The following is a 57,671-nucleotide window of genomic DNA, read 5'->3' as shown; positions in this document are numbered from 1 at the left end:
AACGGCGCCGCGAAGTCTGGCAGGCCTTCAGCCGCGCCAATGCCGAAGCGGTCTCGCTGTTTCCCGAGGATCGCCAGGCGCTTTATCGGTCGCTCAAGCTCGAAGGCATCCTGAAGGCGCCGCTCGGCATCTGCGTGACGTCGGATCCGACGCGGGGCGGACCGGTCGTGCTCGGGCGAACCCACAATCCGCGCATGGACAGTTACTCGACCGTCTGCGCCATCCAGAACCTGTGGCTGGCAGCCCGCGCCGAAGGCCTCGGCGTCGGCTGGGTCAGCATCTTCAATGCTGAGGACCTGCGTCAGATCCTGTCGATCCCGCCCGATGTCGAGATCATCGGCTGGCTCTGCGTCGGTTACGTGGACGCCTTGTACGAGCGGCCGGAACTGGAGCTCAAGGGCTGGCGCCAGCGGCTATCCCTCGATGACCTGATCTTCGAGGAGACCTGGCAGGGGCGAGACTGATCTCCAGCCACAACTGCACTGGACGATTGCCATGCAAAATCAGCTCAATACAAGCGATATCTAATGTATTGCCTGCGCCCACTGATACCGTGCGTTACTGCTGGACGGGCTGCGGCCCAGGCAAAGCCGGGTTCTTCAGGTCGATGCTGCTCGTTTCCGTCGGCAGGAACATCGGACCCACACGGCGGACCTTGCTTTCGGCCGGATCGTAGGACCGCTCCGGCATTTCGGCAGGGGCCGTCGCTGCGGTTTCGGGCTTGGTCTTGATCTCCGTGATCGAGGAATAGCCGCCGGGCGCCGACGTCTGGCCGCCTTGGCTGTTCGGCAGGCTCTTGTTGCGATCGGCCGAGAGATTGCAGCCGCAGGCGGGCTTGTCTCCAGTCGGGCGGCTCAGATAGGAAAACGCCGTCGGCAACTCCCGATAGGGCCGTCCGGTCGAGGTCGACACCATGTCCGCACTCTCCTCGGTAAGGATCGAGTGGTAGTAGAGCTCGGTTTCGGTGCCGGGGCACATCTGCTGGCACAATTGCGCATCGCGGCGGAAATTGAGCGGCGTCGCATTGCCCGAGATCGGGAAGAAAGAGCCGTCGCAGGTGCGCACACACAGCGTGCGCAGGTTTCCACCATTGCTCGGATAGTCATTGGCAAGCTGGTCTGCCAAGGCATCGAAGGCATTGCCCTCGCTGTCCGGCTGGCGGATCAGTCCCGGCGGCGTGGAAGCCTCGCTCGGCTCCGGTTCCGGTGCGGACGGCGGTAGTTCGTTGCAGCCATTGGCATCGATCGCGGCGAGAATGCGCTGGCGGGTCGGGTTGCTGTCGGCATTTCCGGTGCCGATCGCCCTGCGCTTTTCCATAAGCGTCTGCTTGTTGGTCTCCATGCGCGTCAGCGCTTCAGAAAGCTCGACGCAGATGTTCTGGTCGCTGGTACCGTAAGTGATAATGCTGCCATTGCCGCAGCCCATTTGCCGCAGGTCGTGGCGCACCTTGCGGATTTCGAAGTTCTGACGGGCGATCGCACTCGAATGCTTGCGGATTTCGGAACTGGCGCCGATGACGACCGGCGTGCGAGCCAGCTTGTCCCGCAGCCTGTCGCACACGGCCGTGGCTCCGGCATCCGTGGCCGTCGTGACGATCACAGCCGCAAGCAGAAGCGTGAGTGTATGCCGATCAAAGGTCACAATGCAGGTCCGATAGCGTATTGCGCGGCGTCGGCGGGCCGCAGGATCGCGGCCATCACCTTCGCCATCATAAAATACCGGCTGGACGGCGCCAACCGGTATTCCGCTTTTACCTTAACCGCATGTACAATTCCAAGAGGAAGATGTTCTTCGTTCCCTTTGCTTTCGTCTGGCTCATGCGGCCCTTGCCTGCTCCAGCGACATTGGTCTTTCCAGCACGGAGCTGTTGATTTCGGCGACCGCTTTCATGCGGGCCAACAACTCTTCGGTGACCTCCCAGGCGATCGCCACGGCGTGGACCGAGCCGATCTTGTGCGGTTCGGCGATCCGCTCTCCAGCGCAACCCATGCGGCGAAACATGCGCTCCAGGAACACGTCGGTCACCGTAACGATATGGGAGAGGCCGGAGGCCAGCCCCAGTTCGCCGACACCACACATCAGTTCGGCCGCCGCGATTGTCACCTGGTTCGACGCCCGGTCCTGGGAGATTTCCGGTTCGATGCAGAACCGGCTCGATTCCCAGACCTCGGCGCTGCGGATCGGCGGATTGGCGCCGAGCAAGGTCGGAAAGGTATCGTCCAGCATGTTCGGCCCGAGCGTCGGCAACAGGCGCAGCGCGCCACGCAAGTGCCCGGTCTGTGGATCGTGCGAGAGCACGTAGATCGGGTTGGCCTGGTCATAGCCGTCGATCTCGAAGTCGCCTTCGATCTGCACGTCCCATCGAAGCATGTCGTGAAACACTTTTTTACGCAGACGGAACATCTGCGCCATGTCTTCCCGGTGAAGATGGCGATTGGAACCGTTCAAAATTTTAATCATGCAAGTCTCCTGTTCCTGACTAGGAACGGAAACTGGGGGCAAAGAGTTCGCAATTAAACTGTCGGTAGAGACAGGGTGGCCTCGAGCAATTCTGGATTATAGTGGCGCAGAGGCTCGTCGTTAGGACGCGAAACTTGTGAATACTGAGGCGTCGTCACGGTGTCAGAGATGGGAGATCAGGCCGTGCCAGACGGCTTCGGCGACCGCCTGGGTATTGGAGACCGCGTTCAGCTTGCGTCTTGCATTGGTCATGAAAAACCGCACGGTCCGTTCCGAGATACCGAGGATCACCGCGATTTCCCAGTAGCTTTTGCCGGCGGCTGTCCAGGCGAGCGTTTCCTTTTCGCGCGGCGTCAGGGGTGGCCGCAGAACGATCCTACTTTGCAGGCCATGGGTGCCCTCCAGCATGGCGGCGTGGAACTGTGCGGCCAGGGCATGGATGTCGCGATCGTAGATCCGGCGGTATTGCGGCCATTCGCGGGCCGCCAACTCGACATTGATGGCCAGAAGCGCTGACCGGCCGCCTTGCGAAATCAACGGGTAGGAGACGCCCTCCAGCGGCAGTCCGAATTGCCGGGCGCGGGCGCCAAGCGTTTCGCCGAGAGGGTCGCTCTGCAGCGACACCGAAAGATCAAGCGGTTTGACCGACCGCAACGCCGACCGCACCACCCGCGACAGTGCCGGGGCGCCGAGCATTTGAAACGAGCGCTCCACTACCGGCCCGAAGGTGTGATGCAGGCGGTGCAGCCTGAGCCCCGATGGCGTGACGGCTGCGTCGATGTAGAGAAGATTGGCAATTCCGAAAGTGAATTGCATGCGCTCGAAGAAAGCCTGAGGCTGCACGGATTTCTCATTTTCGAGCCAGTCCATGAGCTCGAAATACCCGGTTTGATCCACCATAGCCCGACCCTAGAGAATCTACGGGTTTAGGATTGTTGATTGTGTTAGAAAAGTCCAGTTCAATTTATGATTGCATGCGATTGTGTGTGCTTCCGGACAGTTGAGGCCTGTTGCAGGGCTGAATTGGACAGGAGACGCGCAGCCGGTCCGCGGCCGCGCGTCCAAGAGAGGGCCGGTCTCAGGCCGGCTGCGATGCCTCGACCACGGCAAGCGCTGCCATGTTGACCACGCCGCGCGACGTGACCGAGGACGACAGGATATGGGCGGGCAGGGCAGCGCCCAGCAGGATCGGCCCGACATGCAGGGCGTCCATCATGGTGCGCACGATGCCGAGCGAGATGTTTGCCGCGTCGAGATTGGGGAAGACCAGCAGGTTGGCCTCGCCGGTCAGCGTGCTGTCCGGCATGGCGCGCTTGCGCAGGGCTTCCGACAGGGCCGAGCCACCCTGCATTTCGCCGTCCACCTCAAGCTCCGGTGCCGCCTGCTTGATGATCGCCAATGCGTCGCGCATCTTGCGGGCGCTTTCGGAATCCCGCGAGCCGAAGTTCGAATGGGAGAGCAGGGCGGCGCGGGGCGTGATGCCGAAACGGCGGATTTCCTCGGCCGCAAGGATCGTCATCTCGGCGATTTCGGCAGCCGGCGGATTGTGGGTTACGAAGGTGTCGGTGAAGAAGATCGCGCCGCGCTGCGAGATCAGCAGGCTGAGGCCGGAAAAGGCGCAGACACCCGGCTTCTTGCCGATGATCTGGCGCACATCGCGCAAATGCCGGTCGAAGCGGCCTTCGACACCGCAGATCAGCGCATCGGCATCGCCGCGTTTCACCGCCAGCGCGCCGATCACGGTGCTGCTGGTGCGCACGATGGTGCGGGCCGCCTCCGGGTTCACCCCGGCGCGGCCGACCAGTGCCAGATATTCATCGACATAGTCGCGGTAGCGCGGATCGTCTTCCGGGTTCACCACCTCGAAATCCGTACCCGGCCGGATGCGCAGGCCGAAGCGCTCCAGCCGCGTCTCGATGATCTGCGGGCGGCCGATCAGGATCGGCTTGCCGATACCGTCTTCCAGAAGCACCTGGGCGGCGCGCAGCACCCGTTCGTCTTCGCCTTCGGCAAAGATCACCCGCTTGTTGGCGGCGGTCTTGGCATTGGTGAAGATCGGCTTCATCACGAAGCCGGAACGGAACACGAAGCGGTTGAGCTGGTCGAGATAGGTGTCGAAATCGCTGATCGGACGACGCGCCACGCCGCTGTCGGCCGCAGCCCTGGCGACCGCTGGCGCGATGCGCAGGATCAGCCGCGGATCGAACGGCGAGGGGATCAGGTAATTGGGACCGAAGATCGGCGCTTCACCGGAAACGGCCTTGGCGGCCACTTCCGAGACTTCCTCGCGGGCGAGTGCGGCGATCGCCTTGACCGCTGCCATCTTCATCTCTTCGTTGATCGTGGTGGCACCACAATCGAGCGCGCCGCGGAAGATATAGGGGAAGCAGAGAACGTTGTTGACCTGGTTGGGAAAGTCCGACCGGCCGGTGCAGATCATCGCATCGGGCCGGGCGCTGCGCGCCAGTTCCGGCATGATTTCCGGCGTCGGATTGGCCAGCGCCATGATCAGCGGCTTTTCCGCCATCTGCGCCAACAGTTCCGGCTTCAGCACGCCGGCGGCCGACAGGCCGAGGAACACATCGGCGCCGCCGATGCTTTCAGCCAGCACGCGCTTGTCGCTGTCCTGGGCATAGACCTCTTTCCACGGGTCCATCAACTCGTTGCGGCCCTTGTAGACCAGGCCCTCGATATCGTGCACCCAGATGTTTTCCGGTTTGGCGCCGAGCGCCACCAGCAGGTTGAGGCAGGCGAGGGCGGCGGCACCTGCGCCCGAGGCGACGATCTTCACGTCATCGATGCGCTTGCCGGCCAGTTCCAGCCCGTTGAGGATGGCGGCGGCAACGATGATGGCGGTGCCGTGCTGGTCGTCGTGGAAGACCGGAATATTCATCTTTTCGCGTAGCAGGCGCTCGACTTCGAAACATTCCGGCGCCTTGATGTCTTCCAGATTGATGCCGCCGAAAGTCGGCTCCAGGGCGGAGACAGTAGAGACCATCGCCTCGACGCCCGGCGCATCGATCTCGATGTCGAAGACGTCGATGCCGGCGAATTTCTTGAACAGGACGGCCTTGCCTTCCATGACCGGCTTGGAGGCCAGCGGCCCGATATTGCCGAGCCCGAGCACAGCGGTGCCGTTGGAAATCACAGCGACCAGATTGGCGCGGGCGGTATAATCGTCGGCCATTTCGGGATTGTCGCGGATCGCCAGGCATGGGGCGGCAACGCCCGGCGAATAGGCAAGTGCCAGATCGCGCTGGTTGCCAAGCGGCTTGGTGGCCTGGATCTCCAGTTTCCCGGGGCGGGGATAGCGATGGTAAAACAGCGCCTGAGAATCGAGGTCGGCCGCCGTCGCTGCCTGCTTGTTCTTGTCCGTGGGATTCATGCTTTTTCGTGTCCGGTTTAGTCACTGGTATGCGTTCATGCATACACCAAATGAACCGAACTGGGAGTACCCTGTGGAACTCCCAACCGATTTTGTCATACCGATGCCGGCACGGCGATGGATTCTGCCCGGACAAGGGCCATGTGGCGGCGGCTCAACCCTACTCAGCGTCAGGTCGAGGGCGAGACGACGGGCGGCAGGGTCGTCGCATGCAAACCATATTTCGACTGGGCACATTCCTCGGCGGAAAGGCCCGCTTTCGCGCAGGCCACCGACTTCTCATCGGCAGGCTTGGTGGTTTGTGAGCAGCTGGCAAGTGCGGCGAGCAATAGCGAGGCAAGCAGCAGTTTCTTCATATCGGTTCTCCTGGCAACGGTCTCTCGACCGGTGTAAATGAACTGGTACGATTTATTTTGAACATAATTGTTCAAATGTCAACATCATTGATCTTGTAGTCATGTGTTGTTATTGTGGAGTTCGATCTCGATCTCGATCTCGATCTCGATCTTGGCGGAAGCCACCCGCCAGAATGGCTCGATGTGTAAGAAAAGGAACACGGCGCTTTGAAATCTGTCGTCCAGTGTCGCATCCATGAAGCGGCGATGCGTCTATTCGCACGGGTCGGTGCAAACCGGGTGAATGTCAGTGACCTGGCTCTCGAAGCGGGCGTGGCACGAGGCACAATCTACAATGCCGTGCAGAATCCCGACCACCTGTTTGAGGATGTTGCCAGCGATCTGGCCGGAGAGATGCAGGAGCGTGTGCGAGCCAGCGTCGATGGTCTTGACGATCCGGCAGTGCGGCTTTCCTGCGGTATTCGTCTCTTCATTCGGCGCGCACACGAGGAGCCGCAGTGGGGACGCTTCATCGTGCATTTTGGTTTCAGCAATACGTCCTTGCGGGCGCTGTTGACCGCCTCGCTCACCGACGAGATTGCCGAAGCGATCACACGCGGCCGCTATGCGATCGGTCCGGACCAAGTTACCTCCACAGTCGGGGTAATAGCGGGGGCGACCTTGTCGGGCATGATGCTGGTGCAGGAAGGCTACAAGAGTTGGCGCGATGCCGGCAGCGAAGTGGCCGAATTAATTCTGGTGGCTCTTGGTGTCACACGCAACGAGGCGGCCGAGATCGCACACTGCGATCTGCCGCAATTGGTCGCGGCTTAATGGCGTTGCCGGAACCCAATTTCGCGGCCTGTCATGTTCCTGAAACAAGACTCTGATTTGGAAAAAGGGAAAAGGCTCGTCAAGCGAGAGGCCATCACCGTGAATTCAGAACCGGCAACCAGGCATTTCAGAACCCTGTTCATTTCCGACGTGCATCTCGGCTCGAAGGCGGCAAAGACCGACTTCCTGCTGGATTTCCTACGCTGCCATGAGGCTGATACGATCTTCCTGGTCGGCGACATCGTCGATGGCTGGCGGCTGAAACGCAGCTGGTACTGGCCGCAGGATTGCAACGACGTGGTCCAGAAGCTGCTGCGCAAGGCGCGCAAGGGCACGCGCATCGTCTACATTCCCGGCAATCACGACGAATTCCTGCGCGGCTTTCCCGGTTCCCATTTCGGCGGCATCGAAGTCGCCGAGCGCATGATCCACGAGACGGCCGACGGCAAGAAATATCTGGTACTGCATGGCGACGAATTCGACGTGGTGGTGCGCAATGCCCGGCTTCTCGCCTATCTCGGCGACTGGGCCTATGACATGGCCATTGCCATCAATATCCTTCTGGCCCGCGTCCGCCGCGTCATCGGGCTGCCCTATTGGTCGTTTTCGGCCTGGGCCAAGCTGCAGGTCAAGCAGGCGGTCAATTTCATCGGCGAATTCCAGCGCGTGGTGGCCGAGGAAGCCCGCCGCAACGAGGTCGATGGCGTGATTTGCGGCCATATCCACCATGCTGTCATGGAGGATATCGACGGCATCCACTACATCAACACCGGCGATTGGGTGGAAAGCTGCACGGCCATTGTCGAACACTATGACGGCCGTTTCGAGCTGATTTCCTGGGGACACCGTATCGGCGCGCCGGTCGAACTGAAGGCACTCACCGCCGACAGGCCGATTGCCATGCCTGCCGAAACTGCGAAGGCGGGCGACGTCCAGGCGGCGTGAAACCCCTAGCGATCGCGGTTTGTCCATAGCCCGCAGCATCCATGATCGGTCTGCTGCGTGTCGTATGGGCGGCAAATACGAACCGCAGACCCGTTGAATGCGACAATATGTGTTGCTGCTGGGTAACGGGCCGCCTTTAGTGTCGCGAAGAGATGGAATTGCTGCAAAGGCAGGCTATATTGAAAACGAATACGACTCTTCGGCATTTGCCTTGAACAACCGGTTCAACGCCGTCGAAAGCCTGGAAAGTTTGAACCATCTTGAAGTCGCCACAACAGGACACCGCTGCGCTGGCAGCCGAAGATGCGCCTGGAGGGGCAGGGCGCCGGCTGATTCTGAGCGGCCGTTGGCGCAATGACAGCCTGGAGCCTGTGCTGCAGCAACTCGACACCATAGGTGCGAGCGGCAAGGACGTGGTCGAGGTAGACCTTTCCGGCATTTCAAGCATGGACATGGCCGGCGCCTGGCTGGTGCGGCGCATGCTGAATGCGTCGCGTCAAAACGGTGGCGCGGCCGAGGTGGTCAATGCCGACGAGGCGATGCGCGAACTGGTGGCGGCCTTGCCGGAAAGTACCGACGTGCCGAAAAAGGCCGTGACGCGTCTGCCGCTCTTTCAGCGGATCTTTGCCCCGATCGGCGAAATGGCGGCGGGGCTTTGGTACGATGCGGTCGCCATGATGTATGTGCTCGGCTCTGCCGTGCGCGGCGCCCAGACCAAGCGCAGCCGCGGCCCTGGCGTGTCGCCGGCCTCCGTCGTCAACCAGCTCGATCACATGGGCGTTCGCGCTGTACCGATCATCGTGCTGATGTCCTTCCTGATCGGCGCGATCATCGCCCAGCAGGGTGCCTTCCAGCTGCGCTATTTCGGCGCCGAAGTCTTCGTCGTCGATCTGGTCGGCATCCTGCAATTGCGCGAAATCGGCGTGCTGCTGACCGCCATCATGATTGCCGGACGATCGGGCAGTGCCATCACCGCCGAAATCGGCTCGATGAAGATGCGCGAGGAGATCGACGCGCTCAAGGTTATTGGCCTCAATCCGATCGGTGTTCTGGTCTTTCCGCGCCTGGTGGCGCTCACCATCGCTTTGCCGCTTTTGACTATCATCGCCAATTTCGCGGCGCTCTACGGCGCTGCGGTGGTGGCATGGAGCTATTCGGGCATCACATTCGAGGTCTTTGCCACCCGCCTGCACGATGCGGTCGACTATTCGACGCTGGCGTCGGGCATGATCAAGGCGCCTTTCATGGCGCTGATCATCGGCATCGTCGCAGCCGTCGAGGGCATGAAGGTCGGCGGCAGCGCCGAATCGCTCGGACGCCACGTCACGGCAGCGGTGGTCAAATCCATTTTCGTCGTCATTCTCGTGGATGGGCTCTTTGCCATATTCTACGCGGCCATAGACTTCTAGGGAGGCCGGGATGAACGCAGCAGAGATGAAGCCACCAAACGAAGAGCGTGAAACCGTCCTGTCGGTCCGCGGCCTGACGGTCGGCTTCGGCGACAAGATCGTTCTCGACAAGCTCGACCTCGATATCTATCGCGGCGAGATTCTCGGCTTCGTCGGTGCCTCCGGCGCGGGCAAGTCGGTGCTGATGCGCACGGTCCTGCGCCTCCTGCCGCGCCGCTCGGGCAAGATCTCCATTCTGGGCGCCGACTATGACACCGTCAGCGAGGAAGATCGCATCGGGCTCGACACGCGCCTCGGCGTGCTCTTCCAGCAGGGCGCGTTGTTCTCGTCGCTGACCGTCAAGGAAAACATCCAGCTGCCGATGCGCGAATACCTGCATTTGCCGAAATGGCTGATGGAAGAACTTGCCTATCTGAAGATCCAGATGGTCGGGCTCGAGGCGGATGCCGGCGACAAATATCCCTCCGAGCTGTCCGGCGGCATGATCAAGCGTGCGGCACTCGCCCGCGCCCTGGCGCTTGATCCCGACCTGGTCTTTCTCGATGAGCCGACGTCCGGTCTCGACCCGATCGGCGCTGCCGAATTCGACGAGCTGATCATGCGCCTGCGCGATACGCTGGGGCTGACCGTCTATATGGTGACCCACGACCTGGACAGCCTGTTTTCCGCCTGTGACCGCATTGCCGTTCTGGGACAGAAGCGTGTATTGGTTGAAGGAACTTTGGACGATATGCTGGCCTGCGAGGATGAGTGGGTGAAGACCTATTTCCGAGGAAAGCGTGCGCGCTCCATTCCACGGCCGGACCCGGCCATTGAAAATCCGCAAGAGTGATTGAGACTGATGGAAACCAAAGCCAATTACGCAATCGTCGGATTTTTTACCATCCTGGTCATCGCCGCAGCCTTTGGCTTCGTCTACTGGATGGCGGAGTATGGCCGCGGCGGGCCTATGGCGCCGCTCGCCATCCGCATTCCTGGCTCTGCCAACGGCCTGAGCGTCGGTTCCCCCGTCCGCTTTAACGGCATCCAGGTGGGTTCCGTCCGCAATCTCTACATCGACCGCGACGATCCGAAATTTTCGGTGGCATTCACCGAGGTCCAGGCCGATGCCCCGGTGCGCAGCACGACAAAGGCGATCCTTGAAATCCAGGGACTGACCGGCGCTGCCTATATCGAGTTGTCCGGCGGCGATGTCGGTGGCGAGAACATTCTGGCCAAGGCAATCTCGACCGGTGAGCCGGCTATGCTGGTTGCCGACCAGTCGAGCGTCACCAATCTTTTGGCGACAGCTGACAAGATCCTGAAACGGGCCGATGACGCGATCGGCGAACTCCAGGGCTTCATCACCGAAGCTCGAGGCCCGCTGACCAATACGGTCAAGAATGCCGAGACCTTTTCCAAAGCGCTGGCCGACAATGCCGACGGCATCGACAAGTTCCTGACCAGCGTCAGCGCCCTGTCCGATACGGTCACGGGATTGTCGGGTCGGCTCGATTCGACGCTCACGGCTGCGGAAGAACTGCTGCGCTCCGTCGATACCAAGAAGGTCGACAGTATCCTCGCCAATGCCGAGGCTTTCTCGGCCAAGATTGCTGCAGCATCCGACAAGGTTGGCGCGGCTGTGGATGGCTTTACGGCAACGGCTGATACCTTCAACCAGTTTGGCAAGAATGCCGGGGAAACGCTGCGCAAGATCGATGGGCTGGTGGCGTCCGTCGACAGTCAAAAGGTTACGCAGGTCGTCGACGACGTGTCGGTGGCGGTTGCCGACGCGCGCAAGGCCGTGTCCGAATTCTCCGCGCTTAGCACCCGCATCAGCGGCCGGCAGGAGGATATCGACCAGGCCATCACGGACTTTACCCAGCTGTCCAACAAGCTCAACAACGCCTCCAGCCGCGTCGACGGCATCCTGCTGAAGGTGGATGCGCTGCTGGGGTCCGACGACACCAATTCCCTGTCGGCCGAAGCGCGCCGGACCCTGGAGTCGATCCGCGGCGTGGCCGACAACCTGAACGCAAAGATCGGGCCGATCGCCGACAATCTGACGCGCTTCTCGTCGTCCGGGCTCAAGGATATCGAGACGCTCGTTGACGACACCCGCCAGACCGTGCGCAACCTCGATGATGCGATCACCAATTTCGATCGCGATCCACAAAGGCTGCTGTTCGGCGGCGATACGATCAAGCAATATGACGGACGGACGCGTCGATGAGCCGCGCGAACGCAAGGGAATGGGACAGCATGAGCGGATCTGAACGGGTTTTGCGTCGACGGGGTTTGCTGGCCGCCGCCATGGCTTTGCCATTGGCGGCACTCGGCCTTTCGGGCTGTGGCAGCACGGCTGCCAAGAATGATACGTATGATCTGTCTGCCTCGGCGGTGACGACCTCTGCGCCTGCCGCCAGCCGTCGCCAGATTCTCGTGCCCGATCCGACGGCGCTCAAGGCGCTCGACAGCGAAATGGTGCTGGTGCGGGTGAGCGCCTCGGAGGTGCAGTATCTGTCGAAATCCCAGTGGAGCGACAAGCTGCCGCGCATGGTGCAGTCCAAGCTGGTGGAAGCCTTCGAGAACACCGGCAAGCTTGGCGGCGTCGGCAAGCCGGGGCAGGGACTGGCGATCGACTACCAGCTGATCACCGATATCCGCGCCTTCGAGATCGACACGTCAGGCGCCGACCGTGCCGTTGTCGAGATCTCGGTGAAGATCCTCAATGATCGCAACGGCTCTATCTCGGCGCAGAAGGTGTTCCAGGCCACGGTGCCAAGCCACGGCTCCGAGAACAGTGCCTATATCGCCGCCCTCGACAGTGCCTTTGCCGCGGTGACCGGCGAGATCGTCGCCTGGACCTTGAACGCCATCTGATACCGGGCTGGGCCGGCGCCCGCCGGACTTGACGCCCGATACAAGCCTATACCAATACAAAATGCCCCGGATCGCTGTCGATCCGGGGCATTTTTTGTCTGGTAAATGTACCGGCCTTGCCGGTTAGCTGAAGCGGCCTGCCGCATGAGCGAGCATCGTATAGACCTTGCCGGTATCGGAGGTCAGGTACGACTGCGTCACGGATTTGTCGCGATCGGTGCGGGCGACATCGGCGAGCAGCTTTTCGAAATCGGCAATGTAGCGGTCGACGGCCGTGCGGAATTCCGGTTCGCGGTCGTACTTGCGCTTGATCTCGTCGAAAGTCTGCTGGCCTTTCAACGTGTAGAGCCGGCGCGTGAACACGTCCCGCTCGCCACGCTGGTAGCGGCGCCACAGATCGACCGAGGCATCGTGGTCGATGGCGCGGGCGATATCGACCGACAGCGAGTTCAGCGATTCAACCATGTGCTTCGGATTGCGATTGTCCGTCACGCGGGCGGCCGGTGCAGCCTCGGGGGCCGGGCGGGGTGTCGCAGCGCGGATCGTCGGGGCGGCGTCCAGCGGCTCCTCGCGTGAAGCGCCGCGCAACAGGTCGCTGATCCACCCGCCGCTGGTTTCCTCGCGAAGCGCCACGGGCGCTGCACTCGTGCCGAGCGTCAGGCTGCCGCGCAGGCCAAGCGGCTCCGCGGGCTTGGTGGCGACCGGTGCAGGTGCTGGAGCAGGCGCCGGGGCGGCAGTGGCGACAGGAGCTGGAGCAGGCGGGCGCTTCGGTGCCTCTACTGGTCGGGCCTGGGCAAGGGTGCGGGCCACCGGCTCGGAAATTTCGAGATGCTGGCTGGATTTGCCGACCAGCTGCGAAATGTCCTGCAGCGCCTTGATCTGCTCGGCCACGGCCCGCCGCATGGCGGTCGCACTTTCCTTGGCTTCCTCGGGCAGATCGAAGGCACCGCGCTTGAGCTCGTTGCGCGTCAGGTCCAGTTCCTTGCGGATGTCGATCGCCGACTTGCGGATCTCGTCGGTTGCGCCGGAGAAGCGACCAAGCGCCTCTTCGACCGACTGACGCACGGCTTCGCGCATGTGGTTGGCGGCGCCGTCGGACTTGCGGCCGGCCTCTTCGAGGATACGGTCGACATCCGACAGCGAGGCGGACAGGCCGCCCTGCAGCCGATCGGTCAGCTGCGTGGAGCGCTTTTCCGCATCCGCCAGGGTCTTCTCGATGGCGCGATTGGCGTCTTCGCCAGCCGAGATCAGCGCATCGCGCATGGTGCCGGCGGTGGCCTGGGCCTTCTTCTCGGTCTCGCCAAGGATCTGGCCGATATCGGTGAACGACGACTGGATGCTCTGGCGCAGGTTGCCGGCCACCTGACCGGAGCGCTGTTCAGCCCGCTCGAATGCCGTCTCGACCATGTTGGCGAGCGTCTTCATGGTGATTTCAATCTCTTCCGACCGCTTGACGAGGCCGACCGACAGGTCGCGCAGCGCCTGCTGGCGTTCCTCAAGCGTGCCGGCGAGGTTCGACTGGGCAGCGCCCAACAGATCGGACGCTTGGCCAAGCACCTTGGAATGGTCGCCGAAGCGGCTGACGATGCCGGTGACCTGCGCCAGCGCCTCGTTGGAGACTGCCGACAGTTTTTCGAGCTTGCCGTCCAGCAGGCGACCGGAGGTCGACAGCAGGTCAGCGGCCTTCGACGTGGTCTCTGCCAGGCGTTCCGTCGTCGCGCCGAACTGGCGGTCGGCGGCGTGGAGCGTTTCGGCAGCCTGTTCGACCAGGGCGGTGATGCTGGAATTGCTCTCGGCAAGCTTGTTGATCATGCTACCGGCGCTGGCAGCAAGGCTGTCTTCCGCAGCGCTGAGCTGTTGGGCGGCATGGGACGCCCGGGCGGCGATCGCATCCACCAGCACGGTGTTTTCGGACCGCAGCCGCTGGGCGCTTTCTTCCGCGGCCGTCGAGATCCGCTCTGCCGCCTCGCGGCCGATATCGGCAAATTCGGCAACGGTCGGCTTGGCCTTCTCGTCGATCAGGCGCGACAGTTCGGCCGAGCGGCTCGACAGCATGGAGTTGAGATCGCGGGTCCGCTCGTCGAGTGCCGAACGGATCGCGTTGCCGCGGGCCTCCAGCGCCTTGTCGACGGTCGCAAGCGTCGCGTGGATTTCGTCCGTGCTGCCGGCAAGGGCGGCACGAATGGAGGCGGCCCTTGCGTCGAGCGCGGTTTCTGCTGCCTCCAGGGTCGAGGCGATGTCGCTGGTGCTGCCAGACAGGGACGCCTTGATCGAGGCAGCCCGTGCTTCCAGCGCCTGTTCGGCTTCATTCAAGGTGCTGGCAATGGAGGAGACGCGATTGCCGACCAGGGCTTCGGCATCGGCCACCTTGCGCACGATCGCGTCGCCGGCCTCGGAGAAGCTCTGGGCAAGCGCCACGGTCTGGCCAGCCAGGCGGCTCTGGGTTTCCGAAATGCGGGTGGAAAGCTCCTGCGAGCGCTCCTCGACGGAGCGGCTGAATTCGGCATGCTTGGCGCCGATCGTTTCGGCGAAGTCCGAACCGGTCTTGTTCAAGAGTTCGGCGGAACGCAGTGCCTCGCTGTCGAGTTCCTTGGCGGCATCCGCCACGGCGCCACGCAGGCTGGCGGCAAGGCCCGCCGCCTTGCCTTCGATCGTGCTGTTGACGTTCTGCAGGCCGATATTGAGGGCCCGGTCCATCGTCGACAGGCGTTCGTCGATCATCGCCGTGCGGCTGTCGAAGGTCTCGGCGACTCGCGCCGTTCCTTCGTCGAGCGTCTGGGCGATCCGTGCCGTCGCATCACTGCTGACGCGCTCGATATCGGTGACCTTGTCGGCCAGCTTCTCGGCAAATTTCTCGCCGGCATCGCCGACACGGGCATCGACACCGTCGAGGCCGTTGCGAATCCGGTCCTCGAGCGTGCCAAGGCTGACTTCGATGCGGGTGCTGGTCTCATTGAGCCGGTTGGCCATGCCTCCGATCGAACCTTCGACGCGGGTCGAGAAATCCTCGGCGGTCCGGGTGATCTCGGCTGCCGCATCGCCAAGCTGCCCGGTAATGGCGCCGGCCGTGCCGCGCAGCCGTTCGTCCAGGGCCTGGCTGCTGGCGTCGATCGCCAGGCGCAGGGCGTCCTGGTGATCTTCCAGCGTCATTTCGAGCATGCCGGTGCTGGCAGCGACAGTTGCACCGATCGACGTGCCCTGTTCGTTCAGCGTCTCTTCGAGCTGTTCGCGGGCCTCGTTGAGGGCCAGCATGATGGCGTTGCTGCGCTCGTCGAGCGTCGAGCGAATACGCTCGTGGGTGTCACCGAGCGTTCCTTCCAGGTGCGAGACGCCAGCCTGAAGGCCGCTCTCGATACGCTGGATGCCGTCGCCGAGTACGGCTTCGACTCTGTTGCCGCTGGCATTGAGGGTGTTCGACAGATGGTCGGCATGGGCCGACAGGGACAGATCGAGCCGTTCCTGGTTTTCCACGTAAGCGCTGCGGATCGCTTCGGCCTTGTTGCTGAAGGCCGCCTCGATACGGCTGTCGGCATCCGCGACGGTCTCGATGATGGTCTGCGCCTTGCGATCGAGCGTCTCGGCCAGCCGGCCCTCTGTCGCTGCCATCGAATTGAGGATGGTGCCGGCGCTGGTGTCGAGGATCTCGGCAAAGCGCTCCTGGTTGCCCGACAGCGAATTGAGGATCGCTTCCGAACGGCTGCCCAGCGTTTCCTCGAAACGAGTCTGGTTTGATGACAGCGCGTGATAAAGGGCATCGCTGCGCTCGGCCAGAACGGCATCGATCCGCTGATGGGCCGTCGTCAGGTTCTCGCCGATCTCCTGGGTGCTGCGCGCAAGGGTCGTTGCAAGCTCATGGGTGCCACGGTCGAGGTTGGCGGCCAGTTCCAGGTTGCTACGACCAAGGTTTGTCGACAGCTCCTGATTGCCACGGTCGAGATTGGCAGCCAATTCCTGGGTGCCACGGTCAAGGTTGGTGGACAGTTCCCGCGTGCCACGGTCGAGATTGGCGATCAGTTCCTGGTTGCCCCGATCGAGGTTCGTTGCCACGTCTTCCGCACCGCGGCCGAGCGTAGCGGCAAGCTCCTGCTTGCTGCGATCAAGCGCTGTCGCAATTTCCTGGGTGCGGGAGGACAGCACCTCGTCGATGCCGTCCTGGCCGCTGCCAAAGGCGACGGCCAGCGCGAAGGACTGGTCGGTCAGGCTGGAGCCGAGCCGCTCGATGCTGGAATTCAGGATGCCGTCGATCGCCTCGGAACCGCCGCTCAGCGTCTCGTTGATGCGGGCAAGGCTCTCCATCAGCTTGCTGTCCAGCGAGCCGGCGCGCTGGTCGAAGGCGCTGGCAAATTCCGCGACGCGGTCGTCGAATGCGGTATTGACCTGGCCGATCGTCGCCTGCAGGCGTTCCTCGAACAGGCCGGAGCGCAGATCGAGATCAACGATCGCATCATCGGCGCTCGATTGCAGGCTCTGGCGGAAGGTTGCGCTCTTTTCCTCGAGCGATGCATTGAGCTTGGACAGAACGCCGTCGAGCGAGCTGGTCAGGTTGGTTTCACCGCTGGACAGGCTGTCGGCGATCTCGCGGGTACGGGCAATCAGCGTTTCGTTGAGCTGTTTTGCCCTTTCGCTGAGTGCCTCGTTCAGCTTCTCGGTATTGGCGTCGAGCGTCGAGGCCCGTGTCTCGAACTGGCTCAGAAGTTCCTGACCATGTTGCGACAAGGTCGAGGTCAGGCCCTGCAGGCGTGTGTCGAATTCGGTCGTCAGCGAGAAACCGGCGGCACCGAGCGTCTGCACCAGATCGTCGGTCTTGGCGGTCAGCAGGCTGCCGAGCGCCGTTGCGGCATTGTCGGACCGCTCCATCAGGGCTGCGGCGCGCGTATCGATCATCGAGGCGAAGGCTTCGCCGGAGGTCGCAAGCCGCACCGAGATTTCCTCGGTGGCCAGCGACAGCTCTTCCTTGAGCTGCTCGTGCGCGCCGACGATCGAGGTGCGGATCCGCTCGGCATGATTGACGATCGCGTCCCGTTCCGAGCCGAGTTCGTGAACCAGGCCGCGCACGCGCAATTCGTTGTCTGTATAGCTGCGCTCGAGCGCCGTCACTTCCGAATGCACAAGCGTCTCAAGCTCGGTTGCCCGTGCAATGGTCCGCTCGATGCCTTCGTTCATGGCCGACACTTCGCGCCGGACGGCCTGACCCACGGTCATGATGCGCTCGGACGCAATGGTCTCCGGCTCGGACAGGCGCAGGGCCACCTCGGCCATGGAGCGGGCGACATTGCGCAGGTCATGGGCGCGCGCCATCATGATGGCAAAGGCGAAGAACAGGAAGACCGGCAGGACTGTTCCAACCAGGATGGCGACGACGCCCGGCATGGCGACAAAATCGGCAACCGTCGCGGCGGCCCAGAACTGGGCGCCGTACAACAATTGCGACAGACCGACGGCGCCGAGCGCCCAGACGATGGAAACCAGGGTGGCGTTGCGGAGTGCCGAGCGCATCGATGCGCCTTCGAGCGATTTCAGGATGGCCGAGGACGAGCGACGCGATGCGTCATTGGCCGGAGCAAAGGCCGGCGCCTTGGGGGCTGGCTCCGGCGACAGTGGGCCGCGGGCCGGATTGTCTTGGCTCGCCGGGCGCTGTTGCCTTTGCCTTGTGGCGGCGGGACGCTGATTGGTTGGATCGGACACTCTGGCCTCCGGTGCGTCAGGCGCTGGTTTCTTTTCGGGCGCCGGCGTCTCGTCTTCGTCGAATTCGATCCGCAAGGCCGCTTCAAGAGCCTGAAAAGCGCTATCGTCAATCGATTCGCTAATCTTGTTGTTCGCCATAGGGTTACGCCTCGTTACCGTCTACACGGCCGTTTTTGCCTCGCTCCCAGAAGCCGCCTGCAGGAGGGGCGCGGCAAATACGGCTAACACTGAAATTCCGCTTCCGCCGCTATGCAGATCGCAATTTCGCAACAGGATCCAATCCCGGCATTCCGCCTTCTGCAGCGAATTGATGAAATTTTCATATCATCGTCCGGTCTTGGGGCAAAGCTCTCCACCTTAAGCCCAATCCATCCGTATCGTAGTGACACATTCGCGATGTTGTTACAATTAACCGAACCTGCCAATCCTAACGGGTAGGACCCCTTATTAACAATTTTTAAACCCTGAATCTTAGCGAAAAGTCATATTTTAGCGGTATTTAATGGAAATTAACCATGTCATGAACTTTTCCCGGGGGCAGATCCTCAATTTAACCGGATTCCCACGGTTAAGCGCCAGGATCACAGCATAAAACACAACAAGAAAAGGACAATCCGGCCATGGCAGCCCTCAATATCGCCTTCGACGCTCCCGACAATTCCGGCAGCCGTAGCCCCTCCAGGACACGACCGATCGACCTTGTTCATCTCGCCACCCAGACCATGGGCGACAAGGCTTTGGAGATCGAAGTGCTGCAGATGTTTGCCCGTCAGGCCCGCGGCTGTCTGCAGGGGCTGATCGAAGGTAGTGCCGATACGGTTCAAGCCACGGCGCATCGGCTGAAGGGTGCTGCACTTGCCGTTGGCGCTTTCAGGGTGTCCGAAGCCGCAGGCGAAGTCGAGGAACGCGGCGCTGATGCTGCAAGCCTGGCCGCCGTCGGCGCCGCCGTCATCGAAGCGGAAAATTTCATTCTGAAGCTCTGCCGCTCATAGCAGATCGTGCCGGCCGGCAGGGGCGGCGAGACAGGGCGTCAGGCTGGACCTGGATTTGCCCTTGCCGACCGCTCTGCCGAACCGCTGCGTGAAGGGCTTTTTGGCCGGCCTCCATGTTGACTGGCCTGGTGAATTGTTGGATGACTTCGCCGGTTTTAATTTGGCAAAAGTCTGGATACCGAGTTTATGACACAACTGACCATCGTTGCCTTTGACGGAACGCGTTTCGAACTCGACGCCGCCGAAGGATCAACCGTCATGGAGAATGCCGTCCGTAATTCCGTGCCCGGCATCGAGGCCGAATGTGGCGGCGCCTGTGCCTGTGCCACCTGTCATGTCTATGTCGACGACGCCTGGGTTGCGGCCGTCGGCGCTCCGAGCCCGATGGAAGAGGACATGCTGGATTTTGCCGTCGACGTCCGTCCGACCTCGCGTCTCTCCTGTCAGATCAAGGTGACGGCGGGGCTGAGCGGTCTCGTCGTGCATGTGCCCGAACGCCAGGCCTGATAAAGACAAAAAAAGCCCCGCTCTCCGCGTGAACGAGGAGCGAGGCAGAGGGGCGCATCGCCATCAGGCGAGGGAGGAACACCTGTGGCACCAGGATGCGCCAGGAGAACTCGGGAAGGCAACACAACGGCTGAACTGCTGAATGACACTGTGATGACAGTTGTATTTTAGTTTTTAAGCAAGTGCTACGCTGAGAAATTGCCCGTTATTCACAGGGACTATCGCAAGTTTCGCACAGGTTTCGATGCAACCCGTCCCCAGACCTGCTTTTTTTGAGATAGGCGCTGTCGGCGCTCAGCGCGATTGCCGGGAAAGCCGGTATTGCAGCAGGCGCAGCATGCGGTTTTCAAAATTGGCTGATTCGACCCGGTCGAAACGGATCTGATCGCTGTCATGCGCCTCGATGGATTTCGCGGTTGCTTCGGCAACCTTGTCCTGCAGGATGTCGCAATTGCGCTGCGGCCGCAGCCGCTTCAGGACGGACTCCAGCTTCTTGGCATGTTGCCGGGCAATCTCGGCATGCCGTTCCTCATGGCGCTTGATGTCGCGCGACAGCGTATCCCAGATCAGGCCAAGTTCGCGGTCGGCTTTCCGGCGGTTTTTCCAGCTGGGCAGGATGATGCGGGTCGAAAGCGTCACCTTGATCGAACCGATCGAGCAACGGCCGTTGCGCTCCACATAGGTCAATTCTCCGCCGAACTTGATTTCGGTGGCCCCGGGATGACGCGATCCTGTACTCTTGGTGTAAGGTCCGTTGCGCTCCAGTTCCCGGTCGAGATCCTCGGCGGTCCGTCCGCCGATCTGGAAATAGCGGATCGTCTTCTGGGAGATCATTTCGGCGCTGGCAACGGAACTCATAACCGCCAGAAGCGCTGCCGCTGTGATGCTGGCCGCAAGGCCGCTCACTCTTGTCATTCTATGCATCCGCAGTGTTGAATTCGCCGTGACCTTGGGGCATAGCCTGCGCAAGTGCAATATCGTAACGGCGACTTTCCTGTCGGGAAGGAAGAGAATTCGTGACATTCAAGACGGTCCGCTGGCAATTGGCGCATGGACGCGCCCTCGATCTCGGCACTACGGCAAGGCTGATGGCGATCGTCAACGTGACGCCTGATTCTTTTTCCGATGGCGGCGCTCACGCAAGCGTCGAGCAAGCGGTCGATCACGCCAGGCTGTGTCTGGCCGAGGGTGCCGACATTCTCGATATCGGCGGCGAATCGACCCGTCCCGGTGCATCGCCTGTCACAGCCCAGCAGGAGCAGGACCGCGTCCTGCCGGTGATCGAGCGGCTGGCGCGCGACACCGATGCCTTGATCTCAGTGGATACCTACCGCGCCGAGACAGCCCGCCTCGCCATTTCAGCCGGTGCCCATATCATCAACGATGTCTATGGCTTGCAGAAAGAGCCTGATATCGCCAAGGTCGCTTCGGCCACAGGTGCCGGCGTCTGCGTGATGCATACCGGCCGTGGCCGCGATGCGCTGGCCGATGTCGTGGCCGACCAGTTCGACTATCTCAATCGCTCGCTGGAGATCGCGCAGGCTGCCGGCATGGCGCCGTCGACCATCGTGCTTGATCCGGGCTTCGGCTTTGCCAAGGAGACGGTCGAGGAGAACCTGCAGCTGATGGCCCGTTTCGAAGAGCTGCATGCCTTCGGCTATCCGCTTTTGGCCGGCACGTCGCGAAAACGGTTTCTCGGCACCCTGACCGGGCGGCAGGCGACAGAACGGGACGCGGCAACCGCGGCCACGTCGGTTCTGCTGCGCCTGAAGGGTGCGGCGATTTTCCGGGTCCATAATGTCGCGATCAACCGGGACGTCCTGGCCGTGGCGGATGCTATGATGGCCGCGCAATCCCTGGCTCAAGAAGGACGATCCGCATGACGGACCTCTACACGATCACATTAAAGAATTGCGCGTTTTTCGCCCGCCACGGTTTGCACGATGAGGAGGAGTTCCTCGGCCAGCGGTTTTTCGTCGACGCCGTCCTGGACGTCAAAGCCGGGGGTGCGCTGGAGAGCGATGATATCGAGAGCACGGTTGACTACGGTATCGCCTTCAAGGTGATCGAGGAGATTGTCACCGGTGCCCGGCGTTTCCTCATCGAAGCGCTGGCACTCGATATCGCCAAGGCTCTGTGCGCGCGGTTCGAAGGTATCCAGCGCGCCAGGATCACCGTCAGAAAGCCGAGCGCGCCTGTGCCCGGCATCCTCGATTATGTGCAGGTCAGTGTTGACCATTCCCGCTGAGCGTTCCTGGAGCAATGCCGCCCTCGGGCTGGGTGGCAATGTCGGCGATCCCGTGCAGGCCATGGCAAGCGCCCTTCAGGCGCTTGACGCACGGGACGATTGCACCGTGATCTCGGTGTCCCGGCTTTACCGGACACCGCCCTGGGGCAAGACCGACCAGGCCGACTTCTTCAACAGCTGTGCCCTGGTGCGCACAAGCCTGCCGCCCGAGGAACTTCTGGCCGTCTGTCTGGACCTCGAACGGGCGATGAAACGGGTGCGTCTGGAGCGCTGGGGGCCAAGGACGCTCGATATCGACATCCTGACCTACGAGGGTGTTCAGATGCAGACCGAGACGCTGGTTCTTCCCCATCCGCGCATGCTGGAGCGCGCCTTCGTGCTGATGCCGCTGGCCGACATCGCCCCGGACCTGCAGATCAACGGCCGCCCGGTGGATCTATGGCTATCAAAGACCGACCAGACCGGCATTCTCGTCGCCGACCCGGATACCACATGGTGGAAGACGGCACGGTCTGGCTGAAGTTGAGACCACGACTTGGCTCCGGGTACACCCGGTTGTGTCTTTTCCAGGAAAGCCATATATTTCAGGCAATCGAAGCAGAAAGTGAACGATGTCCGAGGATGCCGAGTTTCAGAAACGTCTGATGACCCAGCTTTCATTCGTCATTGACGGGATGAAAACGCTCAATGAACGTATTTCTGGCAATCTTGAGTCTATGGGGCGCTTTGAGGCTGAGTTCACAAAGCTATCGAGGCAGAACAATCAGTTGAGAAGTGACCTACTCGACGTGAAAACCGAGTTAGGTCAGTTTCGAGCCGAAGCGAACCAGCGGCTCCAGGCCGTTCTTCATCGAATTGACGAGATCGAGAACGCCGTTGATGGCAACTCCCATCACATCAGGGAATTGCGGATCGAGGCCCGTAGCCAGTACAATGACATTCTAACGGCAATCCAGAGCGGCCTGCAGAACAGCATCTCGTCTCGTGAACTGTCGGAGCGTGTTGACGAGTTGGAGCGCCGAGTAGGAATGTGATCGGGTGCCGGCCGTAAGCAAAAAAATCACTTCGAAATGGAGCCGACGGCGATCGGGTCGACCTTGCGGTTGAGCTTCAGGCCGATCACCGGGATCATGCGGTCTTCGACCTTCACGGAAATGGTGATGTGCATGGCAGATTCGTCGGCAAGCCGTGCCACCATCGCACCGTTCAGCTTGGCGCGGTTGATGCCCATCACGACCTTGTCGCCGGTGACCGAACCCGAAACGATGTCAAGACCCTTGCCGGCGGCGCCATCGAGGAACTGGCCGCTATAGCTGTTGCCGTTCTGCGAGATCACTGCGGTCATCGGTTGCGAGAACATGCCGACGCGGCAGGTGCCGTCCAGCTTGATGCCGGTCGATTTGCCGACAGCCGGCTCGCCCGTCAGGTTGCAGGTAAATTTCGTGCCCTTGTATTTGCCGGCGACGATTTCGCCTGGTCCGCTCCACAGGCCGCCGACCGATTCGAAGAATTGCCGATCGCGCGACGACGCATCGGCGACGGAGGCCGGGGCGAGGATGGTGGAAACGATGGCAAGAGTGCCGAAGAGCGGAAACAAGCGATACGACATCGGCTTTCCTTGACGCGGGCGACTGAAATACATGGCGCAATATAGGGTGAAAATGGTTAATGCTTCATTGCTGTTAACCACGAAAGCCGTAGCCGGCAAGAGGTGTGACGAGGTTGGCCTAGCTTTTTGATGGCTTGGAGCTGCCAGTAAGGTTGGGCGTCAGATCACCGATAAAATCGCCAATCCCGGGCCTTTTCAAGGCCTTGAAGGGCAGGGGGCGGCAAAGATCCATGGCGGCGATGCCGATCCGTGCCGTCATCAGTCCGTTGATCACGCCTTCGCCGAGCCGGGCTGAAAGGCGCGATGCGAGACCATGCCCGAGGATCTGCTGCGCCAGGCCATCGCCGACCGCGATCGAACCGGTGACGGCCAGATGCGCCACGACGTCCCTCAAGAGCCGCAGCATGCCGAAGGACCCAGGTCGACCGCCATAGAGCTCGGCCATCGCCCGCACCAGCCGGACCACTTCGAACAGCACATAGGCAAGATCCACCACGGCGCGCGGGCTGACGGCCGTGACGACCGAAACCCGCTTCGAGGCGTTGAGGATCAGCGCGCGGGCCTGGATGTCGAGCGGCTTCAGCAGTTCTCGCTCGGCCAGGTCGATCAGATGGGGAGCGTCGATGATGTCGTCTTCGGCGGCCTTCAGCGTGGCGCGCCCTTTGGCCGTTTCGGGGCGGCTGGCAACCAGCCTTTCCAGCCCTTTGACGACGGTTCGCGCTTCGGCCATGCGATTGCCGCTCGCCGCCTTCACGGCATGATCCTTGATGGTCTGGACCGCTTCCAGGCGGTAGAGACCGGCCAGTTCGCGGCCGATGGCAATGGCAAGCGCCAGCAGGCCGACCGCGAGGACCGCGATGGCACCATAGCCAAGCCAGTCCGAGCGCGCGAAAAGATCGCGGATCAGGGCATCGACCCAGAGACTGAGCGCCAGCGAAATCAGAATGGAAAAAGCACCGAGGGCCAGCTTGATGAAGGAAAACCGTTTCCGGCGCGGTGCGGCAACCGGAATGTCCAGCCCTTCCACGTCTGCGGACAGAAAGGGGTCGGATTCGTCCGGGATGATGTCGATATGGTCGTCGAAGCTGCGCGGTGTGCGGGCATGGGCGGCAGCCTGACGAGGTCTTTCTTCCGGCTCGACCGAAAAAGAGGCAGGACGGCGACCGCTTGGCGGCACGGTGGAGGGAGGCTTGCTCATGCCAGGCGATCTCCGAACAGGAACTGCAGGGCGCGGTCGAGGCGTATATGTGGCACCGACAGCGTAATGCCGCCACCGGTCTCTTCGAGCTGGGGCGGACGGAACCGCACGATGTTGAGATCGGGCAGGTCGACATGGCGATCCGGATCGTCGAGCGAACGGAACAGCGCCTGCGGATCCTCCGGAAGATCGCCCGGAAAGACCGCCGTCTTGCGCTTGCCGTCGAAGCGGTCCTGGCCGATCGTCTCTCCCTCCATCGGCGTGCCGACGATGACCGGCAGGGTGTGGCCGTCCTGCTTGACATTGGCCTCGCGGGTGGCGCGCACCGAGGCCAGCGCCATGACATCGATGCCGGCGCCCGTCATGCCGATCGTCTGGATGGCACGGTCGACCAGACGCCGGGTGATGGCCTCCAGCCGGTCATGGCTTTCATGATGCAGGTGGTCGGCCTTGGTGGCAGCCACCAGCACCCGGTCGATGCGCCGGCCGATCAGGCTCATCAGCAGACTGTTGCTGCCAGGCCGGAAGCAGGCCAGGACATCGGCCAGCGCCCTTTCCAGATCCTGCACGGCCTCCGGGCCGCGGTTGATCGCCTGCAGCGCGTCGACCAGCACGATCTGCCGGTCGAGCCGCGCGAAATGCTCGCGGAAGAACGGCTTGACCACCACCGTCTTATAGGCCTCGTAGCGGCGCTCCATCATCGCCCTGAGCGTGCCCTTCTGCGGCCGTTTCTGCGGATCGGGGGCCAGCGGCGCAAAGGTCAGGGCCGGCGAGCCGTCGAGGTCGCCGGGCATCAGGAAGCGGCCGGGCGGCAGCGTCGACAGCGATCGCTCATCCGATTTGCAGGCTTTGAGATAGGCGGCAAAAGCCGTTGCCAGTTGGCGCGCCACCATTTCATCAGCCGGGCCGTCGGGATCCACGGTGGCATTCAGCGCCAGCCAGGCGCGCGCCAGTTCGGCGCGCACGCCTGTTTGCGCCAGCGACAGGGTATTGTCGCTGAAGGTCGAAAAGTCCTGCCCCAAAAGCGGCAGGTCGAGCAGCCATTCGCCGGGATAGTCGACGATGTCGATCGCCAGCCGGCCGGACGAGAACATGCGGTTCCAGCCGCTGGCGCTTTGATAATCGATGATCAGCCGCAGTTCCGAGATGGCGCGGGTCGAATCCGGCCAGACACGATCCTTGACCAGGGCGCGGATGTGATCCTCGTACTGGAAGCGCGGCACGGCGTCGTCCGGCTGCTGCTCGAGCCGCACCGATGAAATACGGCCGGACTGCAGAGGCTCGAACAGCGGCAGCCTTCCGCCATGCAACAGGTTGTGCACCAGTGAGGATATGAACACGGTCTTGCCGGAGCGCGACAGGCCCGTCACGCCAAGCCGGATCGACGGATTGACCAGGTTGGCCGCTCGATCGGACAGGTTGTCCAGGGCGATCAGCGCTTCATCGGCAAAACTGGTTAGGGATGGTGGCACATCGACATTCCCGAATGGTGGTTGCCCCGGATATAGGCAATGGGCTGGCCAAATGAAAGGAGCGCCGGCGGCCTTTGCCGGGCGAGGCGTTCCGATCGTACGGCCGCGGGTGGAGGCCTGGAGACCGTCAGTGGATCAGGAAATCGGTGAGCTGCCAGGGTTTTGCGGATTCTGCCGGACTGTCGGGCGCGTGGTCGAGGACCGCAAGCCCCGCTGTCGGATAGCCATCGGGGATTGCCGCCTGCAGGGCGGCAGTGCCGACCAGCGTTTCCAGCACCTCTTCCATCGCCGGATTGTGACCGATCAACATGACCGACTGCACGTCACCCAGCCCGGACAACACGTCGAAATAGGTGTCGGCCGGAGCGTTGTAGAGTTCGTCGAGGAACCGGAACGGCACGGATCCCGGCATATTGCGCTTTATGGCGTCGGCCGTCTGTCGGCAGCGCAGCGCTGTCGAGCTGATCACCAGATCGGGCTTGTAGGCCTTGGCGGCCGCCGTCACGGCAACCGTTTCCGCCTCGGCAAAGCCGCTATTGCTGAGCGCGCGGTCGAAATCCCGTTCGCCGGGCTTTGCCCAGTCGGACTTGGCGTGCCGCAGGAGATAGATCCGATAAGGGGGCGGCGATACGAGGTGCATTCGTTCAGGTTCCGCTGCAGAGCTTGCTGTCATTGCACTAGCTTTTGTCCGGGAGGTCCGTCAACCGAAAGCTGGCCCTCAAGCCCTGGCCTGGTGGCATCCGCGACGGCAGAATGCCTGGGGTTGGCAGCGCGAAATGGAAATATGATGAAAAATTAGTCGTTTAGCCGATTTTTATGACAGATTTAAAAATGCCTTAACAGTGGTCATAAGGCTTGAATGCGACGTTTTGAAAGGATATACACCCGCCAATTGAGATGTTCTTCAGGAGAATCGCGTTGAGTGAGAAGATCAATCTTAGCAACTATGTGCTCTCGGAAGACGATGAGTTCATGAATGCCAACCAGAAGGCATATTTCCGCGCAAAACTGATCGCATGGAAGAACGACATCCTGCGGGAGGCGAGGGAAACGCTCGGCCATCTTGCCGAGGAAAGCGCCAACCATCCAGACCTTGCCGACCGGGCATCCTCGGAAACCGATCGGGCGATCGAGCTGCGTGCTCGCGACCGCCAGCGCAAGCTGATTTCCAAGATCGATTCCGCTCTTCAGCGTCTCGATGACGGAACCTACGGTTTCTGTGAAGAGACCGGCGAGCCGATCGGATTGAAGCGCCTGGACGCCCGTCCGATCGCCACCTTGTCGATCGAGGCTCAGGAACGCCACGAGCGTCGCGAAAAAGTCTATCGCGACGAATAAGCCTTATCCGGCCTGAGACCGGCGCTTTTCCCTGCGGAGTGTCTGTGGGGAAGGCGGCCGGTTGATGCGGCCTTGCAGCGAACCGATCTCGCCCACGCAAGGATCGCGCGAGCGATTGCAGTCCACCGCAAAGCCCCCGTCAGCTATTGCGGCTTGCCGACATCTCGCCAAAAATCCGGGCGATTTCCTTTTGAATATTCTGCTCTTCGCCAGTACCAGCGGCCGTGGCCGGCGCCGGCTTGCTGTCGGCAGGTGCATTCACCGGCACCGGCCCGAGACCCGTCAGGCTTTTTGCCAGACGCGGATCGGCCGCCATATGGGATGCCATTTCCTCTTCCAGCACCCGTTCAAATTCACTGAACTCAGGCGTGCGCACCGGTGCAGGCGTGATGGTCGGGGCGATCTCCGGCTCGAGGCGGGCTGATTGCTGCGTGAAACGCGAGGCAGGAAAGGGTTCGGCCTGCGGCTGCAGCACCCGACTGCGGGCCGCATCGAGAATATCCGCGGCATCGCCGATCGGCAGGTCGGCACCGGTGTCCTGCCGTTCCATCTGCGGCTCGGTACGTGCGGCGGGTGAGATGAAGCGGGAGGCGGGGAAGGGTTCCGGAGCTGGCGGCGGCGGTGACGCAGGCGCAGGCACCACATCGGGTTGGGCGAGGGTCGCAGCGGCTGGCACAGCCCTGGCCGGCGGCTCGACTACGATTTTTGCCGGTGGCTCGACGAAAATCGGCTCTTCGGCAACCGGCTGGGATGCCGGCACCTGCACGGCCGCAGGCGCTGCAGGTGCAGTCGGGATCTGCGGCGCGGCCACGGCCTGAACCGGCGCCGCGGCGCTTGCCGTCTGTGCTGGTGCGGCTGCCGCCGTCGTTGCCGTTGGGGTCGTCGCGACAGGGCGCGGCGCAACCGGTCTGGGCGGCTCGGCAGGCGGTGTCGCGGGACGGCTTGGCGCTGCCTGGGCCGGGGTCGTCGGGCGTTCTGCGGCCCGGACGCTGTCGCCGGCCGGTTTCTGGACCGGAGGCTGAACGGGGGCGGGCGCCGCCGGCAGTCTCGCAGCCGGCGCCTGTTCCGCGGGCTGCAGCTTTGCTTCCGGCAGGGGAGACGGCATCCGCTGGTCGAGCATATTAGGTGTTGTCGGCGCAGGCACGGCAAGGGGTTGCGACAACTCGCCGGCGAGATAGGCTTTCGGTTCGCCGATGCCGCTTTCGATGACGATATCGGTCGGCCCGCCGATCATGATCAGATGTTCGATATTGTCGCGCCGGATCAGCACCAAACGGCGGCGGGTATCGACCGCCGCGGCATCCAGCACCTGCAGGCGCGGTTGCCGGTTGCGGCCGCCGCGCACGAAAGGAGACGAGGCACGGTTGCGCATCAGCCACAAGACGACGACCAGAACGACGAGTGCCAGGCAAACGCCGACGGCGGCAACGATAAAACGATTGCCGTAAGCGGTCATCAGTTCGTCCAGCATTGGCGCGGGCTCCTTTCTCACGTTTATCTACAAGAACGACTTTTTTGTCGCTCAAGCAAGGCAAGCCGATCGTTGTCCAGCGATCATTGCATGCGGCGCGGGCGAGGCCTGTTCAAGGATTCACGCCAAATGCGGCGATCCTATGGGGTTGCCCTTGTATTGTCTGTGTATTGACGGTCTGTTTGTGTCCTGCCGGAGCTTTTTGCGCCAGTTGCAAATTGCTAAGGGTATTATGACAAGGCCGATTCCCTTTATTCCGACCATTCGGATCGAGGGTGCGTATCGGGCCACCAGCGAGGGGCGTATGACGACAAAGCGGCAGGCCGACGAGAGTGCAGGGCCACTGGTGGATCGCCGGGCCCGTTCCGGCGCGGCGATGCGCATCATAGTGCTGGCTGCCGTTCTTCTTGCTGCCGCCACCTCTTTCGTGATCTTCAAGGATTCGCTCGAAAACGAAGTGGTGCTGGGCGTCCTCGGTATTCTCGCCATGGTCGGCATCTTCTTTCTCGTCTCGGCCATCATCGGCTTCATCGAGGTCATGCCGCAGACCCAGTCGGACGGGCTCGGCCGCAATTTCCTCGACACCCTGCCCGAAGGCGCACTGATTGCCGATGACAAGGGCCGCATCATCTACGCCAATGCCGCCTACGGCCGTATGACGGGTGCCCGCAAGGCGACCGAGGTGCAGACGCTGGAGGCCCTGCTGTCGCGCCACCGCGAGGCCGGCGAGGCGCTCTACCGGCTGACCAACAGCCTGCGCGAGGGCAAGGAAGGCTCTGAAGAGTTCCGGTTGCTGAAACCGCTCGGCCTGTTTTCCGACAACGGCTCCGGCGCACACTGGTATCGTCTCAAGGCACGGCTCCTGGACGGCGACGCCGCCCATCGCACGCTGCATATCTGGCAGATTGCCGATATCACCTCGGAGCGCGACGACCAGGAACGCTTCTTCAAGGAATTGCAGAACGCCATCGATTATCTCGATCACGCGCCGGCCGGCTTCTTTTCCGCCGGGCGCAAGGGCGAAATCTTCTATCTGAATGCTACGCTTGCCGAATGGCTGGGCATCGACCTCACGCAGTTTTCGCCGGGCTCGATCTATGTCGCCGATCTGGTGGCCGGCGAGGGCATGGCGCTGATCCAGTCGGTGCAGGCCGAACCCGGACTGTCGAAGACCGAAACGCTCGATCTCGACCTGCGCCGCGTCGACGGTCGCAGCTTTCCGGCAAGGCTGGTGCACCGGGTGCGCTCGGCCCGCGACGGGGCGCCGGGCGAAAGCCGCACGATCGTGCTGGCGCGGCAGGAGGGTGGCGCCGGCGACCGCACCGATTCCGTCGCCTCGATGCGCTTCACGCGGTTCTTCAACAATACGCCGATGGCCATCGCCTCGGTGGACGGCGAAGGCCGGATTCTGAGGACCAATGCGCCGTTCCTGAAACTGTTCTCCGACATCGTCTCGCGTGACGATGTGGAACGCCGCGCCCGGCTGGAGGTGATCTTCCACGAAAGCGACCGCGAGCGCTTTGCCCAGGCGCTGGCCTCTGCCAGGGACCGGCAGGTCGATATCGCGCCGATCGATTCCCGCCATCCGACCAACGACCTCAGGTATTTCCGCTTCTACGTCAATGCGGTGATCGACCAGAGCGACGAGGCGCCCGAAGAGGCGGCCATCGTCTATGCCGTCGATGTCACCGACCAGAAGGCCCTGGAAACCCAGATGGCCCAGACCCAGAAGATGAATGCCGTCGGCACGCTGGCGGGTGGCATCGCCCACGACTTCAACAATGTGCTGACGGCCATCCTGCTGTCGTCCGATCATCTGCTGCTGCAGGCCCGCCCGGCCGACGCCAGTTTCGCGGACCTCATGGAAATCAAGCGCAATGCCAACCGCGCTGCCGTGCTGGTGCGGCAATTGCTGGCCTTTTCGCGCAAGCAGACCATGCGGCCGACCGTGCTCAATCTGACCGACGTGATCGGCGACCTGCGCATGCTGGTCGATCGGCTGATCTCCGGCACCAATGTCAAGCTGAAGGTCGACTACGGACGGGATCTCTGGCCGGTCAAGGCCGACCTGTCGCAGTTCGAGCAGGTGCTGATCAATCTCTGCGTCAATGCCCGCGACGCCATGCCGGACGGCGGCACCATTACGCTCAGTACCCGCAATATCAGCCCGCTGCAGGCCGCCGCCTTCAACTACCGCCTGCTGCCGGACGAGGAATTCGTGCTGGTCGAGGTCGCCGATACCGGCACCGGCATCGCGCCGGAAATTCTCGACAAGATCTTCGAGCCCTTCTTCACCACCAAGGATGTCGGCAAGGGCACCGGGCTGGGGCTGGCCATGGTCTATGGCATCATCAAGCAGTCCGGCGGCTATATCTTCACCGATTCCGAAGTCGGCAAGGGCACGATTTTCCGAGTCTTCCTGCCGCGCCATGTGATGGAAGCGGTGCCGGATGACCGGCTGGGTCCGCTCGACCCGACGACAGAGGCGCAGGCAACACCGGCGGTGGCCGCCTCGTCCAACAGCGGTTCGGAAAAGGAACCGGCTGATCTGACCGGCAAATCCGCGGTCGTCCTGCTGGTCGAGGACGAGGAGGCGGTTCGTCGCGGCGGCAAGCGCATGCTGGAGACCCGCGGCTATACCGTTCACGAGGCGGGATCCGGCGTCGAGGCGCTTGAGATCATGGCGGAGCTGAACGGCGCGGTGGATATCGTCGTGTCCGATGTGGTGATGCCGGAAATGGACGGGCCATCGCTGCTGCGCGAATTGCGCAAGGACTACCCGGATATGAAATTCATCTTCGTATCGGGTTACGCGGAAGACGCCTTTGCCCGCAACCTGCCGGCCGACGCCAAGTTCGGCTTTCTGCCAAAACCCTTCTCGCTGAAGCAACTGGCCGTCGCCGTCCGCGAAATGCTCGACGCCTGAGGGCTTGAAACAAAAGCGCCGCGGAGGGTTTCGTCCCATCCGCGGCACTGGTGGTCTTCAGGTCTGCCTGTTCGTCAGATCATTGCCACGGCGATTTCAGCCGCCAGGCGCGCATTGTTCTCGACCAGCGCGATATTGGTCTTCAGACTGCGGCCGTCGGTCAGGTGGAAGAGGTTGTCGAGCAGGAACGGCGTGACGTCCTTGCCGGAAATTTCTTCGCGTTCGGCATTGGCCAGCGCCCGGCCGATATAGATTTCCATTTCCTCCCGGGCGATCTCGAATTCCTCCGGTACCGGATTGGCAATCAGCATGCCGCCATCGAGGCCAAGCTGGCTACGTACCTTCTGGAAATTGGCAATCGCCGCCGGACTGGCCAGCGACAGCGGGCTTTTGAGCCCCGAACTGCGCGACCAGAAGGCCGGAAAGTCTTCGCTGTCATAGGTGACGACGGGAACGCCGCGTGTTTCCAGCACTTCCAGTGTCTTCGGAATATCGAGAATGGCCTTGGGGCCGGCCGAAACCACGATGACGGCCGTGCGGGCCAGCTCTTCCAGATCGGCCGAAATGTCAAAACTTTCCTCGGCGCCGCGATGCACCCCGCCGATGCCGCCGGTGGCAAAGACCGAAATACCGGCCCGGGCCGCCGCGATCATCGTCGCCGCCACGGTGGTGGCGCCGGAGCGCCGCTCGGCAATGGCAAAGGCAAGATCGGCACGCGACAGCTTCATCACGTCGGGCATCTGCGCCAGCGTTTTGATGTCTGCCGGTTCCAACCCGATATGCAGCACGCCGTCGATCACCGCGATGGTCGCCGGAACGGCGCCCTGCTGGCGAATGATCGCCTCGACGCTGAGCGCCATGTCGAGATTGCCGGGATAGGGCATGCCATGGGTGATGATCGTCGATTCAAGGGCGACGATCGGCGCGCCGCGTGTCTTGGCGGCAGTGACCTCGCCCGAATAGACGATGGGCAGCAAAGGCGAAATGGCTTTGGTCATAGGATGTCCATGGGTTGGCAGATCAATGTCATGACAGCAATTCGGGCTCCGGCACAAGAGCAAGTCGGCTTTCGAGCAGCGCCGGCGAGAGGTTTTCGGCCGTGGCATGGGGTGATGCGAGCGTCAGCGCCGCGACGGCTGCACCGCGGCGAAGCGCCTGGCCGAGCGGCAGGCCGGCCATCAGGCCGGAAATCGTTCCGGCCGCCAGCCCGTCGCCGGCCCCGGTCACATCGGCAATGCGCTCGAGGGTCGGTGGCGTCATGCTGAACGCCGATGTCTCGTCAAAAGCTATGATGGGCTGGGCGCCGCTGGTAATGACTCCGGATTTCAGGCCCTCGGCGCGCAGCAGCGCCGGCCAGCCGCCGGGTTCTTCCGGCCGGCGGCTGGTGAGCGCCGCAGCCTCCGCGCCGTTCATGAACAGCACATCCAGCCCTTCGAGGCTGGCCCGGAAATGCAGCACCTTGACCGGCGAGATGGCGATGGCGAACAGCGGAAGTTGTCGGGCGCGGGCAGCGACGGCGATCGCCGTCAGCGTCTCTTCCGGCAGGTTGGCATCGACGAGGATGGCATCGGCCTCAGCGATCGCCTCGCGCACGGCGCGCACCTTGAGGCGCCGCGGCGAAAACATCCGGTAGAGATCCATGTCGGCAATGGCGACGACCAGATTGCCGTCACGCTCGAGGATTGCCGTATAGCTCGGCGTGGACCGGTCGAGAAACACGAAGGGCCGGTCGTCGATCCCGGCGCTAAGGGCCGCGGCAGACACCTGCGCCCCGGCCGCATCGCCGCCCCGCGGCGATATCATCACGGTGCGGTGTTCGAGCCGTGCAAGGGCGCGGGCGGCATTGAACGCGCCGCCGCCGGGCTCTTCCAGAAAACGACCGGGATTGCTGGCGCCCGGCACCGTTACGCCGTCGATCCGGCCGCGTCTATCGACATGCGCGCCGCCGAAAACCAGGATCCCGCCGCTCATCGAAACCGCCCCGCCAAGGCGCCGACCGGACGAATCGCCGCCCCTGCACAGGCCAGGTTGCTGCCCGCCGACCGTCTGGCGACGCCGTGCCGCCGATCTTGTGAGACGTTTCGTGAACACGCCATGAAATATCTATTGCTTTCAGAGGCTTGATAGGCCCTTGCCAAAGAGGAACAAACCATGTACAAAAGCTCCATAGACTGCTTCATTGCCTCGGCGGCTTCAATAACCTAAAGGTGGATCAAATGGCACAAAATTCTTTGCGTCTCGTAGAGGACAAATCGGTGGATAAAAGCAAGGCATTGGAAGCGGCCCTTTCGCAGATCGAGCGTTCGTTCGGCAAGGGTTCGATCATGAAACTCGGTTCGAACGAGAATATCGTCGAGATCGAGACGGTTTCGACCGGCTCTCTCGGACTGGATATCGCGCTCGGCGTCGGCGGCCTGCCCAAGGGCCGCATCATCGAGATTTTCGGACCGGAAAGCTCGGGCAAGACGACGATGGCCCTGCAGACCATTGCCGAGGCCCAGAAGAAGGGCGGCATCTGCGCTTTCGTCGATGCCGAACATGCGCTCGATCCGGTCTATGCCCGCAAGCTCGGCGTCGATCTGCAGAATCTTCTGATCTCCCAGCCCGATACCGGCGAGCAGGCGCTTGAAATCACCGATACGCTGGTGCGCTCCGGCGCCATCGACGTGCTGGTCATCGACAGCGTCGCGGCTTTGACGCCGCGCGCCGAAATCGAGGGCGAGATGGGCGACAGTCTGCCGGGTCTGCAGGCCCGCCTGATGAGCCAGGCGTTGCGCAAGCTGACCGCGTCGATTTCGCGTTCCAACACCATGGTCATCTTCATCAACCAGATCCGCATGAAGATCGGCGTGATGTTCGGTTCGCCGGAGACCACCACCGGCGGCAATGCCCTGAAATTCTATGCCTCGGTTCGCCTCGACATCCGCCGCATCGGTTCGGTCAAGGATCGCGAAGAGGTGGTCGGCAACCAGACCCGCGTCAAGGTCGTCAAGAACAAGATGGCACCGCCCTTCAAGCAGGTGGAGTTCGACATCATGTATGGCGAAGGCGTGTCGAAAACCGGCGAACTCGTCGATCTCGGCGTCAAGGCCGGCATCGTCGAGAAATCCGGCGCCTGGTTCTCCTACAACAGCCAGCGGCTCGGGCAGGGGCGCGAGAATGCAAAGACCTTCCTGCGCGACAATCCGGCGCTCGCCGATGAAATCGAGCTGGCGCTGCGCCAGAATGCCGGCCTGATCGCTGAGCGTTTCCTCGAAAACGGCGGTCCGGAACCCGATGACGATGATGCCGCAGCGGAAATGTAATAGCTGCCCGCGTTCCCGCATAACCACCTGACTTTTGATCCCGGCCGGCCATATATCAAGCGATGTATGGCCGGTTTTGCGTGGCGTGACTGGACAGTGCGGATGGCAGCCGATAAAAGCCATTGATTTTTGACGTCTGTCCGGCATCCGGACGCATAAAAGGGCATGACATGAGCGGCGTAAACGACATCCGGTCGACCTTTCTCGAGTATTTCAAGACCAATGGTCACGAGACCGTTTCATCGAGCCCGCTGGTGCCGCGCAACGACCCGACGCTGATGTTCACCAATGCCGGCATGGTGCAGTTCAAGAACGTCTTCACCGGCCTGGAACAGCGGCCCTATTCGACGGCGGCGACCGCCCAGAAATGCGTGCGCGCCGGCGGCAAGCACAACGACCTCGACAATGTCGGCTATACCGCTCGCCACCATACCTTCTTCGAAATGCTCGGCAATTTCTCCTTCGGCGACTATTTCAAGGAGCGCGCCATCGAGCTTGCCTGGAACCTGATTACCAAGGAATTCGGCATCGACCGCAATCGCCTGTCGGTCACCGTCTATCACACCGACGACGAGGCCTTTGATCTCTGGAAGAAGATCGCCGGCCTGCCGGACCAGCGTATCATCCGCATCCCGACCAGCGACAATTTCTGGGCCATGGGCGATACCGGCCCCTGCGGCCCCTGTTCTGAGATTTTTTACGACCACGGCGATCATATCTGGGGCGGACCTCCAGGCTCGCCGGAAGAGGATGGCGACCGTTTCATCGAGATCTGGAATCTCGTGTTCATGCAGTATGAGCAGGTGACGAAGGAAGAGCGCGTCGATCTGCCGCGCCCGTCGATCGATACCGGCATGGGCCTGGAGCGCATCGCTGCCGTCCTGCAGGGCGTGCACGACAATTACGACATCGACCTGTTCCGCGCCCTGATCGAGGCCTCCGTCGACCTGACCGGCGTCAAGGCCGAAGGCGAGCATCGCGCCAGCCACCGGATCATTGCCGACCACCTGCGCTCCGCCGCCTTCCTGATCGCCGATGGCGTGTTGCCGTCCAGCGAAGGACGCGGCTATGTGCTGCGCCGTATCATGCGCCGCGCCATGCGTCATGCCGAACTGCTCGGCTCGCGCGAGCCGATGCTCTATAGGCTCCTGCCGGTCCTGGTCCAGCAGATGGGCCGTGCCTATCCGGAACTGCTGCGCGCCGAGGCGCTGATTTCCGAGACCCTGAAGCTCGAGGAAACCCGGTTCCGCAAGACGCTGGAGCGCGGCCTGTCGCTGCTGTCGGATGCCACCGCCAGCCTGTCGAAGGGCGACAGCCTCGACGGCGAGACGGCCTTCAAGCTCTACGATACCTACGGCTTCCCGCTCGACCTGACCCAGGATGCCCTGCGCGCCCGCGAGATCGGCGTCGACCTGATGGGCTTCAACGATGCCATGCAGCGCCAAAAGACCGAAGCCCGTTCCCATTGGGCCGGTTCCGGCGACAAGGCGACCGAAACCATCTGGTTTGAACTGCGCGAAAAGCACGGCGCCACCGAATTCCTCGGCTATGACACCGAGAGTGCCGAAGGCATCGTCCAGGCGCTGGTGCGCGATGGCGTGTCGGTCGACAGCGTCGCGGAAGGCGAGACCGTGCAGGTCGTGGTCAACCAGACGCCGTTCTACGGCGAATCCGGCGGCCAGATGGGCGATGCCGGCCGGATCGTCGCGGAAGGCGGCGGTACGCTTGCTGTGTCTGATACCCAGAAACGCGGCGAAGGCCTGTTCGTTCACAATGCCACGGTCACCAAGGGCACGCTGAAGGTTGGCGACCCGGTCTCGCTGACCGTCGATCATATCAGGCGGTCGCGCCTGCGCGCCAACCATTCGGCCACCCATCTGCTGCACGAGGCGATGCGCGACGTGCTGGGCAGCCATGTCTCCCAGAAGGGATCGCTGGTGGCCCCCGAACGGCTGCGCTTCGACGTCTCCCATCCCAAGCCCATGTCGGCCGAGGAATTGAAGATCGTCGAGGACATGGCCAACGAGATCATCCTCCAGAATGCCGCCGTCACGACGCGGCTGATGAGCGTCGACGACGCGATCGCCGAGGGCGCCATGGCGCTGTTCGGCGAGAAATATGGCGATGAAGTGCGCGTCGTGTCGATGGGCACGGCGGTGCGCGGCGACAAGGCCGGCAAGCCCTATTCGGTCGAACTGTGCGGCGGCACCCATGTGTCGGCCACCGGCGAGATCGGCCTGGTGCGCCTGCTGTCGGAAAGCGCCGTCGGCGCCGGCGTGCGCCGCATCGAGGCGGTGACCGGCGATGCCGCCCGCGCCTATCTCTCCGAGCAGGACGAGCGCATGAAGTCGCTGGCCGCAACGCTGAAAGTGCAGCCGGCCGAAGTGCTGTCGCGCGTCGATGCGCTGATGGACGAGCGCCGCAAGCTGGAGCGTGAACTGGCCGATGCCAAGCGCAAGCTGGCCATGGGCGGCGGCGAGGCGGCTGCCGGCGATGCGACCCGCGACATCAACGGCATCAAGTTCCTCGGCCGGGTCGTGGCCGGCGTCGAAGCCAAGGATTTGAAGGCCATGGCCGACGAAGGCAAAGCCGGCCTCGGCTCGGGCGTCGTGGCGCTGATCGCCGTCTCCGAAGACGGCAAGGCCAGCGCCGTGGTGGCCGTGACCGCTGATCTGACCGATAAGGTCAGCGCCGTCGATCTGGTGCGCGTTGCTTCGGTGGCGCTCGGCGGCAAGGGCGGCGGCGGCCGGGCCGACATGGCTCAGGCCGGCGGCCCGGATGGCGCCGAGGCCGCCCAGGCGATCGAAGCCGTGGCCGCGGCCATGGCCGGATAATTATCGCGCGGCGCTGCGGTTCGACCCGTGAACAGGGACTGAACGCGAGCACGCTTTGAAAACGACGCCTTCGGCCCCTCGGCCGGAGGCGTTTTTCGTTATCCCGTCTCGTCCAGCCGGCGTCTCCGGATGTCGGCGCGCGCCGCTGCGATATCGGCCACATAGCTGACCCGCGGTGCCACGACGTCGTGCGCCTCGAGCAGCCGGCGCAGATCCGGCCCGGCGCCGGCGATATAGACCGCAACGCCTGCCTTTTCCGCCTTGCGGATCGTACCTTCGATGACATTGGCGGCGGTCGAATCCATGAAGGAGACACTCGAGCAATCCAGCACGAAATTGCGATACTGGTCGGCGATCCGGTCGAGCACCGAGCCGACGGTGGCCGCCGCGCCAAAGAAAAAGGCGCCGCCGATGCGGTAGATCACCGTGTCGCTATCGGTATTGTCGACCGGCCGCTCCCGGTCTTCGTCCGCTTGCGCATCGGCCTCTTCGTCCGTCTGGCTATGCGGCGTGACGGTGACGCTCTTGCCCATGCGATCGATGAACAGCAGTGCCCCCAGCACGAAGCCGACGACGATGCCTTCGGTCAGGTCGCGGAAGATAACCAGCAGGAAGGTAACGAGCAGCACGACCGTATCGCCGCCGGAACTGCGCATCAGGGCGGCAAAGGCCGGCCGCTCGACCATGTTCCAGGCAACGACCGCCAGAACGCCGGCCAGGGCTGCAAGCGGGATATAGCTGGCAAGCGGCGCGGCAATCACCATGAACAGCAGCAGGAAGCCGGCATGCAGCATGCCGGACACCGGGCTGACGGCGCCGGCGCGCACATTGGTGGCGGTGCGGGCGATGGTGCCGGTCACGCAGATGCCGCCGAACAGCGCCGAGCCGATATTGGCAACGCCTTGGGCCACTAGTTCCATGTTGGAGCGATGCCGGCGGCCCGTCATCCCGTCGGCCACCACCGCCGACAGAAGGGATTCGATGGCGCCGAGCAGGGCAAAAGAAATCGCATCCGGCAGCACGGCGCTTGCGAGATCCAGGGAAAAGCGGGGCAGGGCGGGCACGGGCAGGCCACGAGGAATGCCGCCGAAGCGCGTGCCGATCGTGTCGACCGGCAAGGCAAGCACGGCAGCGGCGACCGAGGCGAGACCGACGGCGATCAACAGGCCCGGCCAGGTTGGCCGCAGCCTGCGCAGGATCAGGATCGTGCCGATCGTAAGGGTAGCTATGGCGACCGCGGCCGGATTGACCGTTTGGTAGGCGCCGGCCAGCGCCGACAGCTTGTCGACGATCGGTCCCGGCTCCTTGCCCGGCAGTCGCAGGCCGAGGAGCTCGCTGATCTGGCTGGCAAAGATGATCACCGCGATGCCGGCGGTAAATCCGACCGTGACGGGGTAGGGGATGAACTTGATATAGGTGCCGAGCCGCAGGAAGCCTGCCGCCATCAGCATCAGGCCGGCCATGGCGGTGGCAAGTACCAGGCCATCGACGCCATGTCGCGAGACGGTTGCGGCGACCAGCACGATGAAGGCGCCGGCCGGCCCGCCGATCTGGTGCCGGCTACCGCCGAGCAGCGAGACCAGGAAACCGCCGACAATGGCGGTGTAGAGACCGCGATCCGGCGTCACGCCCGACGCGATGGCGATCGCCATCGAGAGCGGCAAGGCGACGATGGCGACCGTCAGTCCGGCAATCGCATCGGCCCGCAGTCGTGACAGACCGTATCCTTCCTGGAAAACACTGACGAGTTTCGGCACGAGAATGGATTGCATGGCGGTTCTGCTCTGGCGCCTTGGTTGCGGGCATCCGGCAGGCCCTGATGCCGGTCGGACAATAGGAGCCTGAATCCGGGGATTTGGCAATGTGTTCGGCACCGACCGAAGGCCCTGCCGCTCTTTGTCGAGACGCGTGGAAAAACCGCAGGATTTGTCAAACCGGAATGTGGTTTATCGGTTCCGTCGAACGGCTGGAGGATGGGACATGAGCGGCGAAAGCATATGGGCACTCTACGAGGCGCGCCTGCGGCGGGTGTCGGACTATATCCACCAGCATCTGGACGAGGAACTGGACAATGACAGGCTGGCGGGCATCGCCTGCCTGTCGCCGTTTCACTGGCACCGCATCTATCGCGCCGTGCATGGCGAGACGCTGGTGGCCACCGTGAAACGCCTGCGCCTCCACCGGGCGGCCGGCGATATCGTCGGCACCACCTTGCCGATTGCCGAGATTGCCAGACGATCCGGCTATCCCAACCTGCAATCCTTCAACCGCATCTTCAAGGCCTCTTACGGCCTTCCGCCGGCCCGCTATCGCAAGGCGGGAAGCCATAGCGTTTTCGACCTTGGTCCTCACAGAAAGGCAATCGACATGTTTGACGTAACCCTCAAGACATTGCAGCCGATTGATCTGGTCGGTGTCGCCCATGCCGGCAGCTACATGGCGATCGGCCACGCCTTCGAAACGCTGTTCGGTACACTCTATGCCCGAGACCTCGCCAGGCCCGACATGCCGATGATCGGCCTCTATCTCGACGATCCCGATCTTGTGCCGGTCGACAAGCTGCGCTCCTTCGCCTGCGTCGCTCTGCCGGCCGAACTGCCCGCAGAAGCACCTTTGGTCCGCCAGCGCATCGACGGCGGAGACTTTGCGGTTTTGCGGCACAAGGGTCCCTATGCGGATATGCACAAGGCCTATCAATGGCTCTATGCCGAATGGCTGCCGTCTTCCGGCCGCGCCGTGCGCGATGCCCCGATGTTCGAGCTCTATGTCAACAATCCCCGCGAGGTCGCCCCGACGGAATTGCTGACCGATATCCATTTGCCGCTCACACCCCGCTGAGCGATAGCAGCGATGCGGTCGGGGGGCTTATCGCCAGTTGTCAGCCGGCCACCTGTGCCATGGCCGCATCGTCCAGTTCATTGGCGCGCTTATAGGCTGGCCGGTCGCTGACCCGCGCCAGATAGTCCTTGAAGGCCGGACGTTTCTCGATGCTGCCGAAGCGCAGGCCCCAGCCGATATGCGAGCCGACATAGACATCGGCGGCCGAAAAGGCCTTTCCCGCCACGTAGGGGTTGGCCGAGACGGCGATCTCCAGGGTGTCCATGACGTCCTCGAAGGATCCGTAACCGATCATGCGCTGCTTGTCGGCCGGCACGTCGAAGCCGAGGCTGCGGTTGGAAACAGCGGCTTCCAGCGGCCCTGCCGCGAAAAACAGCCAGCGATAATAGCTGCCGCGCGCCGTGGTCGGCGGCGCCAGGCCGGCTTCCGGAAAGGTGTCGGCCAGATAGCTGCAGATTGCCGCACATTCGGTGACGATCACCTCGCCATGGCGCACCATCGGCACTTTGCCCATCGGGTTGAGGTGGCGATAGTTGGCGCTCTTCATCGGCGGCCCGAAGGGCACGATTTCGGCGCGGTAGGGCACGCCCACTTCCTCGATCATCCAGCGCGCGATCCGTCCGCGCGACATCGGATTGGTATATAGGACAAGCGACTCGGTCATGGCGTTTCCTCGTTTTGTTCCCTATATGTTCCAAGTTCACTAACAGTCTTTGATGAACCTATCAAGATTGTTGGGCGAAAATCGCACAAAAAAACCCGGCCGAAGCCGGGTTTCCTGAAAAGCCGAGAGGCGATGCGCCTTAGGCGGCCATGGCCTTCTGCAGGTTCTCGTCCACCTTGTCGAGGAAGGCGGTGGTCGACAGCCACGGCTGGTCCGGGCCGATCAGCAGCGCCAGGTCCTTGGTCATGAAGCCGGCCTCGACGGTGTCGATGCAGACCTTTTCGAGCGTCGTGGAGAACTTGGCCAGGTCCGCATTGTCGTCCAGCTTGGCGCGGTGGGCGAGGCCACGCGTCCAGGCGAAGATCGAGGCGATCGAGTTGGTCGAGGTCTCCTGGCCCTTCTGGTGCTGGCGGTAGTGGCGCGTCACCGTGCCGTGGGCAGCTTCGGCTTCCACCGTGCGGCCGTCCGGCGACAGCAGGACCGAGGTCATCAGGCCGAGCGAGCCGAAGCCCTGTGCAACCGTATCGGACTGCACGTCGCCGTCGTAGTTCTTGCAGGCCCAGATGTAGCCGCCCGACCATTTCAGCGCCGAGGCGACCATGTCGTCGATCAGGCGATGTTCGTAGGTGATGCCGGCAGCGTCGAATTCGGCCTTGAATTCGGTCTGGTAGACTTCCTCGAAGATGTCCTTGAAGCGGCCGTCATAGGCTTTCAGGATGGTGTTCTTGGTCGAGAGATAAACCGGCCACTTGCGCATCAGGCCGTAGTTCATCGAGGCGCGGGCGAAATCGCGGATCGATTCGTCGAGGTTGTACATGGCAAGGGCCACGCCGGCGCCTGGTGCCTTGTAGACTTCCTTCTCGATCACCTCGCCGTCTTCGCCGACGAACTTGATGGTCAGCGTGCCCTTGCCGGGGAATTTGAAGTCGGTGGCCTTGTACTGGTCGCCGAAGGCATGGCGGCCGACGACGATCGGCTGGGTCCAGCCCGGAACGAGGCGCGGCACGTTCTTGCAGATGATCGGCTCGCGGAAGATCACGCCGCCGAGGATGTTGCGGATCGTGCCGTTCGGGCTCTTCCACATTTCCTTGAGGTTGAATTCCTTGACGCGCTGTTCGTCGGGCGTGATCGTCGCGCACTTGATGCCGACGCCATGCTTCTTGATGGCGTTGGCGGCATCGACCGTGACCTGGTCGCTGGTGGCGTCGCGGTTTTCAACCGAAAGGTCGTAATATTCGATATCCAGATCGAGATAGGGCAGGATCAGCTTTTCCTTGATGAACTGCCAGATGATGCGGGTCATCTCGTCGCCGTCGAGATCGACGACCGGGTTGGCAACCTTGATCTTGTCCATGAATATCCTCGTCGTGGGTAAGGGGGGACCGGTGTCCCTATGTTGAGTTCAAACCTGTTGCGCTATAGCATTCCACTCCCGGAACGCAAAGCGCTGGCCGGCACGCTTTGTGCCTTTTTGGTTATTAATTGATCCCAAAATTGGACGGCATCCAGGGCCGTGCCGCCATTGTGTTTTGCCGGCCGGCGGCTAAGGTCGCGGCAGTTTTCCTCTTTATCCGGATGCCCTTGTTCATGAAAGCGCTGCTGCTCTCTGTTGCTCTCTGCCTGTCCGCCACTGCCGTTGCTGCAGCCGATCCGACGGTGCCGGTGAAGGAAGTCATCGATATCACGGCGAAGAACTGGAAGGCCGAGAACCCGTCCTCCGAAGACATCTTCGACAAGGACCATCTTGGCCGCCTGTTCAGCGCCGATTTTGTCGCCGTCTATACCGAGGCCTCCAAGCACCCCGCCTACGATTTGCCGGAGGGCGAAACGACCGGTTCACCCTTCGACTACGATCCGATCGCCGGTGGCCAGGATGGTTGCCCGTTCGAGAACATCCGCGTCGAGGATGATGGCGACGGCCAGGTCACGGCACTGTTCAACAATCGCAAATGCTTCGGCTCCGACGCCGAATATCAGAAGGACACGGTGCTGATCTTCCACGTCGTGGAGGAGCGCGGCCGGCCTGTCATCGATGACATCTATCCGGTGGTCGACGGCAATTCCGGCAGTTCGATCAAGGACGACCTGAAGACCATTGCCGCCCAATAGGCGGCCCGCCCAAACCACCCTGTCGAGGACCAAGCCATGACGGCGATGCGCAAATTGACGATGGTCGGCGGCCTTTGCCTGCTGCTCGCCGCTCCGGCCCTTGCCAACGAACCGGACGAACCGGTGAAGGTTCTGGTCGAGATGGCGAGCTACAACGCCGGTGTCGAGCCGAATGCAAAGGCGGTCTACGACGACTATTTTTCCGCCGGCATGCTGCTCAATTATTTCAGCCAGGGGTTTACCGAGGCCTATGTGAAGGCTTTGCTGGCATCCAAGCGCCTGCATGACACCATGCTGCTCGATTACGATCCGGTACTGGGCGGCCAGGACGGCTGCGTGCCGAAGGATGTCACCTACGGCAGGCCGCAGACCAAGGGCGGCGTGACGGAGGTGCTCGTCGGCTTCAAACGAAGCTGGTGCTACGACGGCGAATACGAGGGCAAGGACGAGATCACGAAGGTCATCTACCGGCTGGTGCGGGAAGACGATGAGGTCGGCGAAAAGCGCTACGTGATCGACGACATCCATTTCGTCAACGACGTGCCGCTACGCGCCGAATTCGAAGCGCTCGCAAAATAAAGGCGACATTTCGCAGATGGAGATCGGTTGATGACACTTCGTGCGCTTTTCATGGCTTTTTTCCTGGCCGGTGGCGTCGTGCAGGCGGCCGAGCCGCAGGATCCTGTCGTCACCCTGATGAAGGTCGCCGATGGGATCGAGGGCAATAGCGAGGCGACCGACTATTACGACGAAGTGCTGCTGACATCGATCTACAGCCGGAGTTTTGCCCGGATCTACCGCATGGCGGCGCTGGGCGACGACTTGCTCGACCTGCAGGGCGTCATGACAGGGCAGGACGAAGTCGTGGTCAGCCAGGATCCTTGCCCGATGAGGGACCTCAAGATCGTCGCCGGCAAGCCGAAGGAAGATGTCGTTCCCGTCGCCGTCTATTTCGACGTGTCGTCCTGCTGGGGCAACAAGCCCGACATGGCGCAGCCGGCCTTGAGCTTCCATGTCATCAAGGAAGACGGTCGCTACGTGATCGACAATTTCTGGAACAGCGACTACCAGGACGGCCGCCTTGAGACCTCGGTCAAGGTCAAGTATGCCGATCTGGCCAAAAGCGAGATCGACCACATGCTGAAGGGGTTCGACGGCGAGGAGTAATCCTCCGCACCCTTTGCGTCGGCGCATTTTTGTGCCAATGAGCCCCCTCTATCAGTCCAGAGGCGGAAAATGTCAGGCACCAACAGTGAACGCGAACTTCTGACCGAGGGTCCGGCGATCATTCTGGTCGAGCCGCAGCTCGGCGAGAATATCGGCATGGTGGCCCGAGCCATGGCCAATTTCGGCCTGTCGGAACTGCGCCTGGTCAATCCGCGCGATGGCTGGCCGAGCGACAAGGCGCGCTCGGCGGCCTCCAAGGCCGATCATGTGATCGACGGAACGCGGGTTTTCGAAACCCTGGAAGAGGCGATCGCCGACCTCAATTTCGTCTATGCGACCACGGCCCGCGAGCGCTACGGCTTCAAGCCCGTCCGTTCGCCGGTCACGGCGGCAGCCACGCTGCGCCAACGCTTCGTCTCCGGCGAGCGCACCGGCATCCTGTTCGGTCGCGAGAAATCCGGCCTGTCGAACGAGGAAGTGGCGCTTGCCGACGAACTCGTGACCTTTCCGGTCAATCCGGCCTTTGCCTCGCTCAACATCGCCCAGGCCGTGCTGCTGATGTCCTATGAATGGATGAAATCCGGCATGGAGGATCTGACCGTCACGGCGTTCCAGCCGATCGAGCAGCGCCCGGCCTTGAAGGAAGAGGTGCTGGGCCTGTTCGAGCATATCGAGGAGGCGCTCGATGCGCGCGGTTATTTCCGTCCCATCGCGAAAAAGCCCAAAATGGTCGACAACCTCCGGGCTGTGCTGTCGCGTCGCGCCTTTACGGCGCAGGAAGTCGGCGTGTTGCGCGGGGTGATCTCCTCGCTCGACCGTTTTTCCCGAAAAAGACCGCGCGGCAGCGGTGCGCCGGACGACAGCCTTTCAGGCGACGCTGTGACCGATGAGGGGATTGTGGAGCGGGATGACGGCCGGAATGACGCATGATCTGAAACCGGTTCTCGTATTCGACAGTGGCATCGGCGGCCTGACGGTCCTGCGCGAGGCGCGCGTGCTGATGCCGGAGCGCGGCTTCATCTATGTCGCCGACGATGCCGGTTTCCCCTATGGCGACTGGGAGGAGCAGCCGCTGAAGGAACGCATTCTCGACCTGTTCGAGAGGCTGTTGAAGACCTACGATCCCGAAGCGGTCATCGTTGCCTGCAACACCGCCTTCACGCTGGCCGGCAGCGATCTGCGAGCCGCCTTTCCCAACAGGCGTTTCATCGGCACCGTGCCGGCCATCAAGCCGGCCGCCGAGCGGACACGGTCGGGCCTCGTGTCCGTTCTGGCAACGCCTGGAACGGTCAAGCGCGCCTATACCCGTGATCTGATCCAGTCTTTTGCCGGACAATGCCATGTCCGCCTGGTCGGTTCGCAGAACCTGGCGCGGTTGGCGGAGGCCTATATTCGCGGCGAGGGGGTCGACGACGCCGAGATCCTGGCCGAGATAGCGCCCTGTTTCGTGGACATGGAGGGCCGCCGGACCGACATCGTCGTGCTGGCCTGCACCCATTATCCCTTTCTTGCCAATGTCTTCCGGCGACTGGCACCCTGGCCGGTCGATTGGCTGGATCCCGCCGAGGCGATCTCCCGCCAAGCGCGCCGGCTGGTGCCGCTGGTCGACGGCGCCGAGCACCCGGAAGAGTTCGATTTCGCCGTCTTTACCTCCGGCAACCCGGATTTTTCGACGCGCCGCCTGATGCAGGGTTTTGGCCTGCGGATGAGTTGACGGCTCCGCCTCAAGAGCCGTCCCTCGATCGACCGAAAAGATCGCGCAACTTGAATAGCAAAATTCCCGCGCTTATTTTGGCAAGCATCGCAAGTCTGTGCTAGAGACGGTTTCAACCGTCGGAAAGACGGCCTTCTGGAGCTTTGAAACATTCGTGTTCGCTGAAATTCTGATCGTAGTTCTCCTGACCATCGTCAATGGCGTTTTGGCCATGTCGGAGATGGCCGTCGTCTCCTCAAGGCCGGCGCGGTTGAAGGTCCTAGCTGAACATGGAAATCGCGGCGCCGAAGTGGCCATTCGGCTCTCGGAGGATCCGGGTAAATTCCTGTCGACCGTGCAGATCGGCATCACGCTGGTTGGTGTTCTGTCCGGTGCCTTTTCAGGCGCAACCCTCGGTGCCCGGCTTGCCGTCTGGCTCGAGTCGGTCGGTCTGTCCAATGGCGTTTCGGATGCGCTGGGCGTCGGCTCCGTCGTCGTCGCCATCACCTATCTGTCGCTGATCGTCGGCGAACTCGTGCCCAAGCAGATCGCACTGCGCAATCCCGAAATGGTTGCCGCCAGCATTGCCCGCCCCATGCTGATGCTGTCGCGCATCGGCGCGCCGCTGGTCTGGCTGCTCGATCGCTCCGGCCGGCTGATCCTCAGTCTGCTTGGTCAGAAGGGCGCGTCGGCCGGAACGGTGACCGACGAGGAAATCCGTTCCGTGCTGGCCGAGGCCCAGAGCGCCGGCGTCATAGAGAACGAAGAATCCCAGATGATCTCCGGCGTCATGCGGCTTGCCGACCGCACGGCGCGGGGCCTGATGACACCGCGACGCGATGTCGAGGTGGTCGAGATCGACGACAGTTTCGATGTCATCCGCGAAAAGCTGCGCCTGACCCAGCATTCGCGCCTGCCGGTGCGCAACGGCCATTCCGACGAAATCGTCGGCGTGCTGTTCGTCAAGCATGTCTATGACGCCATTTCCCTGTCGCCGGATATCGATATCCGCACCGTGATCAGCGAAGTGCCGATTGTCTCCGACCTGTCGAGCGCCATCGACATCATTAAGGCCATGCGTGCCTCGCCGCTGCATATGGTGCTGGTCTATGACGAGTACGGCCATTTCGAAGGCATCATCACCTCGGGCGATATTCTGGAAGCCATTACCGGCGTGTTCGTCGAACATCAGGAAGAGGAGCCGCAATTCGTGCGGCGCGAGGACGGCTCCTATCTGGTGGCCGGCTGGATGCCGATCGACGAATTCGCCGAGCAGATCCGCCTGCGCATCGAGGACGATCCCGACTACACGACGGTTGCCGGCTTCGTCATCGCTGAGCTGAAGCGCATCCCGGATCTCGGCGACAGCTTCGTCACCCACGGCTGGCGCTTCGAAGTTATCGACCTGGACGGCCGGCGCGTCGACAAGCTGCTGGTGTCACCGGTGGTGGAAGACGACTACTGAGTCCAGCCCGCTTTCAAAGGGCGACTGCCATCAGGATATCGACTGGCCTCCTGTATCGGTCTGTTGCATTATGGCAACGGATTCACGGTAACCGTTGCAATCGTCAATTGCGCTCTTGTGTCGCATTTGGACTCATGTAATTTTGTGGCCATCCGAAACTCTAGCTGTAGGAGGCGTACGATGTTTGCTATTACTCTACCGTGCGCCACCATGGCGGATCCGGTGTTCATGATCTCCGCGCTTGGCGCCTTGCGATCACGAACCACCAGCTAACGGCTTTCCGTTCGCGAATCCGCCTTTTTTGGCACTTTTCTCATTGATTTAACGTGATCGGCTGACCCCGCGCCTGTGTGCCTGGTCCTGCCCGTATCGCCTGTCTTTTTATCTCAGAAGGACTCGGTTGCTTCGCTGCGCCGGGAGGGAAAACCTATGCATAAGGAACACGTAATAGTTGTTGACGATCTGGTGGCCTCGGTCGAGGCGCTGTACCAGAAATTCGGGATGTGGCGCGTGGTTGGCGCCTTTGTCGCGGCAGCACGACGGCAGCGGCGCACGGCCAATGCGCTCAGCGATCTCTCCGCCCACATGCTGCGCGATATCGGCATGCCGGAGGAGGGGGAGGACTTTCTCCTGCCACGGAAACCCTCGCTCTGGGACATCCGCCTTTGAGCCCGTGCAAGCCTGATTCCGGTGGTGTCGCCCCCCGGAATCAGGTGGCGTGGGCGGCGCCGGAACAAAGCGTCGCCGGTCCGATTGCGGTATTGACCCGCGATCTCGATCGGCGACCGCATCTCCTGACAAAAATGTGACCAACCGCGCGATTCTCTGTTGATGGACGGCTATTTCGCTGCGCCGACTCCTGTATTCTTTGCTACAGGTGGCGGCTCGCCTGAAGCGGCGTCAGTATGAAGAGGGTGCATCCAGTGCAGGTCGGAATCGATATGGGAACGGTGACGGGCGGCGCGCCGGCCAAGCTCGATATCGAGGAGCTTTTGGCGACGCGTCTGCTGGTGCAGGGCAATTCCGGTTCAGGCAAGTCCCATCTGCTGCGCCGCCTCCTGGAGCAGTCCGCTCCATGGGTACAGCAGGTGATCATCGATCCGGAAGGCGATTTCGTCACGCTGTCGGAGAAATACGGCCATGTCGTCGTGGACGGCGAACGCACCGAGGCGGAACTGGCCGGCATCGCCAACCGTATCCGCCAGCACCGCGTTTCCTGCGTCCTGACGCTGGAAGGCCTCGACATCGAGCAGCAGATGCGCGCCGCCGCCGCCTTCCTCAACGGCATGTTCGATGCCGAGCGCGAATATTGGTATCCGGTGCTGGTTGTCGTCGATGAAGCGCAGATGTTCGCGCCTTCGGTCGCCGGCGACGTCTCGGAAGACGCGCGAAAAATGTCGCTCGGCGCCATGACCAACCTGATGTGCCGCGGCCGCAAACGTGGCCTTGCCGGCGTCATCGCCACGCAGCGTCTGGCAAAACTTGCCAAGAATGTCGCGGCCGAAGCCTCCAACTTCCTGATGGGCCGCACCTTTCTCGATATCGACATGGCGCGTGCTGCCGACCTGCTCGGCATGGACCGCCGCCAGGCGGAAATGTTCCGCGATCTGAAGCGCGGCAATTTCGTCGCTCTCGGCCCGGCTCTGTCGCGCCGCCCGCTGCCGATCGTCATCGGTACGGTGGAGACCTCGGCCCGCTCCTCCAGCCCCAAGCTGATGCCTCTGCCGGACGCGCCCCAGGATGTCGAAGACCTGATCTTCACGCCGGATCCGGAAGAGTTTACCCGGCCGATCACCCGCCGCGCACCGCCGGCACCGCGCCCGACCACCGATATTCTGGCCGAGCTGTCACGCTCGACGCCGGCCGCCTCCGGCCCCGTTGCCGCCGAGCCGCGCTCCAGCGCGCCGGAAATCTCGGCGGAAGAGCGCGAGGACCGCATGGCGGCGGTGCTGTCCGAAATTCTTGACGATCCGCAGGCGGCCTATCGGACCGATGCCGTGCTCTATCAGGAATTCCTGGTGCGCGCCCGCATGCGCCGCATTGCCGGCCCGCCGATGGCCATGAGCGAATTCCGCCGCAGGGTGGCCATCACCCGTTCGGGCGTCGATGAAGAGACGGCCGCAAGCGAAGCCTGGGCGACGGCGCTGACCTTGTCGGTGAGCGTAACCGACGACTTGCAGGGTGTGTTCCTGCTGATGGCCAAGGCGGCCATCCGCAACGAGCCTTGCCCCTCCGACCAGCGTATAGCCAAGGCCTATGGTACCCATTCGGCCCGCCGCGCCCGCCGCCTGCTCGGCTATTTCGAAGAACAGGGCCTGATCGTCCTGCACACCGATTTCTCCGGCAAGCGCATCGTCGCCTTTCCCGATCTGCAGGTCGAAACCCAGCCGGGCGATCCCAATGCCGTGGATGTCGACCCGGGGGCGCAATCGGCGGCGGAATAGGTCTGCCTGCTGTCCTGACGGGCTTTCAAAGTCTGGCGAGTGTCGCGGGATCAGCCTCACCGTTGTAGAATCGGGTCAGCACCTGGTCGAAGACGGTGTCGCCACCGCCGGCCCTTGAAAACAGCGTCATCGACGACCGCAGCTTCAGCACATCCGGATAGCCGAAAATCTCTTCCGCGCTTCGACCGTCAAGGCTCAGCAGGATCTCGCAACATTCCCACAATCGGTCGCCGAGCACGGGATGCGCGAGATAGGCCCGCGCTTCGGCAAGCGATGCGATCGCATATGTCCTGGCAGTCGGACTGCCGCCCAGACCCTTTATCTGCGGGAAGATGAACCACATCCAGTGGCTGGTCTTCTGTCCCCGACGCAGTTCGGCCAGCACAGCGGCATAGACCGGCCGCTGTGCATCGACGAAACGCTGCAGATCAAAGGCGTCACTCATGCCGCCGTGCGCTCCTCCCAGACCTGCACCAGCTCGACGATCGTTTTCACTGCCAGTTCCATGTCCTGGACACCAACCCATTCGAGCGGCGAGTGATAGGCGTGGCCGCCGGTATAGATATTGGGGCAGGGCAGGCCCATGAAGGACAGGCGCGAACCGTCGGTGCCGCCGCGGATGCTGTGCAGCACCGGTTCCAGCCCGGCGCGGCGCACCGCTTCGGCGAGATTGTCGACGATCTCTGGGTGCCGGTCGAGCACCTGCTTCATGTTGCGATACTGCTGCTTGACCGTGAACGTATAGGACGAGCCGGGATAGGTGGTCATCGCCTCCTTGACGATCTGTTCGAGCAGTATTTCCTTTTCTACCAGACCTTCGTCGGTGAAGTCGCGGATGATGAATTGCAGATGCGCATGATCCATCGAGCCGGAGATATCGGTCGGATGGATGAAACCCTGCCGGCCTTCGGTGGTCTCCGGCGTCTGGTCCTTCGGCAGGCGGGCGACGATGGCGCTGGCGATCTTGATGGCGTTTTCCATCTTGTCCTTGGCATAGCCCGGATGCATGGCAACACCGGTAATCTCGATCTCCACGCCATCGGCCGAAAAGGTCTCGTTCTCGATCTCACCGACCGTGCTGCCGTCGAGCGTATAGGCAAATGCCGCGCCGAGCTTGTCGAGATCCACCTTGTCGGCGCCGCGGCCGATTTCCTCGTCGGTGGTAAAAAGGATCTTGATCGTGCCGTGCTTGATGCCGGGATTGGCGAGCAGCGTGGCGGCCGCCGTCATGATTTCGGCAATGCCGGCCTTGTCGTCGGCGCCAAGCAGCGTCGTTCCGTCGGTCGTGACGATGTCATGGCCGATCTGGCTGTTGAGCTGCGGGTGATCGCTGACGCGGATCACCTGGGCGGTGTCGCCGGTCAGGCGGATGTCGCCGCCCTGGTAATTGCGCACGACCTGCGGCTTGACATGCGTGCCGGTGAAATCCGGTGCCGTATCCATATGCGAGCAGAAGCAGATGACCGGAACAGGCTTGTCCGAGGTGGCTGGGATCGTCGCATAAACATTGCCGTGTTCATCGAGATGGGCATCCCCAAGACCGAGCGCCAGCAGTTCCTGCACCAGGATCCGGCCAAGATCCTTCTGCTTTTCCGTCGAGGGCTGGGCTGTCGATGTCGGGTCGGACTGGGTGTCGATGACAACGTAGCGGAGAAGGCGGTCGAGCACGGTGTCGGTCATGGGGCGTATCCGATCTTTGGAAAAGGTTATTGTCCGGACTGCGCGCCCAGATATTTGTTGAACAGGGCCGCCATCTGGTCGTCGCGCTCGGCTGCGCTGTCGCCGCCCAGCACGACGCCGACAACGCGGCGATCACCATTGCTGGCCGAACTGACGAGATTGTAACCCGAGGCCTTGGTATAGCCGGTCTTGATGCCGTCTGCACCCGGATAGGTGACAAGCAGCCTGTTGTGGCCGCGGAACTTCATGCTGCGAAAGGTGAAATTGGTCGTGGAAAACAGCTTGTATTCGTCCGGATAGTCCCGCATCAGCGCCAGGCCCAGCCGTGCCATGTCGGCGGCGGTGGTCACCTGGTTGGGATCGGGCAGGCCGGCCGGATTGGTGAAGACCGTGCTGGTCATGCCGAGCGCGCGGGCCTTGGCGGTCATCATCTCACCAAAGGCCTGCTCGGAGCCGGCAAGCGTCTCGGCGACCGCCACGGCCGCGTCATTGGTCGACAGCACGATCATGCCCATGACGGCTTCGCGCACGGTGATCTTGTTGCCGGCGCCGACCGCGAATTTGTACGGTTCCTTGCTTTCCGCATTTTCCGACATCACCAGCCGGTCGTCCCAGCCGAAGCGCTTCTGATGCAGGGCCTCGAAGGTCAGGTACAGCGTCATCATCTTGGTCAGCGATGCCGGATAGTTGATGACGTCGGCATTCTCTGCGTCGAGCACCTGACCGGTCTTGGCGTCCAGGATCACATAGGCCCGACCGGCGAAGGCCTGCGTCGGTCCGAATGCTGCCAGAAGGGCGATGAGGGACGAGAGGAGGAGGGAAGCGTTGCGAGAAGCCATGACAGTCCTGGGCACGATCGTGAAATTGGAAGCTGATGCTGGCTTTAGACCAGTTTGGTCTGGCTGTCAGCTTCGCAAACCGTCGTCACGATAGTTTGTGTTCATGCCGATGAGGGGCGGGGACGGACAAATATGCCGCCCCCGACCGGATCAGGTCACTATTCGCCGGGGGCCTTGGCGTCACCCCTGTCGATATTGCGCGTCGCCCAGAGCGAGCCGAGGATGCCGGCCGCCAGAATGCCGACCGTGACGCTCAGCGACAGCAGGGGCGGGATTTTGGCCAGCCCCAGCATGTCGGCCACGAAGATCTTCGAGCCGATGAAGATCAGCACCACCGACAGCGCATATTTCAGGTAGACGAAGCGATGGATGAGGGCCGACAGCGCAAAATAGAGAGCGCGCAGGCCGAGGATCGCAAAGATGTTCGAGGTATAGACGATGAACGGATCCGTGGTGATGGCAAACACCGCCGGGATCGAATCGACCGCGAAGATCAGGTCGGCCAGTTCGACCATGACCAGTGCCAGAAGCAGCGGCGTGATATAGGTCCTGAGCTTGCCGGTCTTCTCGTCGGTCTCGCGAACCACGAACCGGTCCTCGCGCAGCCCGTCGGTCACCGGCAGGTGGCGGCGCAGGAGTTTCAGCAGCGGGTTGCCGGACACGTCGTATTCCTGGTCTGCCATCAGCAGCATCTTGATGCCGGTGATGACCAGGAAGCCGGCGAAAATATAGAGAACCCAGTGATAGTTCTCGACGATTGCGGCACCGGCGGCGATCATGATGCCGCGCATGACGATCACGCCGAGAATGCCGTAAAGCAACACGCGGTGCTGATAGGCGCGGGGAATGGCGAAATAGGAGAAGATCATCGCGATGACGAAGATATTGTCCATCGCCAGGCTCTTTTCGACCACAAAGCCGGTCAGATATTCAAGACCGGCCTGCGGTCCGGACTGGAACCACACCCAGCCGCCAAAGGCGGTGCCGAGCGCAATGTAGAAGGCGGAGAGCACAAAACTCTCGCGCATGCCGATTTCGGCGCTCTTCTTGTGAAGAACGCCAAGGTCGAGGGCAAGCAGAAGGAAGACGAGGGCGAGGAAGGAGAGCCACATCCAGGTAGCGGTCCCCAAGAAGTCGATCCAAAGAAAATCCATAGGGGTTTCCTTTGCCGGATGGTTGATGATTGCAGCTCCGACATCACGGGAATCCGGCGCTCGCGTCAGAGGGGCCCGGTGCTGCAGTGACGGTTAGCTGGGGTGGAAGGGGCGAAACGTCAAGGCGGGCGTTGACATTGCGGCGTCCTCTGCGTAAAGAGCGCGCAACGCCGGGCAGAAATGCCGGGCGTTTTACTGACATGTCCCGTGGTTCTCTCCATACGCTTTTTGTGAGAAGCCTGTCAGAGTTTCTAAATCGAAACTCAGAGGAGGGCGTGTTTCCTTGATCCGGTTTGGCAACAAACCGGTGTAACCTGTTGAAAGGAAATGCGATGAGCAAGCGCGCTTCATCCAAGTACAAAATCGATCGCCGCATGGGCGAAAATATCTGGGGTCGTCCCAAGTCCCCGGTCAACCGTCGCGAATACGGCCCCGGCCAGCACGGCCAGCGCCGCAAGGGCAAGCTTTCGGACTTCGGCGTGCAGCTGCGCGCCAAGCAGAAGCTGAAGGGCTACTACGGCGACCTGCGCGAAAAGCAGTTCCGCGCCACCTACGACGAGGCAAACCGTCGCAAGGGCGATACCTCGGAGAACCTGATCGGCCTGTTGGAATCGCGTCTTGACGCGATCGTCTATCGCGCCAAGTTCGTACCGACCGTCTTTGCTGCCCGTCAGTTCGTCAACCACGGCCACGTCACGGTCAACGGCGTCAAGGTCAACATCGGCTCGTACCGCTGCAAGGCCGGCGACGTGATCGAAGTTCGCCAGAAGTCGAAGCAGCTGGTCACCGTTCTCGAAGCCGTTTCGCTCGCTGAACGCGACGTTCCGGACTATATCGAAGCCGACCACAACAAGATGGTTGCCACCTTCGTTCGTATTCCGGGCCTGTCCGACGTGCCTTACGCCGTCGTCATGGAACCGCAGCTCGTCGTCGAATTCTATTCGCGTTAATCGTCGCGATTGGGTATTCAGAAAGCCGCCCCTCGGGGCGGCTTTTTTGTTTGAGCAAGATGGGGATGTGCATGGATCTGCAGGCGATCATCGATGACATTGCCTCGGCGTTTGCCGAGCGGCGCGGCGAGGGCAAGGTCGCCGACTACATCCCGGAACTCGCCAAGGTCGACCCTAAACAATTCGCCATCGCCATCACCACCGTCGACGGTGCCGTCTACACCGCCGGCGATGCCGCGACGCCGTTCTCGATCCAGAGCATTTCCAAGGTCTTCATGCTGACGCTGGCCCTCGGCAAGGCGGGCGAGACCATCTGGCAGCGGGTCGGCCGCGAACCGTCCGGCTCGGCCTTCAACTCCATCGTGCAGCTCGAACACGAGCTCGGCATTCCCCGCAATCCCTTCATCAATGCCGGCGCGATCGTCATCTGCGACATGGTGCTGGCCGGATACAAGCCCAAGGAAGCGATCGGCGAATTGCTGCGTTTCGTGCGCTATCTTGCCGATGACGAGACGATCAGTATTGATCGGGCGGTGGCCAAGTCGGAAACCCAGACCGGGTTCCGCAATTACGCGCTCGCCAACTTCATGCGCTCCTTCGGCAATCTGCATCACGACGTCGACCACGTGCTCGGCGTCTATTTCCACCAATGCGCCCTGTCGATGACCTGCCAGCAATTGTCGCGGGCCGGCCTGTTCCTGGCCGCTCAAGGCGCCGATCCGATCAGCGGCTATTCCGTCGTCTCGCCAAAGCGGGCGCGGCGCATCAATGCACTGATGCTGACCTGCGGCCATTATGACGGGTCGGGCGATTTTGCCTTCCATGTCGGCCTGCCGGGCAAGAGCGGCGTCGGCGGCGGCATCCTGGCGATTGCGCCCGGCAAGGCATCGATCGCCGTCTGGTCGCCGGGCCTCAATAAGGTCGGCAATTCGCTGCTGGGCTCCCTGGCGCTGGAAATGTTGGCGGCCAGGACCGGTTGGTCGGTGTTTGGTGCTTGAGGCTTTGCCGATCATCATCTCGTCCGTGATCACGGAAACGTGTTGGCGCGTTTTTTCGATCTCGTGGGCGCAATTTCTGCTTCAAGCCCTTTCCGGCAGTAGATCACTGGATTTCGGGCGCCGCATTTAAAGAAAATGAAATAAAATGCCGTATGTAAATGTCTGGCTCCAAGATGACCGGAGAAGGACATGGCCTTACTGACGATCGTTGCACCTTTCTTGAACGAGCGCGATTCCGCTCTGGAATTCGCCACGTTCGCGAAAAGGCTCGGCGCGGAAGTCAAAAAGCTTCATGACCTGGATCTGGAACTGGTTCTGGTCGATGACGGCAGCACGGACGACAGCATCAAAATTTACCGTGAAAAGCTTGATGGGCAATGGCGCATCGTCGAACTCAGCCGCAATTTCGGCAAGGAGATTGCGCTGTTCGCCGGCATCGAGGAAAGCCGCGGCGACTACGTGATGATGGTCGATGCCGACTTGCAGCATCCCTATGACGTCTGCATGGAACTGATCTCGACACTTCTGGCCGATGACGATCTCGACGTGGTCTATTCGATCCGCGACGACCGCCACAAACAGTCGATGAAAAAGGCCATTGCCGGCAGTTTCTTCTATTGGATGATCAATTCCAAGCAGCGCTTCATCATCCCGGAAAACGCCGGCGATTTCCGCATCATGCGTCGTCCGGCCGTCGATGCGCTGCTGCGGGTGCGTGACCGCCGCCGTTTCAACAAGGGGCTCTATGCCTGGACCGGGTTTCGGCAGAAGGGCATCTACTACACGCCGGATGTCCGCAGTGCCGGCGCAACGAAATGGTCGAGGCTGGCGCTTGTCGCCCTGTCGCTGGAAGGCATCACCTCATTTTCGGCTATTCCACTGCGTTTCGTCTCGCTGTTTGGCTTCGTGATCGGCATTCTCGGCATGCTTTATGGCCTTGAAATCATCATCTCGACGCTGATCTTCGGCGCTGACGTGCCGGGCTTTCCGAGCATCATGTCGGCTGTCTCCGTGCTGGGTGGTTTGAACCTCGCGCTGCTCGGCCTGCTGGGCGAATATGTCTGGGTCGCCGTCAGCGAAGCCAAGGATCGCCCACTTTACATCGTTCGCCGGCTGCACAAATCGGATGCCAAGGGATGAGCCTCGGCGGCCGGCGTCTGCCGGACGGAACGCCTGACCGGCGCTTTGTCCTGGTTGCCGACGACTACGGCCTGTCGCCGGGCGTCAGCCGCGCCATCCGCGAATTGCTGATCGCCGGAAAACTCACCGGAACCGGCTGCATGACGCTGTTTCCGGAATGGCCGGAGGAAGCCGAAAAACTGCTGGAGCTGGCACCATCGGACCGCACCAGCATCGGCCTGCATCTGACCCTGACCGATTTTCGACCGCTGACGGCAGGTCCAGACACCGTGGCGATGCCACCGCTCAAACAGCGCTTGCTGGCAGCGTTTGGCGGGCAGGGCGAGGAGAGCGCCATCCATGCCGAACTGGATGAGCAGCTGGCCGCCTTCGTCGCAGCCATGGGCCATGGCCCGGCCTATATCGACGGTCATCAGCACGTGCATTTCCTACCGGTCGTGCGTCGCTGGTTTCTGAGCCGCAAAGCCCATCTGCAATCGCTTGGGTCCTTGCCTTGGTTGCGCGGCGCCCCAAGCCTTACCTTCGCGCCAACCCTCACGCTACGGGCCAAGGTGGCCATTGTAGCGCTCATGGCGCGGGGCTTTGACCGGCAGATGCGCGCAGCGGGCTATCCGGTCAAGGGGCCGCTCGCAGGTTTTTACGACTGGTTGCAGCCTCAGGCCTTTCCTCCTCTCATGAACTTCCTTAAAGAGCGGGGGCAGCATGGCATGGTCGT

Annotated in this window: 51 protein-coding genes (2 of these 51 only partly in view); 30 read left to right on the top strand and 21 right to left on the bottom strand. The window is 62.2% G+C overall.

From position 1 onward, the window contains the following. On the top strand, positions 1-464 hold the 3' portion of the coding sequence (gene bluB / locus HFC70_RS09490) for a 5,6-dimethylbenzimidazole synthase (RefSeq protein WP_168472999.1). 223 nt of this gene lie to the left of the window's left edge; 464 of the gene's 687 nt are visible here — the last part of the coding sequence; its start codon lies off the left edge, out of view; the stop codon is at positions 462-464. 94 nt (positions 465-558) lie between these two features. Here bluB and HFC70_RS09485 read toward each other — a convergent pair whose 3' ends face one another. The 5 genes from HFC70_RS09485 to HFC70_RS09465 all read right to left on the bottom strand — a co-directional run bounded on the left by HFC70_RS09485 (position 559) and on the right by HFC70_RS09465 (position 6,201). After that, positions 559-1,641, bottom strand: coding sequence for a DUF2865 domain-containing protein (locus HFC70_RS09485; protein ID WP_168472998.1), 1,083 nt, complete (start codon positions 1,639-1,641; stop codon positions 559-561). Between the two features lie 174 nt (positions 1,642-1,815). Next, positions 1,816-2,460, bottom strand: a complete 645-nt coding sequence (locus HFC70_RS09480) for an acyl-homoserine-lactone synthase (protein ID WP_168472997.1) — start codon at positions 2,458-2,460, stop codon at positions 1,816-1,818. A 162-nt stretch (positions 2,461-2,622) separates the two neighbouring features. Beyond that, entirely contained in the window at positions 2,623-3,360 is a 738-nt protein-coding gene (locus tag HFC70_RS09475) for a LuxR C-terminal-related transcriptional regulator (RefSeq protein ID WP_168472996.1), read from the bottom strand. A 178-nt stretch (positions 3,361-3,538) separates the two neighbouring features. Further along, complete coding sequence (locus HFC70_RS09470) at positions 3,539-5,845, bottom strand: NADP-dependent malic enzyme (RefSeq protein ID WP_168472995.1); 2,307 nt, start codon at positions 5,843-5,845, stop codon at positions 3,539-3,541. Between the two features lie 170 nt (positions 5,846-6,015). Continuing rightward, positions 6,016-6,201: a hypothetical protein gene (locus tag HFC70_RS09465; protein ID WP_168472994.1), complete on the bottom strand. Its 186-nt coding sequence runs from the start codon at positions 6,199-6,201 to the stop codon at positions 6,016-6,018. A 207-nt stretch (positions 6,202-6,408) separates the two neighbouring features. Between HFC70_RS09465 and HFC70_RS09460 the strand changes: the two genes are divergently transcribed. From HFC70_RS09460 to HFC70_RS09435, 6 genes are all read left to right on the top strand, one after another. Further along, on the top strand, positions 6,409-7,014 hold the full coding sequence (locus HFC70_RS09460; RefSeq protein ID WP_210259212.1) for a TetR/AcrR family transcriptional regulator: 606 nt from the start codon (positions 6,409-6,411) through the stop codon (positions 7,012-7,014). A gap of 99 nt (positions 7,015-7,113) precedes the next feature. After that, positions 7,114-7,959 carry a UDP-2,3-diacylglucosamine diphosphatase gene (locus HFC70_RS09455; RefSeq protein WP_368669600.1) on the top strand — a complete coding sequence of 282 codons (846 nt, stop codon included), beginning with the start codon at positions 7,114-7,116 and terminating at the stop codon, positions 7,957-7,959. Between the two features lie 260 nt (positions 7,960-8,219). Next, on the top strand, positions 8,220-9,368 hold the full coding sequence (locus HFC70_RS09450) for an ABC transporter permease (RefSeq protein WP_168472992.1): 1,149 nt from the start codon (positions 8,220-8,222) through the stop codon (positions 9,366-9,368). 10 nt (positions 9,369-9,378) lie between these two features. Next, the gene (locus HFC70_RS09445; protein WP_168472991.1) at positions 9,379-10,200 is read left to right on the top strand and encodes an ABC transporter ATP-binding protein; all 822 of its coding nucleotides are present in this window, start codon (positions 9,379-9,381) and stop codon (positions 10,198-10,200) included. A 9-nt stretch (positions 10,201-10,209) separates the two neighbouring features. Further along, positions 10,210-11,580 (top strand): MlaD family protein, encoded by a 1,371-nt coding sequence (locus HFC70_RS09440; RefSeq protein ID WP_168472990.1) that lies wholly within the window; start codon positions 10,210-10,212, stop codon positions 11,578-11,580. 29 nt (positions 11,581-11,609) lie between these two features. Continuing rightward, positions 11,610-12,230, top strand: coding sequence for an ABC-type transport auxiliary lipoprotein family protein (locus HFC70_RS09435; RefSeq protein ID WP_168472989.1), 621 nt, complete (start codon positions 11,610-11,612; stop codon positions 12,228-12,230). A 123-nt stretch (positions 12,231-12,353) separates the two neighbouring features. Here the strand turns inward: HFC70_RS09435 and HFC70_RS09430 are convergent, their stop codons facing one another. Further along, a complete protein-coding gene (locus tag HFC70_RS09430; protein WP_168472988.1) occupies positions 12,354-18,053 on the bottom strand; it encodes a hypothetical protein in 5,700 nt (1,899 codons plus the stop codon). Positions 18,054-18,535: 482 nt separating this feature from the next. Here HFC70_RS09430 and HFC70_RS09425 point away from each other — a divergent pair, with 482 nt between their 5' ends. Next, positions 18,536-18,907, top strand: a complete 372-nt coding sequence (locus HFC70_RS09425) for an Hpt domain-containing protein (RefSeq protein ID WP_168472987.1) — start codon at positions 18,536-18,538, stop codon at positions 18,905-18,907. Between the two features lie 186 nt (positions 18,908-19,093). Continuing rightward, entirely contained in the window at positions 19,094-19,414 is a 321-nt protein-coding gene (locus tag HFC70_RS09420; protein ID WP_168472986.1) for a 2Fe-2S iron-sulfur cluster-binding protein, read from the top strand. 294 nt (positions 19,415-19,708) lie between these two features. On the opposite strand, the gene HFC70_RS09415 is transcribed toward HFC70_RS09420, so the two are convergent. Next, positions 19,709-20,329 (bottom strand): DUF922 domain-containing Zn-dependent protease, encoded by a 621-nt coding sequence (locus HFC70_RS09415; RefSeq protein WP_168472985.1) that lies wholly within the window; start codon positions 20,327-20,329, stop codon positions 19,709-19,711. 101 nt (positions 20,330-20,430) lie between these two features. Between HFC70_RS09415 and folP the strand changes: the two genes are divergently transcribed. The 4 genes from folP to HFC70_RS09395 all read left to right on the top strand — a co-directional run bounded on the left by folP (position 20,431) and on the right by HFC70_RS09395 (position 22,696). Beyond that, on the top strand, positions 20,431-21,297 hold the full coding sequence (folP, locus tag HFC70_RS09410) for a dihydropteroate synthase (protein ID WP_368669598.1): 867 nt from the start codon (positions 20,431-20,433) through the stop codon (positions 21,295-21,297). Further along, entirely contained in the window at positions 21,294-21,662 is a 369-nt protein-coding gene (gene folB, locus HFC70_RS09405; RefSeq protein ID WP_168472984.1) for a dihydroneopterin aldolase, read from the top strand. Before folP ends, folB begins: the two co-directional genes overlap by 4 nt. After that, positions 21,652-22,182 (top strand): 2-amino-4-hydroxy-6-hydroxymethyldihydropteridine diphosphokinase, encoded by a 531-nt coding sequence (folK, locus tag HFC70_RS09400; RefSeq protein WP_368669613.1) that lies wholly within the window; start codon positions 21,652-21,654, stop codon positions 22,180-22,182. The genes folB and folK overlap by 11 nt, the downstream gene beginning before the upstream one ends. Before the next feature lie 91 nt (positions 22,183-22,273). Further along, positions 22,274-22,696 carry a hypothetical protein gene (locus tag HFC70_RS09395; protein ID WP_168472982.1) on the top strand — a complete coding sequence of 141 codons (423 nt, stop codon included), beginning with the start codon at positions 22,274-22,276 and terminating at the stop codon, positions 22,694-22,696. Positions 22,697-22,722: 26 nt separating this feature from the next. On the opposite strand, the gene HFC70_RS09390 is transcribed toward HFC70_RS09395, so the two are convergent. From HFC70_RS09390 to HFC70_RS09375, 4 genes are all read right to left on the bottom strand, one after another. Next, the gene (locus HFC70_RS09390) at positions 22,723-23,271 is read right to left on the bottom strand and encodes a hypothetical protein (protein ID WP_168472981.1); all 549 of its coding nucleotides are present in this window, start codon (positions 23,269-23,271) and stop codon (positions 22,723-22,725) included. 118 nt (positions 23,272-23,389) lie between these two features. Then, positions 23,390-24,469, bottom strand: coding sequence for a YcjF family protein (locus HFC70_RS09385; protein WP_168472980.1), 1,080 nt, complete (start codon positions 24,467-24,469; stop codon positions 23,390-23,392). Next, the gene (locus tag HFC70_RS09380) at positions 24,466-25,941 is read right to left on the bottom strand and encodes a YcjX family protein (protein WP_168472979.1); all 1,476 of its coding nucleotides are present in this window, start codon (positions 25,939-25,941) and stop codon (positions 24,466-24,468) included. The genes HFC70_RS09385 and HFC70_RS09380 overlap by 4 nt, the downstream gene beginning before the upstream one ends. Positions 25,942-26,068: 127 nt before the next feature. Further along, positions 26,069-26,581: a histidine phosphatase family protein gene (locus HFC70_RS09375; protein ID WP_168472978.1), complete on the bottom strand. Its 513-nt coding sequence runs from the start codon at positions 26,579-26,581 to the stop codon at positions 26,069-26,071. 278 nt (positions 26,582-26,859) lie between these two features. On the opposite strand from HFC70_RS09375, the gene dksA reads away from it, so the two are divergent. Beyond that, positions 26,860-27,279, top strand: coding sequence for an RNA polymerase-binding protein DksA (gene dksA / locus HFC70_RS09370; protein WP_168472977.1), 420 nt, complete (start codon positions 26,860-26,862; stop codon positions 27,277-27,279). A 139-nt stretch (positions 27,280-27,418) separates the two neighbouring features. On the opposite strand, the gene HFC70_RS09365 is transcribed toward dksA, so the two are convergent. After that, the gene (locus HFC70_RS09365) at positions 27,419-28,750 is read right to left on the bottom strand and encodes a flagellar biosynthetic protein FliO (protein WP_168472976.1); all 1,332 of its coding nucleotides are present in this window, start codon (positions 28,748-28,750) and stop codon (positions 27,419-27,421) included. A gap of 304 nt (positions 28,751-29,054) precedes the next feature. On the opposite strand from HFC70_RS09365, the gene cckA reads away from it, so the two are divergent. Next, positions 29,055-31,676: a cell cycle histidine kinase CckA gene (cckA, locus tag HFC70_RS09360; protein WP_168472975.1), complete on the top strand. Its 2,622-nt coding sequence runs from the start codon at positions 29,055-29,057 to the stop codon at positions 31,674-31,676. 74 nt (positions 31,677-31,750) lie between these two features. Here cckA and HFC70_RS09355 read toward each other — a convergent pair whose 3' ends face one another. Beyond that, a complete protein-coding gene (locus HFC70_RS09355; RefSeq protein WP_168472974.1) occupies positions 31,751-32,674 on the bottom strand; it encodes a pseudouridine-5'-phosphate glycosidase in 924 nt (307 codons plus the stop codon). A gap of 28 nt (positions 32,675-32,702) precedes the next feature. Beyond that, positions 32,703-33,647 (bottom strand): carbohydrate kinase family protein, encoded by a 945-nt coding sequence (locus tag HFC70_RS09350; RefSeq protein WP_168472973.1) that lies wholly within the window; start codon positions 33,645-33,647, stop codon positions 32,703-32,705. A 245-nt stretch (positions 33,648-33,892) separates the two neighbouring features. On the opposite strand from HFC70_RS09350, the gene recA reads away from it, so the two are divergent. Continuing rightward, positions 33,893-34,981, top strand: a complete 1,089-nt coding sequence (gene recA / locus HFC70_RS09345) for a recombinase RecA (protein ID WP_168472972.1) — start codon at positions 33,893-33,895, stop codon at positions 34,979-34,981. 170 nt (positions 34,982-35,151) lie between these two features. After that, positions 35,152-37,815, top strand: coding sequence for an alanine--tRNA ligase (gene alaS / locus HFC70_RS09340; RefSeq protein ID WP_168472971.1), 2,664 nt, complete (start codon positions 35,152-35,154; stop codon positions 37,813-37,815). Positions 37,816-37,913: 98 nt separating this feature from the next. Here the strand turns inward: alaS and HFC70_RS09335 are convergent, their stop codons facing one another. Continuing rightward, complete coding sequence (locus tag HFC70_RS09335; RefSeq protein ID WP_168472970.1) at positions 37,914-39,587, bottom strand: SulP family inorganic anion transporter; 1,674 nt, start codon at positions 39,585-39,587, stop codon at positions 37,914-37,916. A gap of 208 nt (positions 39,588-39,795) precedes the next feature. On the opposite strand from HFC70_RS09335, the gene HFC70_RS09330 reads away from it, so the two are divergent. Next, positions 39,796-40,653: a GyrI-like domain-containing protein gene (locus HFC70_RS09330; protein WP_168472969.1), complete on the top strand. Its 858-nt coding sequence runs from the start codon at positions 39,796-39,798 to the stop codon at positions 40,651-40,653. Between the two features lie 40 nt (positions 40,654-40,693). Here HFC70_RS09330 and HFC70_RS09325 read toward each other — a convergent pair whose 3' ends face one another. Both HFC70_RS09325 and HFC70_RS09320 read right to left on the bottom strand, forming a co-directional pair. Next, a complete protein-coding gene (locus HFC70_RS09325; RefSeq protein ID WP_168472968.1) occupies positions 40,694-41,317 on the bottom strand; it encodes a glutathione S-transferase family protein in 624 nt (207 codons plus the stop codon). 139 nt (positions 41,318-41,456) lie between these two features. Beyond that, positions 41,457-42,671 carry an NADP-dependent isocitrate dehydrogenase gene (locus tag HFC70_RS09320; protein WP_168472967.1) on the bottom strand — a complete coding sequence of 405 codons (1,215 nt, stop codon included), beginning with the start codon at positions 42,669-42,671 and terminating at the stop codon, positions 41,457-41,459. A 233-nt stretch (positions 42,672-42,904) separates the two neighbouring features. On the opposite strand from HFC70_RS09320, the gene HFC70_RS09315 reads away from it, so the two are divergent. The 8 genes from HFC70_RS09315 (at position 42,905) to HFC70_RS09280 (ending at position 50,195) form a co-directional block, all read left to right on the top strand. Then, positions 42,905-43,426, top strand: coding sequence for a hypothetical protein (locus HFC70_RS09315; RefSeq protein ID WP_168472966.1), 522 nt, complete (start codon positions 42,905-42,907; stop codon positions 43,424-43,426). Positions 43,427-43,462: 36 nt separating this feature from the next. Then, positions 43,463-44,005 carry a hypothetical protein gene (locus tag HFC70_RS09310; protein WP_168472965.1) on the top strand — a complete coding sequence of 181 codons (543 nt, stop codon included), beginning with the start codon at positions 43,463-43,465 and terminating at the stop codon, positions 44,003-44,005. Between the two features lie 30 nt (positions 44,006-44,035). Further along, positions 44,036-44,593: a hypothetical protein gene (locus HFC70_RS09305; RefSeq protein ID WP_168472964.1), complete on the top strand. Its 558-nt coding sequence runs from the start codon at positions 44,036-44,038 to the stop codon at positions 44,591-44,593. Positions 44,594-44,662: 69 nt separating this feature from the next. Then, positions 44,663-45,523 (top strand): RNA methyltransferase, encoded by an 861-nt coding sequence (locus tag HFC70_RS09300; protein ID WP_168472963.1) that lies wholly within the window; start codon positions 44,663-44,665, stop codon positions 45,521-45,523. Continuing rightward, positions 45,501-46,307, top strand: a complete 807-nt coding sequence (murI, locus tag HFC70_RS09295; protein WP_168472962.1) for a glutamate racemase — start codon at positions 45,501-45,503, stop codon at positions 46,305-46,307. The genes HFC70_RS09300 and murI overlap by 23 nt, the downstream gene beginning before the upstream one ends. 169 nt (positions 46,308-46,476) lie before the next feature. Then, the gene (locus HFC70_RS09290; protein WP_168473205.1) at positions 46,477-47,751 is read left to right on the top strand and encodes a hemolysin family protein; all 1,275 of its coding nucleotides are present in this window, start codon (positions 46,477-46,479) and stop codon (positions 47,749-47,751) included. A 429-nt stretch (positions 47,752-48,180) separates the two neighbouring features. Then, positions 48,181-48,420 (top strand): DUF1127 domain-containing protein, encoded by a 240-nt coding sequence (locus HFC70_RS09285; RefSeq protein WP_168472961.1) that lies wholly within the window; start codon positions 48,181-48,183, stop codon positions 48,418-48,420. Between the two features lie 254 nt (positions 48,421-48,674). Continuing rightward, positions 48,675-50,195, top strand: coding sequence for an ATP-binding protein (locus HFC70_RS09280; protein ID WP_168472960.1), 1,521 nt, complete (start codon positions 48,675-48,677; stop codon positions 50,193-50,195). Between the two features lie 25 nt (positions 50,196-50,220). On the opposite strand, the gene HFC70_RS09275 is transcribed toward HFC70_RS09280, so the two are convergent. From HFC70_RS09275 to HFC70_RS09260, 4 genes are all read right to left on the bottom strand, one after another. Then, positions 50,221-50,640, bottom strand: a complete 420-nt coding sequence (locus HFC70_RS09275) for a DUF1810 domain-containing protein (RefSeq protein ID WP_168472959.1) — start codon at positions 50,638-50,640, stop codon at positions 50,221-50,223. Continuing rightward, positions 50,637-51,875, bottom strand: a complete 1,239-nt coding sequence (gene pepT / locus HFC70_RS09270) for a peptidase T (protein WP_168472958.1) — start codon at positions 51,873-51,875, stop codon at positions 50,637-50,639. Before pepT ends, HFC70_RS09275 begins: the two co-directional genes overlap by 4 nt. A gap of 26 nt (positions 51,876-51,901) precedes the next feature. Then, the gene (locus HFC70_RS09265; RefSeq protein WP_168472957.1) at positions 51,902-52,714 is read right to left on the bottom strand and encodes a D-alanyl-D-alanine carboxypeptidase family protein; all 813 of its coding nucleotides are present in this window, start codon (positions 52,712-52,714) and stop codon (positions 51,902-51,904) included. Positions 52,715-52,872: 158 nt separating this feature from the next. Then, positions 52,873-53,868: a TerC family protein gene (locus HFC70_RS09260; RefSeq protein WP_168472956.1), complete on the bottom strand. Its 996-nt coding sequence runs from the start codon at positions 53,866-53,868 to the stop codon at positions 52,873-52,875. A 332-nt stretch (positions 53,869-54,200) separates the two neighbouring features. Here HFC70_RS09260 and rpsD point away from each other — a divergent pair, with 332 nt between their 5' ends. The 4 genes from rpsD to HFC70_RS09240 form a co-directional block, all read left to right on the top strand. Continuing rightward, the gene (gene rpsD / locus HFC70_RS09255; protein ID WP_168472955.1) at positions 54,201-54,818 is read left to right on the top strand and encodes a 30S ribosomal protein S4; all 618 of its coding nucleotides are present in this window, start codon (positions 54,201-54,203) and stop codon (positions 54,816-54,818) included. A 71-nt stretch (positions 54,819-54,889) separates the two neighbouring features. Next, a complete protein-coding gene (locus tag HFC70_RS09250) occupies positions 54,890-55,816 on the top strand; it encodes a glutaminase (protein ID WP_168472954.1) in 927 nt (308 codons plus the stop codon). A gap of 189 nt (positions 55,817-56,005) precedes the next feature. Continuing rightward, entirely contained in the window at positions 56,006-56,956 is a 951-nt protein-coding gene (locus HFC70_RS09245) for a glycosyltransferase family 2 protein (protein WP_168472953.1), read from the top strand. Continuing rightward, positions 56,953-57,671, top strand: partial view of a ChbG/HpnK family deacetylase gene (locus HFC70_RS09240; protein WP_168472952.1) — the 5' portion only. Its footprint extends 130 nt past the window's final position; only the first 719 of its 849 coding nucleotides appear in the window; the start codon lies at positions 56,953-56,955; the stop codon falls past the right edge of the window. Before HFC70_RS09245 ends, HFC70_RS09240 begins: the two co-directional genes overlap by 4 nt.

It is taken from the genome of Agrobacterium sp. a22-2 (assembly GCF_012276985.1).
Lineage (GTDB): Bacteria > Pseudomonadota > Alphaproteobacteria > Rhizobiales > Rhizobiaceae > Allorhizobium.
The sequence above is the reverse complement of the archived record's forward strand: the minus strand, read 5'-3'. Positions and strand labels throughout refer to the sequence as shown.

Bases quoted from the DNA above. Each gene is read 5' to 3' on its own strand.
- HFC70_RS09480 (WP_168472997.1), bottom strand. From the start codon at position 2,460: ATGATTAAAATTTTGAACGGTTCCAATCGCCATCTTCACCGGGAAGAC.
- cckA (WP_168472975.1), top strand. From the start codon at position 29,055: ATGACGACAAAGCGGCAGGCCGACGAGAGTGCAGGGCCACTGGTGGAT.
- alaS (WP_168472971.1), top strand. From the start codon at position 35,152: ATGAGCGGCGTAAACGACATCCGGTCGACCTTTCTCGAGTATTTCAAG.
- HFC70_RS09315 (WP_168472966.1), top strand. From the start codon at position 42,905: ATGAAAGCGCTGCTGCTCTCTGTTGCTCTCTGCCTGTCCGCCACTGCC.
- folB (WP_168472984.1), top strand. From the start codon at position 21,294: ATGACGGACCTCTACACGATCACATTAAAGAATTGCGCGTTTTTCGCC.
- HFC70_RS09470 (WP_168472995.1), bottom strand. From the start codon at position 5,845: ATGAATCCCACGGACAAGAACAAGCAGGCAGCGACGGCGGCCGACCTC.
- HFC70_RS09335 (WP_168472970.1), bottom strand. From the start codon at position 39,587: ATGCAATCCATTCTCGTGCCGAAACTCGTCAGTGTTTTCCAGGAAGGA.
- rpsD (WP_168472955.1), top strand. From the start codon at position 54,201: ATGAGCAAGCGCGCTTCATCCAAGTACAAAATCGATCGCCGCATGGGC.
- HFC70_RS09285 (WP_168472961.1), top strand. From the start codon at position 48,181: ATGCATAAGGAACACGTAATAGTTGTTGACGATCTGGTGGCCTCGGTC.
- HFC70_RS09310 (WP_168472965.1), top strand. From the start codon at position 43,463: ATGACGGCGATGCGCAAATTGACGATGGTCGGCGGCCTTTGCCTGCTG.
- HFC70_RS09425 (WP_168472987.1), top strand. From the start codon at position 18,536: ATGGCAGCCCTCAATATCGCCTTCGACGCTCCCGACAATTCCGGCAGC.
- HFC70_RS09440 (WP_168472990.1), top strand. From the start codon at position 10,210: ATGGAAACCAAAGCCAATTACGCAATCGTCGGATTTTTTACCATCCTG.
- HFC70_RS09350 (WP_168472973.1), bottom strand. From the start codon at position 33,647: ATGAGCGGCGGGATCCTGGTTTTCGGCGGCGCGCATGTCGATAGACGC.
- pepT (WP_168472958.1), bottom strand. From the start codon at position 51,875: ATGACCGACACCGTGCTCGACCGCCTTCTCCGCTACGTTGTCATCGAC.
- HFC70_RS09300 (WP_168472963.1), top strand. From the start codon at position 44,663: ATGTCAGGCACCAACAGTGAACGCGAACTTCTGACCGAGGGTCCGGCG.
- HFC70_RS09250 (WP_168472954.1), top strand. From the start codon at position 54,890: ATGGATCTGCAGGCGATCATCGATGACATTGCCTCGGCGTTTGCCGAG.
- HFC70_RS09330 (WP_168472969.1), top strand. From the start codon at position 39,796: ATGAGCGGCGAAAGCATATGGGCACTCTACGAGGCGCGCCTGCGGCGG.
- HFC70_RS09275 (WP_168472959.1), bottom strand. From the start codon at position 50,640: ATGAGTGACGCCTTTGATCTGCAGCGTTTCGTCGATGCACAGCGGCCG.
- HFC70_RS09355 (WP_168472974.1), bottom strand. From the start codon at position 32,674: ATGACCAAAGCCATTTCGCCTTTGCTGCCCATCGTCTATTCGGGCGAG.
- HFC70_RS09245 (WP_168472953.1), top strand. From the start codon at position 56,006: ATGGCCTTACTGACGATCGTTGCACCTTTCTTGAACGAGCGCGATTCC.
- HFC70_RS09320 (WP_168472967.1), bottom strand. From the start codon at position 42,671: ATGGACAAGATCAAGGTTGCCAACCCGGTCGTCGATCTCGACGGCGAC.
- HFC70_RS09430 (WP_168472988.1), bottom strand. From the start codon at position 18,053: ATGGCGAACAACAAGATTAGCGAATCGATTGACGATAGCGCTTTTCAG.
- HFC70_RS09395 (WP_168472982.1), top strand. From the start codon at position 22,274: ATGTCCGAGGATGCCGAGTTTCAGAAACGTCTGATGACCCAGCTTTCA.
- recA (WP_168472972.1), top strand. From the start codon at position 33,893: ATGGCACAAAATTCTTTGCGTCTCGTAGAGGACAAATCGGTGGATAAA.
- HFC70_RS09265 (WP_168472957.1), bottom strand. From the start codon at position 52,714: ATGGCTTCTCGCAACGCTTCCCTCCTCCTCTCGTCCCTCATCGCCCTT.
- HFC70_RS09465 (WP_168472994.1), bottom strand. From the start codon at position 6,201: ATGAAGAAACTGCTGCTTGCCTCGCTATTGCTCGCCGCACTTGCCAGC.
- HFC70_RS09415 (WP_168472985.1), bottom strand. From the start codon at position 20,329: ATGACAAGAGTGAGCGGCCTTGCGGCCAGCATCACAGCGGCAGCGCTT.
- HFC70_RS09365 (WP_168472976.1), bottom strand. From the start codon at position 28,750: ATGCTGGACGAACTGATGACCGCTTACGGCAATCGTTTTATCGTTGCC.
- HFC70_RS09305 (WP_168472964.1), top strand. From the start codon at position 44,036: ATGACACTTCGTGCGCTTTTCATGGCTTTTTTCCTGGCCGGTGGCGTC.
- HFC70_RS09260 (WP_168472956.1), bottom strand. From the start codon at position 53,868: ATGGATTTTCTTTGGATCGACTTCTTGGGGACCGCTACCTGGATGTGG.
- HFC70_RS09420 (WP_168472986.1), top strand. From the start codon at position 19,094: ATGACACAACTGACCATCGTTGCCTTTGACGGAACGCGTTTCGAACTC.
- HFC70_RS09385 (WP_168472980.1), bottom strand. From the start codon at position 24,469: ATGAGCAAGCCTCCCTCCACCGTGCCGCCAAGCGGTCGCCGTCCTGCC.
- HFC70_RS09435 (WP_168472989.1), top strand. From the start codon at position 11,610: ATGAGCGGATCTGAACGGGTTTTGCGTCGACGGGGTTTGCTGGCCGCC.
- HFC70_RS09445 (WP_168472991.1), top strand. From the start codon at position 9,379: ATGAACGCAGCAGAGATGAAGCCACCAAACGAAGAGCGTGAAACCGTC.
- HFC70_RS09375 (WP_168472978.1), bottom strand. From the start codon at position 26,581: ATGCACCTCGTATCGCCGCCCCCTTATCGGATCTATCTCCTGCGGCAC.
- HFC70_RS09475 (WP_168472996.1), bottom strand. From the start codon at position 3,360: ATGGTGGATCAAACCGGGTATTTCGAGCTCATGGACTGGCTCGAAAAT.
- HFC70_RS09325 (WP_168472968.1), bottom strand. From the start codon at position 41,317: ATGACCGAGTCGCTTGTCCTATATACCAATCCGATGTCGCGCGGACGG.
- HFC70_RS09390 (WP_168472981.1), bottom strand. From the start codon at position 23,271: ATGTCGTATCGCTTGTTTCCGCTCTTCGGCACTCTTGCCATCGTTTCC.
- murI (WP_168472962.1), top strand. From the start codon at position 45,501: ATGACGGCCGGAATGACGCATGATCTGAAACCGGTTCTCGTATTCGAC.